Source organism: Curtobacterium sp. MCBA15_004, assembly GCF_001865055.2.
Taxonomy (GTDB): domain Bacteria; phylum Actinomycetota; class Actinomycetes; order Actinomycetales; family Microbacteriaceae; genus Curtobacterium.
In genome coordinates this window covers 397,408-454,128 of sequence record NZ_CP126266.1, presented here as the reverse complement: position 1 = coordinate 454,128, position 56,721 = coordinate 397,408, and the positions used below count along the sequence as shown (strand labels likewise).

Genomic DNA, 56,721 nt, shown 5'->3' with positions numbered 1-56,721 from the left:
GCGGTGCCGCCACGTGCCGTGGTGGTGACCGCCGGGAGGCCCGGTGCCGGTCCGTGGGACCGGCACCGGGCCTCCCGTGCGTGCGTCCACGGCCGTGGGCGGCACCGCCGGCCGGGTCACGTCGCGGACGTGGCCCGGCCCTGGACCGCAACGGTGGCGGGCCGTCAGGAGCGGTCGCGGACCTCCGGCGCGACCTCGTCGACGACCTCGCGGCGGTCCGACGGGTCCACCGGGATGCCGTCGCCGTCGGCCATCGCGACCGCGTGCGCGGACTTTGCCTCCTCGAGGGCCTCGTCGTCGCCGCGCGCCATGCCGAACAGCTCGCGGAACCGTGACTTCAGCACGAGCCAGGCGTCCGCCGGGCCGAGCCGCGCCAGGTCCGACGAGGTCGTGTGGTCGCGGACCCGCTGCAGCGACCCGACCCCGCGGTCGGTGATGCGGCCGTCGACGTGCGCGACCGCGAGCCGGGCGACCGCGTCGGCCTGCGCGTGCATGACCGAGTGCGCGCCGTCGACGACCTCGCGGAGGACCGCGTGCGGGAAGACCCGCGCGAGCGACCGCACCCAGTCGCGCGGCACCATCGCGTCGTGCTCGCCGCGGACGATCAGCGTCCGGGCGCGGACGTCGGCTGCGCGCTCCTCGATCGGGAACGCGATCATGCGCGGCAGGACCCGGCGGAACCAGTGCCAGCCGCAGAGGGCGTAGGCCGTCACGGCGTGCCAGCGGACCGCCGCCGGCTCGTGCAGCGCGGAGCGCAGGAAGCGGAACGCCGACTGCCGGATCGTGCGCGCCGACCGGTCGACGACCGGGCTGATCAGGACGAGGTCGCTGAGGCCGGGGTTGCGGGCCGCGACCTCGGTGACGACCTGCGTGCCCATCGAGTGCCCGACGAGCACCGGGTCCTCGAGTCGCAGCTCGCGCAGGACCTGCTCGACGGCGTCGGCGTACCGCTCGATCGACACTCCGCCGCGGAAGCGCGGGACGCCCGCGAAGCCGGGCAGGTCGAGCGCGTGCACGGGGCCGTGCTCGTTGAGGTGTGGGGCGAGCCGCTCGTAGTAGGTCGACGCGATGCCGAGGCCGGCGACGAGCACGAAGGCCCGGTCGCCGGGTGCGCCGATCGAGCTCACCCGGACGTAGGTGCCGTCGACGGCGATGCGGTCGACGCGGACCGTGACGTCGGCGTCCTCGGCGTCGGAGAGCTCACCGGCGGGGTCGGGGGCCGGCGGGGCTTGGGGTGCCGGCGCGGCGCTCGCCGCGGGGGCGTCGGGTGCCGGCGCGGCGGGTCGTGCTGCGTCCGGGTGGTCCTCGTCGTGCACGTCGGCCTCCTGTGGTGCTGGCGACCGCCCACGATACCGTCCGTTCAGCCGCCGAACGCGGACGCTGAGGAGCCTCGCACCCGCGTCGGCACGGCGAACACCGCCCCGGAGTGCGGCGCCTGCTCGAGTTGCTCCTCGGTCATGTTCTCGCGCGCGGTGCCGATGAAGAGCGTCGACATGTCCGGTCCACCGAAGGCCACCGAGGTCACGTTGGGCGCCGGGACCTCCACGGTCTCGAGGTGCTCCCCCGCGGCGCTCCACCGCTCGACGCGGGCGCTGCCGTACACGGCGGTCCAGAAGCAGTCCTCGTCGTCCCGGACCAGGCCGTCGTGCGCGGCGCCGCTGACGAACGGGACGAGCTCGCCGAGGTCCCCCTCGGGGCCGTAGGAGGCGCGGTAGATCGTGCTCGTGCTCGTGTCGGTGACGTACATCGTGCTGCCGTCGGGCGACCACTCGATGCCGTTCGTCACGCCGAAGCCGCCGCGGAGCACCCGGGTCGTCCCGTCCGGCTCGACGGAGTACAGCGCGCCCGCCGGGTCCTGGTCGGTGAGGTCCATGCTGCCCACGAGGAAGCGCCCGAACGGGTCGCACTTGCCCTCGTTGAACCGCATGCCGGCCGTCGCGTGCTGCACCCGGGTGAGCTCCCGCTCGACGACCCCCTGCTCGTCGGTGAGCACGACGGTGTCGCCGAGCGCCGCGACGAAGCCGCCGCCGACGCGGGGCTGGAAGCTCGCGAGGGGCGGCGGGAGCGGCACGCTCGACTCGACCGTCCCGTCGGCGCGGGCGGTGGTGAGCAGGCCGAGCGTGATGTCGGTCCAGCGCAGGCGCTCGGTGGTCGGGTCCCAGACGATGCTCTCGACGAGCACCGCCTGCTCGTCGCAGAAGACGGTCACGGGTCCGGTCGTCGCGTTGTCCATGCTCCGTCCCTACCGCCGGTCACCTCCGCGCGCGTCCAACATGTTCAGTGCGCGTGGGATCGGTCGGTCATGGACCCCCGGACAGCGCAAGAGCCGGGACCTGGTATACCCCAGCTGCACCGGCTCTGCTTCTCGGTCCCCCCAGCAGGAGGCGAGCGCAGCCAGTATATCAGAGCCGCGCGTACCGCGCCCGGAAGAAGCTGTAGACGCCGTACGCCAGGAACCCCACGCCGACCGCGACGAGCACCGCGGATCCGGCGGGCAGCCCGTGCAGTGCATCGAACGCCCCGTCGAGCCCGGAGGCCTGGTCCGGGTCGCTCCGGAAGCCGGCCACGGCGACGAGCACCCCGACGACCACCACGGCGATGCCCTTGCCGACGTACCCGACGGTGCCGAGCACGGAGACCACCCGGTCGAGCGGCTGTCGCGGGCGGACGAGCTGCTTCCAGAAGGAGCGACGGCCGCCGATCACGACGAGGGCGACCCCGACCACGACCGCGACGGCCGCCACCGCGAGCAGCAGGAACACCCCGCCGGGCGTCGCGAGCGCCGTCGCCGCGGCACTCCGACTCGACCCGCTCGAGCTCTTGCCGGCGCCGAGCGCGAAGGTCACCGCCGAGTACGACACGACACCGTAGACCACGGCCTTCCCGACGGCCTTCGCGCGGGCGGCCCAGCCGCGTGCGGAGTCCGACCGCCCGCCGACGACGGCCTCGACGAGCAGGTGCAGCGTCAGCGCCGCGGTGCCGACGGCGACCACCCAGAGCAGGACGATCCCGCCGGGGACCGCGGCGAGCTGCTGCAGTGCGCCCGACTGGTCGGTCTCGCGGCCGGAGGAGCCGTTGCCGACGCCGAGCAGCACCACGAGGTACCCGAGGAGCAGGTGCACGACCCCGCTCCCGACGAAGCCGGCGCGGGCGGTCAGCTCGAACCACCTGCTGTCGGCAACGCGCCGCGCCTGTCGTCCGGTCTCGCGTGCTGCTCGTTCCGTCTGGTTGCTCACCCGACCAGCGTGCCCGTCGGAGCGACCCGTGTCCGTCGGAGCCCCCCGTGTCCGTGCCGGGCCACCGCCGGCTCCGCCCGGGCCGACCCCGTCCAGACGGGCAGGGCCGGCACCGACGGGCAGGGCCGACCCGGACCCGCCCGTGGCCTCAGTCGCCCTTGACGTTGACGACCTGCCGCAGCGTGTGCCGGATCGCCACCAGGTCGGTCGCGTCCGCCATCACCTGGTCGATCGGCTTGTAGGCGGCCGGGATCTCGTCGAGGAACGCGTCGGTGTCCCGGTACTCGATCCCGACCATCGCCGCGCGGAGCTCGTCGTGCGTGAAGGTCCGCCGCGCCGCCGACCGCGAGTACAGCCGCCCGGCACCGTGCGGCGACGACTCGAGCGACGGCTTGTTCCCGAGGCCCTCGACGACGTACGACGCCGTGCCCATCGACCCGGGGATGAGCCCGGGCTGCCCGGCCCGCGCCTGGATCGCGCCCTTGCGGGACACCCACACGCTCTTGCCCCAGTGCGTCTCACGCTGCGTGAAGTTGTGGTGGCAGTTGATCCGCTCCTGCTCGTCCACGGGGGTGCCGACGACCTCGGACAGCTGCCGGACGACCCGGTCCATCATCTCCTCGCGGTTGAGCAGGGCGAAGTGCTGCGCCCACCGGAGCTCGGCGATGTAGCGGTCGAACTCCGGCGTGCCCTCGACCAGGTACGCCAGGTCGGGGTCCGCGAGCTCGATCCACCAGCGCTGCATCATGCGCTTGGCGACCGCGATGTGCCGCTGCGCGATCTTGTTGCCCACGCCCCGCGACCCGGAGTGCAGGAACAGCCAGACCCGGTCCTGCTCGTCCAGGGACACCTCGATGAAGTGGTTCCCGGAGCCGAGCGTGCCGAGCTGGTTCCGCCAGCCGCCGTGCACGCCGGTCGGGTCGAAGCCGGCCCGCTCGGCCATCGCCTCGAGCTCCGCGATCCGCGGCGCTGCGGTCGCCACGATCTTCCGGTTCGAGGCGCCCGCCGACAGCGGCACGGCCCGCTCGATCTGCTCGCGGAGGGGCTGCAGGTCGGCCGGCAGGTCACCGGCGGTGAACTGCGTGCGGACCGCGATCATGCCGCAGCCGATGTCCACGCCGACGGCCGCGGGCATCACGGCGCCGAGGGTCGGGATGACCGAGCCCACGGTGGCGCCGAGGCCGAGGTGCGCGTCGGGCATGAGCGCCAGGTGCGGGTACACGAACGGCATCCCCGCCGTCGTGCGGGCCTGCTGCTCGGTGTTCTCCTCGAGCATCGAGGCCCAGCTGAGCAATCGGTCGGTGATCTTCTGCATCGTCGTCGCCTTTCGTCGTGACGGTCGACGACGGCCGGACGGCCGTCGTGGTGACGGCGGGAGGCCGTCGTGGTGACGGTCCGGGGCGGACGGGACCCGCGCCTCCAGGCCGGTGCGACAGCACCTGTGGAGGAGACGGGAGGGACGCCCCGGGCCGGGTGGGCACGGGGCGTCGGGAGACGGTCCGTGCCTACGCGGGTTCGCGGAGGGAATCGCTCGCGTACTGCGTGACGGGCAGCGCGACGCGCGCGGCGAGCTGACGCTCGTCGCGGATGTCGAGGTGCTGCACGGCGTGCATCGCGTTCCTTCCGGCGGGTGCCCGGGGCGGGCGCTGCGCGGACGACGTCCGGCAGGAGGACCGACAGTAGTGCGACACGCCCGGCCCGCACAAGACACCCGGGCGTGTCGCGCTGAGGTCGGCGTCGCCGCGCGCCGCGGGACGGCTCCGCGCGGGGTCGGGTCGACCGCGGACGTGGCGGTCCGGCAGGTGCGCAACCGCACGGCCGGGAGGCGCGACCCACCCTGTGCGCGCGGGGTACGCCCGCCTGGGGGTCACCCCGCACCCGCGGGCAGGCTGGAGCCATGACCGAGCGGACGCGAGACACCCCCGACGCGCACGACAACGAGGAGCGCACCGACGGCTTCGTCCCGCTCCGCTCGTACGGCGCGATCGGGGACGGCCGCACGGTCGCGCTCGTCGCGCTGGACGGCCGCATCGACTGGCTGCCGATCCCCGCGATGGACTCACCGCCCGTCTTCGCGAGCATCCTCGACGCCGAGCACGGCGGGCACGTCGCGCTCCGACCGACCGGCGACGCCACGGTCGAGCGCCGCTACCTGCCCGGCACGAACGTGCTCGTCACCACGTGGACGACCGACTCCGGCTCCTGCACGGTCACCGACGCGATGGTCACGGGCGTCGCCGGCCGGCTCCCGTGGGCCGAGGTCGGCCGCTGCGTGCAGGGCGTCGAGGGCTCGGTCGAGATGGAGTGGGCGGTGGTGCCGGGCACGCTGCTGAACACCGCGGAGCCGCGACGCCTGGACACGGCGAACGGCACGGTGATCGGCATCGACGGCATCACGATCGCGATCGTCGAGCAGGGCTTCGAGCCGGTGCACGACGACGGGCCACGGTTCTCCGGCCGGTTCTCGACGAGCGAGGGCTCGAAGTCGATCCTGACGATCGTCGGCACGCAGGACGAACCGATCTTCCTGCCGGAGCCCGAGCGCACCCTCGCCGCGGTCGACCGCACGATCGACAACTGGTCGACGTGGTCCGAGGAGTTCTCGTACGACGGGCCGTGGGCCGAGGCCGTGCAGCGGAGCGCGCTCGCCCTGAAGCTGCTCATCTACTCGCCCACCGGCGCGATCGCGGCGGCCCCGACCACGAGCCTGCCCGAGGACCGCACCGGCGGGAAGAACTGGGACTACCGCTTCGCGTGGGTGCGCGACCTGTCGTACACCGTGCACGCCCTCACCCGCTTCGGCCTGCGCGAGGAGACGCACGCGGCGGTGTCGTGGGTGATGCGCACGATCGGCGAGCACGACGAGACCATGCCGATCTTCTACCGCCTGGACGGCACGAAGACCGACGAGGTCGACGAACGCGACGTCCCCGGCTGGAACGGCATCGGTCCGGTCACCGTCGGCAACCGCGCCGGCGACCAGCTGCAGCTCGGCGTCTGGGGCGACGTCTTCGAGATCATGCGGCAGTACGTCCGGGCCGGGAACGTCCTGGACCGCGCGACGGCCGGCGTGCTCCAGCGCCTGGCGGACGATGCCTGCCACCGCTGGCCCGAGGCGGACTCGGGCATGTGGGAACTGCAGGAGACGCAGCACTACGTGTCGAGCAAGATCGGCTGCTGGCAGGCCCTCGACGCCGCGGTCGAGCTGCACGACGCCGGGATGATCGACGGCCCGCGCGACAAGTGGGTCGAGAACCGCGAGCTCATCGAGCAGTGGGTGTCCGAGCACGGCTGGGACGAGGAACGCGGCCACTACGTGATGTACCCGGGATCGGACGCGCTCGACACCTCGATCCTGCTGCACGCGATGTCGGCGTTCGACCGCGGTCCGCGCATGGAGTCGACGATCCGCGCGGTCGAGGAACAGCTGCAACGCGGTCCCCTGGTCTACCGGTACTCCGGCATGGACCGCGAGGAGTCACCCTTCGTCGCGTGCTCGTTCTGGCTCGCCGCCGCGATGGCGTGCGTCGGCAGGGTCGACGACGCCCGCGAGCTCATGGACGAGATGGTCGAGCAGGCGAACGACGTCGGGCTGTTCAGCGAGATGATCAGCGAGGACGGCGACTTCATGGGCAACCTGCCGCAGGGGCTGTCGCACCTCGCGCTCATCCAGGCCGCGCTCACCATCGAGGAGGTCGCGGCGGAGTCCTGAGCGGCTGTCGTCGGCGCGTTGCATGATGGAGCGACCATGAACGACGTCGACGCCCGGATGGACCGGCTCCGCCGAGCCGCTCGGTACCGGTACCAGCAGCTCGTGGACAGCGAGGTGGAGCGCGGCACGCTCGACCCGGACGAGGTCCGCGAGGAACGCCGGCTGCTCCGCGCGCAGGACGTCGGACCGCTCGCCCGGGCACTCGTGGACGAGGCCGACCGCCGCGGCGTCTTCGAGGGGAACCCCTACCGCGGCAAGCCCCTGCCGGGCAACGACGGGCAGCACGACCCGGACTGGTGGATCAAGGCGAAGATCGAGCGCGAGGACATCCGCGGCATCGCACCGCCCGCCCTGGCCCTGCGCACCGAGGACGCCGAGCTCGACGACCACCTCGACGCGCTGCGTGCCGAGGACGACGTGCGTGCGGTCCTGGTGGACTTCAACGCCCGCGTGAAGGAGGCCAGGCGGCAGCTGCTCGGCGGGCCACCCGTGGTCACGCCGATGCGGGACGTCGACACCGAGGTGGACCGGTGGCGGGAGCGCCGTCGGGAACGGGCCGCGGCCGACGAGCGGGCGGCGGCCGAGCGGCTCGCGGCGGAGCGCGCGGCGCGGCCCCGTCGGTGGTGGCGGCGCGGCTGAGGCTGCTCGCTGCTGCTGGTGTTGCTGCTGGTGCTGGTGGCGGTGCCCGGCTCCGGGCGCGGCGACTGTGTGGCCGCGGACGTGGAACGGCGCCGCTCCCTGGTGGGGGCGGCGCCGTTCGCGTGTCGTGCTGGTGGTGCTGGTGGTGCGGGGTGTTACTTGATCTGGGCGGTGATCGTGGCGGTCCCGACGAGCAGGCCACCCTTGACGGCGTCGGTCTTGAAGGTGCTGTTGAGCAGCTTCGCGGCGTCGTCGGAGACGTGGACCGTGGTGCCGGTCAGGATCGCGTTGTCACCCTCGAGCTGGAGCGGCTTCAGGGTGCCACCGTGCAGCGAGAACAGGTACGCGTTCGACACGGCGACCTGACCGTTGACCAACACGTCACCGTAGAGCTTCGACGAGCCCGGGTTCACGACGAAGTTCTCCAGCGTCACCGTCGTGTCACCGGCGGAGAGCGTCAGCCCCGAGTCGTCGTGGTTCAGCAGGCCCTGCACGTAGGGGCGGTAGTTGCCGTCCGGCGACCAGTACGTCACCGAACCGGCGGTGATCGGGAACGACACCGACCCGTTCTCGAGCTTCGCGTTGCCCGACACACCCGGGGTCAGACCCAGCGAGGTCAGCGCGTCGGTGAAGCCCTTGTCGAGCGCGACCGCGGTGTTGCCACCCTTGACCTCGGGCACCGAAGCGACCGGGCCGGGGATCTTCGACGACGAGGACGAGACCGTGTGGATGCTGCCGTCGGCCTGCGCGGCGGAGACACCGAACGCGGCACCGCCCAGCACGAGCGCACCCGTGGTGGCGAGGGTGATGGAGGTCTTGAGGCTCTTGCGCATGTCTGCGTTCCTTTCGTTGTCGCGCTCGGCGCGAATCCCTGGATGCGCGCCGAACACACCCCGAACAGGGGTGGAGAACCAGCTACCTGCGGCTGGTGAGCGCTCCGGGTGTTTCCCGGCTTGTGCAGGTGATTCGACACCCCCCACCGAACGGTTTGGTCCGACTTCCTGGGCAGTGGCTGTCCCCCGTTCCGTACCGTGGTGCCATGGCTCCTGCACACATCGCGAGCACGGACCGCATCCGTGCGATCGACGCCTGGTGGCGCGCCGCGAACTACCTGACGGTCGGGCAGATCTACCTGCTCGACAACCCGCTCCTGACGCGCCCGATCGACCCGGACGACGTCAAGCCACGACTCCTCGGGCACTGGGGCACGTCCCCGGCGCTCAACCTCGTCTACGCGCACTGCAACGCCCTCATCGCGGAGACCGACCGCGACCTGCTCTACGTGTGCGGCCCGGGGCACGGTGGACCGGCGATGAACGCGAACGCGTACCTCGAGGGCACGTGGGGCGAGCTGTACCCCGACATCACCCCCGACCCCGAGGGGCTGCGGAAGTTCTTCCGGCAGTTCTCGTTCCCGGGCGGCATCCCCTCGCACGCGGCGCCGGAGACGCCCGGTTCGATCAACGAGGGCGGTGAGCTCGGCTACTCCCTCGCGCACGCGTACGGCGCCGCGCTCGACAACCCTGACCTCGTGGTGGCGTGCGTCGTCGGCGACGGCGAGGCCGAGACCGGTCCGCTGTCCGGCTCCTGGCAGGCGCACACGTTCCTCGACCCGGTGTCCGACGGTGCCGTGCTCCCGATCCTCAACCTCAACGGGTGGAAGATCGCGAACCCGACGGTCCTCGCGCGCATCCCCGACGAGGACCTGACCGCCTACTTCCGCGGCCTCGGCTACGACCCGATCGTCGTCGACTCGGCGCGGGTCGACCACGACCCGTTCGCCGTGCACGCCCTGTTCGACGGTGCCCTCCGCCGCGCCCTGGCGTCCATCGACGACATCCAGGCCGCCGCGCGCGCCCAGGCGGCCCGTGCCGCCGCGGGGCAGCCAGCCGGTGCCGCCGACCTGCGCCCGCGCTGGCCGATGATCGTGCTCCGCACCCCGAAGGGCTGGACCGGTCCGCAGGAGGTCGACGGCGAGCGTGTCGAGGGCACCTTCCGCGCCCACCAGGTCCCGCTGCCCGCGGTCCGCGAGGACGCCGGACACCGCGAGCAGCTCGAGGAGTGGATGCGGTCCTACCGCCCCGACGAGCTCTTCGACGCCGACGGGCAACCGATCGGCATCATGACGACCATCCGTCCGACCGGCGAGCACCGCATGAGCGCGACACCGCACGCCAACGGCGGCCGCATCCGCACGCCGCTCGACCGTCCGGCACTCGAGCCGTACGGCGTCGAGGCCGGGACGACGGCCAGCTCGACGGCGACGCTCGGACCGTGGCTCGCCGAGCTCGTCGAGCGCAACGGGTCGTCCTTCCGGCTGTTCGGGCCGGACGAGACGATCTCGAACAAGCTCGACGCGGTGTTCGACGTCACCTCCCGGGTCTGGCGTGCGCGCCGTGGCCCCGGTGACGAGCACCTCGGTGCACAGGGCAGGGTCGTCGAGGTCCTGTCCGAGCACCTGCTCGAGGGCATGCTCGAGGGCTACGTGCTCACCGGGCGGCACGGGCTGCTCAACACGTACGAGGCGTTCGCCCACATCATCGACTCGATGGTCGGCCAGTACGCCAAGTGGCTCGAGTCGTCGACCGACATCGACTGGCGCGCACCGGTGTCGAACCTGTCGATCCTGCTGTCGTCGCACGTGTGGCGGCAGGACCACAACGGGTTCTCGCACCAGGACCCGGGGTTCCTCGACGTCGTCGCCTCGAAGCAGCAGGACCTCGTCCGGATCAAGCTGCCCGCCGACGCGAACACGCTGCTCGCCGTCGCCGCGCACGCCTTCGAGACGACCGACCGGATCGAGGTCATCGTCGCGGGCAAGCACCCGGAGCCGGTGTTCCTGTCGCTCGAGGACGCCGTCGCGCACGCCGACGCGGGCCTCGGCGTGTGGGAGTGGGCCGGGACCGAGCAGCAGGTGGGCCGTGCCGACGTCGTGCTCGCGAGCGCCGGTGACGTGCCGACGGTCGAGGCGATGGCCGCGGCCGACATCATCCGGCACCACGCCCCCGGGGTCGGCGTCCGCTTCGTGAACGTCGTCGACCTGCTGTCCCTCGGCGACCCGCGCAAGCACGAGCACCCGGTGAGCGACGAGCGGTACGACGAGGTGTTCCTGCCGGGCACCCCCGTCGTGTTCGCGTTCCACGGCTACCCGTCGCTCGTGCACCAGCTGACGTACCGCCGGCACGGGCACGACGACCTGCACGTGCACGGGTTCCTCGAGCAGGGCACCACGACCTCCCCGTTCGACATGCTCATGCTCAGCGAGATGGACCGCTTCGCCCTGGCGCACGACGCGCTGACCCGCGTCGACGCCGAGGCGCACGCCGACCTCCTCGCGAAGCTGACCGAGGCGCGGGACGCGGCGCGGACCTTCGCGTACACCCGCGGCGAGGACCACCCCTCGCTCGCCGGGTGGGAGTTCGCCGGCTGGCCGCAGGACGAACCGACCTCCGGCGGGACCGGCGGCGACCCCGGGGCCGGCGAGACCGAGGACGCGGCACCGGGCGCCTGACCCGGTGCCAGGGTGGAGGGGTGCACGACTCCGTGATCCCTCCACCCGAGCGCCCGACCCTGCCGACCACCACGGGCGGCCGGTTCCCGGTCGGGCGCGTGTTCTGCGTCGGCCGGAACTACGCGGCGCACGCACGCGAGATGGGGCACGACCCCGACCGCGAGCCGCCGTTCTTCTTCACCAAGCCGGCGAGCGCCGTCGTGACGGACGGTGCGGACACCCCGTACCCGCCGCAGACCGCGCAGCTCGAGCACGAGGTCGAGCTCGTCGTGGCCCTCGGCGCCGGTGGGCGTGACGTCCCGGTCGACCGCGCGCTCGACCTCGTCTGGGGCTACGGCGTCGGCCTCGACCTGACCCGCCGCGACCTCCAGGCCGAGGCGAAGCGACTGGGGCGGCCGTGGGACCTGGCGAAGGGGTTCGACGCGTCGGCCCCGGTCGGCACGCTCGTCCCGGCCGCGGGCGTCGACCCGACCTCCGGCGCGGTGACGCTGCACGTGGACGGCGAGCTGCGCCAGTCGGGTGACCTCGGCGACCAGCTCTGGTCGGTCGCCGAGACGCTCGCCGAGCTCTCCCGGTCGGTCGCGCTGGCACCAGGGGACCTCCTGTTCACCGGCACCCCGGAGGGCGTCGGACCGCTGCGACGGGGCGACGTCCTGGTGGGGCGCATCGCGGGCGTGGGGAGCGTCGGCACGACGATCACCTGACCGGGCCGGGCCGGCACGACACGACACGACACGACACCGGCCCGGCCCGACTCGACCGGACCGCGCCCGCGACACGCCCGGCTGGGAACCCCCGCAGACCGACGGCGTACCACGGACCCAGGCGTCGGGGACCGGTGACGCCGATCCACCAGGACGACCAGCCGTGGCACGTGCGACGGAGCCCGTCCGGAGCCAGGAGGTGCGCCGTGCGGGAACACGACCTGCTCGCGACGTCCTGGACCTGGGCCGGTGACGCCCCCGTCGCCGACCGGGTCCGTGCCGTCGGGGACGCCGGGTTCGCCGGGCTGTCCCTCTCGCTCGACGACCTGCACGAGGTCCGCGCCACCACCGGGTTCGCGGCACTGCGGCGGGTGCTGGACCGCGCCGGCATCGTCTGGGTGCAGCTCGGACCGCTCGACCGCTGGTGGGCCTCCCCCGACCGCACACCCGACGACGAGGCCGACCGCGGTGTCGTGCTCGAGGCGGCAGCGGCCCTGGGTGCGTGGCAGGTCGTCGCGCACGCCGACGGCCGGGTCCGCCCGCTCTCCCCGACCGCGCTGCTCGACGACTTCGTCGACCTCGCGACCCGGACGGCGACCGTCGGCGCACAGCTCGTGCTCGAACCGGAACCGTGGTCGAACCTGCCGACGGTCGAGCGCGCGTCGCGGTTCGTCCGCGCCGCCGACCACCCCGACGCCGGGCTCCTGCTCGACGCCGCCCACGCGCTCCGCGGCGGCTCCACGCTCGCGTCGATCGCACAGGGCGTGGCCCCCGGGGTCCTCGCGGCGGTCGAGCTGAGCGACGGCCTGCTGCACACCCCGTCCGGCATGACGCTCGCCGAGGAGTCCCGCACGGCCCGGTACCTGCCCGGCGCGGGGGCGTGGGACCTGCCCGGGCTCGTCCGGGTCCTCCGCGGGCTCGGCCACGACGAACCGTGGGGCGTCGAGGTCCGGACGGCCGCCCACCGCGCCATGCCGCTCGCCGACGCCCTGCGCACCGCGGCCGCGGCGACCCGCGCGGTGCTCGACGCGGCCGACGCCGCCGACGAACCGGCCGCCCCGGCCATGCCGTCCACCCCCGCCCCGACGTCCGCCGTCGACTTCGAGCCGACCCCGCACCGGCACGGACACGGGCGCAGCCGCCCCGGCGTACCGTCGGCCCCATGACGGATCACGCAGCAGACGACGCCCTCCTCCGCCGCTCGCAGGAGTCCATCGACGAGGCGAAGGCCGCGGCGGCCGAGGTCGACCTCCCCGAACAGGAGGACCTGATCGACGAGGACCTGCCCGCCGCAGACCACGCAGCTCCGGCGGACGGCCCGGCCCCCGCGGCCTGACCCGCACCCCACCGGACGGACGCCGAGAGCGCCCGGGAGCACCAGCTCCCGGGCGCTCCGTCGTGCCGTCGCCGGGAATCTCCGATCCGGGTGTGACGAATCCCCGGTCCGACTCGTCACACCAGTGAGTTCCGGGACCGTGGGGGTCCCGGCGGCCCGGACCGACGACGTTGCGGGCGACGAGACGCGCCGTGGTCGGCTCCCCCCTGGACGGTCGACCACGGCGCCTCGGCGGCGGCCCGTGCGTCCCCTGATCCGGCGCACGGGCCGTCTTCACGACTCGCGGACCACGTCCCCCGGTGCCTTGTCCGGCCGCCACCCGCGCCACGACGGCTGCCGGAGCCGCCCGTCACCCGTCCACTCGGCGAACACGACCTCGCCGACCCGGTCCGCACGCACCCAGTGCGCGTCACGGGCGTCCGCCCGCGGGACGTCGACGAACGGTGGGGTCTTCCGCTCCCGCGACCGCAGCACCGCGGCGATCGCGTCGAGGTCGCGGTCGCTGAACCCCGTCCCGACCTTGCCGACGTACTCCAGCCCGTCCGGGCCGGGCACCCCGAGCAGCAGGGACCCGACCCCGCCGGCGCGTCGACCGGCCCCGGGCTTCCACCCGCCGACGACGACCTCCTGCGTGCGGTGGTGCTTCACCTTGACCCAGGCCTCGGACCGGCGGCCCTCGGCGTACCGCGAGGACCGCTTCTTCGCGACGACGCCCTCCAGCCCGCGGGCCGCCGACTCCGCGACGGCGGCGGCGAAGTCCCCCGCGGCGGCGGGCGGCACGGCGATCGCACCGCCCGGCTCCACGACGGTCGTCAGGGCGTCACGTCGTGCGTCGTAGCCGAGCCGGGTGAGGTCGTGTCCGTCGGCCTCGAGCACGTCGAAGAGCAGCAGCTGCACGGGTGTGGTCGCGCGGGCCGCTTCGACCTCCCGCCGCCGGGTGAGCCCCATCCGGCCCTGCAGCAGCCCGAAGGACGGGCGGCCCCGGTCGTCGGTGGCCACGACCTCGCCGTCGAACACGCCGTCGACACCGGCCCGCTCGGCGAGCTCCTGCAGCTCCGGGTACTGGTCGGTCAGGTCGTTGTCGTTGCGGCTGCGCAGGGTCACCCGTCCGTCGCGCACGGTCGCGAGGGCGCGCACGCCGTCCCACTTCATCTCGAACGCCCAGTGCGCCGGGTCGAATGTCGGCGTGCCCGTGGCCGGGGACGCGAGCATGGCCCGGCGCTCGGTCGGCTCGCGTCCGGCGTCCGGTCGCGCGGACGGACGGGAGGCGCGGCTCGCGTCCGCCCCGCCGCCACCGTCCGCCGTGCGGTCGGGTTGCTCCTTGGTGCGGTGGATCAGCCAGTTCTTCTCGTCGCCGTCCCGCCCACGACCGCGGGTGTGCAGCAACGCGAGGCGACGGACGCCGTTCGTCCGGCCGTGCAGCGTGACGATGACCTCCTCGCCCTCGCGCCACTTCTCGAGCTCGTACGTGCCGTCGTCCCAGATCGTCACCGTGCCGCCGCCGTACTCGGCGTGCGGGATCGTGCCCTCGAAGCCGCCGTACTCGAGCGGGTGGTCCTCGGTCTGGACCGCGAGGTGGTTCCTCCCCGGGTCGGTCGGTTCACCCTTCGGCAGCGCCCAGCTGACGAGGACGCCCTCGTGCTCCAGCCGGAAGTCGTAGTGGTCCCGGGTCGCGTGGTGTTCCTGGACGACGAACGTCGGCTTCCCGTCCCGCCGGACCGTCGGTGCCTCCTCGGGCACCGGTTCCGGGGTGCGCGACGCGTCGCGCTTCGCGCGGTAGGCGGCCAGCCGGTCGCGACCCGGCTGCTCCGCGGCGTTCGCACGCTGGGTCCGGTCGCCGTCCCGGTGACCGGAGTCGGGCCTCCCGACCGACAGCGAGGCGGACCCGACCGGGTGCAGGAGGTCCCCACGCGCCTCCAGGCGGTCGAGGACCTCGGCCAGCTCCAGCTGGGCGAGCCCCTTCGTCGTCAGCTCGTCCCAGGTGCGCGGTGCCGCGACCGTCGGCCGGTCACGGCCGCGCAGCGAGTACGGCGCGATCGTGGTCTTGTTGCCGTTGTTCTGCGACCAGTCGACGAACACCTTGCCCGCGCGCTCGGCGCGGCTCATCGACGACAGCACGAGGTCGGGCAGGTCCTGCTCGAGCGCCCGCGCGAGCTCGTGCGCGACGTCCGAGACGTGCTGCGCGCTGGCCCGCCCGTCCAGGGCGGCGTACAGGTGGATGCCCTTCGACCCGGACGTCACCGGGTACGGGTCCAGGCCCATGCCGCGCAGGAGCTCGCGGGCGGCGACCGCGACCTCGACGCACTCCGGGAGGCCGACGCCCACGCCGGGGTCCAGGTCGAGCACGAGGCGGTCCGGGTGCTGCTGCGCTCCGCGCGGGCCGAAGCGCCACTGCGGGACGTGCAGCTCGAGGGCGGCCTGCTGCGCCATCCAGACGAGCGTCGGCAGGTCGTCGACGACCGGGTACTCGGTGTCGTGCTCCTTGTGCGCGATCGTGTGGTGCCGCACCCACTCGGGGGCGGAGTCGGGCAGGTTCTTCTCGAAGAAGACCTTGCCGTCGACGCCGTTCGCCCAGCGCTTCCGGGTGACCGGACGGTCCTTGACGTGCGGGATCATCCACGGGGCGACCCGCTCGTAGTAGGCGATCACCTGCCCCTTCGTGGTGCCGGTCGCGGGGTAGAGGACCTTGTCGGTGTTCGACAGCGCGAGCCGACGGTCGCCGACGAGGACCGTGGTGCGGCGGGAGACCGGGCTCACGGGGTGGCCGCCCGGCGGGGGCGGGCCGCGCGGACCCGCGCGGTGCGGGATCGGGCCGCGCGGGCACGCCCGGCGCTCGTCGCGCTCACAGCGCGACCCCGGTCGCTCCCGCCACCGTGAGGGTGCTGCCGGACGTGTACGACGACTCCGGTCCCGCCAGGTACACGTACGCGCTGCCGAGCTCGACCGGCTGCGCGGGACGGCCGAAGGGGGTGTCCTCGCCGTAGTGGGCGATCTCGTCGCCCGGGTAGCTCGTCGGCTGCAGCGGCGTCCACACCGGCCCGGGGACGACCGTGTTCGCCCGGATCCCCTTCGCCGCGAGCTGCCGGGCCAGGCCGTTCGTGTACGTGGTGATCGCGGCCTTGGTCGCCGCGTAGTCGATCATCCGGTCCTGCGGTTGGTGCGCCGAGACCGAACTCGTCGTGACGATCGCGCTGCCCGGCGCCATGTGCGGCACCGCCGCCCGCACCAGCCAGAACAGCGAGTACAGGTTGACCTTCATCGTCCGGTCGAAGTCCTCGGTGGACTGCTGCGTGACGTCCTCGTGCACCTGCTGGTGTCCGGCGACGAGCACCAGGGCGTCGAGGCCGCCGAGCGCGCTCACGGCGTCCCGGACCAGGGTCGCGCAGAACGCCTCGTCGGTCAGGTCGCCCGGCAGCAGCACCGCCCTGCGGCCGAGGTCGCCGACGACGTCGCGGACCTGCTCGAGGTCCTCGAGCTCGTCGGGCAGGGCGTTCAGGACGACGTCCGCGCCCTCCTTCGCCATCGCGATCGCCGCGGCGCGCCCGATGCCGGAGTCGGCGCCCGTGACGAGCACCCGGTAGCCGGGCATCCGGCCCGTGCCGAGGTAGCTCGACTCGCCGTGGTCGGGCGTGGGGTCCATCGCGCTCGCGAGGCCGGCACCCTGCTGCGTCTGCGCCGGGAACGGCGGACGGGGGTGCTGCGAGCGCGGGTCCTGCTTGTCGAGCTGGCTCATGGGCCCATGGTGCTCGCGGTGGCGGGGACGGGTCTCAGGGGTGGTCGGAGGTGCGGTCGGCCTGGTGCGTGGTGTCGGCGTCGCGGCCCCCGTTCGCGGACACGTGTCCGGCGGACGAGCGGACGGGCGCGGCGAGCAGCCGTCCGGCCGCGGCCCGGCCGCCCGGGTCCCCGACGAGCCCGACGGCGGCGATGAGCGCCCACACCAGGGCGAGGCCCCAGTTCTGCGGCGACCCGGTCACGGCCGTCAGCGTCCAGAGCGCAGCGACCACGGCGGACAACCAACCGCTCACGCGGCGCCGTCCCAGGTCGCTCGTCCACTGCTGCACGCGGGGCCGCCAGACGGCTTCGGGTACGTCCGCCGGCACGCTGCCCGCGCGGATCCAGCGTCGGGTCTCGACGACCGCGGCACGGCCACCCCGACGCGACCAGTTCCACACCTGCGACGCCGGGAGCACGACCGCGAGGACGAGCCCGAGCACGACGACGGCCGTCCAGGGCGTCGGGACGTCCAACATCACGAAGAAGACCAGGGGGACGAGCGCGCCGACGAGCGCGAGCCCGACGAGCTGCCACCACCCCGCGGCGTCGATGCGGTCGGCCACGCGGTCCTGCTCCCCCGTGCGGTCCTGCTCGCCAGTGCCGTCCTGCTCCCCCGTCATGAGCGCGAGGCTACGCCCTCCGCCGACCACAGCTGCCGATCCGCCGACAACTGAGCGCCCGTCCGCACCCGCGCGGGCATCATGTGCGCATGAGGTCGATCTGGAAGGGCTCCATCGCGTTCGGGCTCGTCAACGTGCCCATCAAGGTGTACGCGGCGACCGAGACCCACGACGTGTCGCTCCACCAGGTCCACGACGACGACAAGGGCCGCATCCGGTACAAGCGCGTGTGCGAGTTCGGCCACGAGGTCGAGTACGGCGACATCCAGCGCGCCTACGACGACGGCGACAAGACCGTCGTGCTGACCCCGGAGGACTTCAAGCAGCTCCCCCAGGAGCAGTCGCACGAGATCGAGGTCCTGGAGTTCGTGCCCGTCGACCAGGTCGACCCGATGATGTTCGAGAAGACGTACTACCTCGAGCCCGACTCCCGCTCCCCCAAGGCGTACGTCCTGCTGCGGGAGACCCTGGCGAAGACCGACCGGCTCGCGATCGTGCAGTTCACGCTGCGGCAGAAGACCCGGCTCGGGGTCCTCCGCGTGCACGACGACGTCGTCCTGCTCCAGGGGCTGCTCTGGGGCGACGAGGTCCGCGCGCCCGACTTCAAGTCCCTCGATGCGTCGGTCAAGGTCAGCGCGAACGAGCTGAAGATGTCGTCGTCCCTCGTCGACAGCATGTCCACCGACTTCGACCCGGACCGCTACACCGACGCGTACCAGGAGGAGCTGCAGCAGCTCATCGACGCGAAGCTCGAGGCCGGCGACGACGTCGACACCGCGGAGACCTTCGGTGAGCGCTCGGACGACGAGGACGACGACGCGGGTGGGGACGTCATCGACCTGATGGCCGCCCTGCGGGCGTCCGTCGACAAGAAGCGGTCTGGAGGATCGGGGTCGCGTCCGTCGTCCGGCTCACGGGGGCAGGGCGGGTCGGCACGGAAGGCCGGCCAGGAGAAGGCTCCGGAGGAGGCCGGCAGCACGGAGCAGGCGGCGCCCGCGAAGAAGACGACCACGGCGACGAAGAAGACGACGGCAGCGAAGAAGGCGGCAGCGCCGAAGAAGACGACGGCGGCCGCGAAGAAGGCGCCCGCCACGAAGAAGCCAGCGGCGAAGAAGCAGGCCAGCTAGCCGTCCTTGCTCGTCCGCGGAGTGCGAGCGGGATCGACACCCACAGCGCCGCCGTCCCCACGAACACCACCACACTCCCGACGACCCCGCCGACGTCCCCGACCACGACGTCGAACACGAACACGAACAGCACATTGCCCGAGAAGAGCAGCGCGCTCGCCGCTGGTTCCGCTCATGCCCGGAACCTCCCTGCAGCTGTGATCGGGGTGGGGATCACGTCGTGATCCGACCAGTGACGACTATCTTGGACGGTATGGCAACCTCAGAGCTCCAGGCGTTCGAGCGCTCCGTCCGCGCCGACCTCCCCGAGATCGTCGACGAGCTCCGATCGGTGCTCGGCTCGAAGCTCGTCGCCTTCATCGCCGGGGTGAACGAGACCCGCGCGGTGCACCAGTGGGCCGAGGCGGGCGGTCGACGCCCGTCGAGCACGGTCGAGCAGCGCCTCAAGCTCACGTTCCGTGTGGCCGAGCTCATCGCGTCGAACGACGGCGACCGGGTGGCGCAGGCCTGGTTCCAGGGCCTCAACCCGCGACTCGAGGACACCTCACCAGCGCGCGTGCTCCGCGACGGAGACCTCGACGAGGCCGGTCCCCGCGTCCTCGCCGCCGCACGTTCCTTCGTCGGGAACGCCTGACCGCCGCGCATGGGGGCGTTCGCGACGAAGACTCCCGCTGCACCGGTCTGGCGAGTCGGCCGTGCGCCGTCGCCGTGGGCGTGGGTGGACTGGAAGTGGGCGGACGGGGGGACCTTCCCGGGACGGTGGGACGCGCCGAACCGGACATACCGGACGACCTACGCGGCGTCCTCGGCGTACGCGGCCCTGGTCGAGGTCCTCGCGCAGTTCCGTCCGGACCCGGAGCTGCACGAGGCGTTGGCCGGCATCGATGAGGACGAGGTCGACGCGCTCTACCCGACCGTCAGCGCGGGCACGATCCCGGCGTCCTGGTTCCATGCCAGGCGACTCGCTCGAGCGCGACTCCTCGGCGTCTACTGCGACGTCTCCGCCGCCGCGACGATCGCGGAACTGCGCCCGAGGTTCCTCGGGGCTGCTCGGTCCGCAGGACTCCCGGAGTTCGATGCCGCCGCGCTGCAGATCGCGGAGCGCCGTGCACTCACACAGCAGGTCGGCCTCGCCGTCTACACGGAGACGGACGCAGCGGCGAACCCGACGTTCGACGGCGTCCGGTTCCTCTCGCGGCACGGATCCGACCTGGAGCTCTGGACGGTGTTCGAACGTTCGACGGACGGCGAGCGGAGCGCCCTGCTCCGCGACGTCGAGGTCGGGCCGCTCACGAGCCACCATCCCGACGTCGTCGCCGCGATGACCCTGCACGGGCTGACGCTGGACGACTGACCCCGCCGTCACGAACCCGAAACACGCGTCCGGGAGACTGTCCCCATGACTCCACAAGAGCCTGGGAGCCTGCAGTCGTCATCCGTGACCGCCGGCCCGCCCGTCACCGTGTCCATCACCCGTCTCGTCGAACCCGACCGCATCCCCGAGGCCACCGCCTGGGTGCAGTCCGGCGTGAACCTGGCGAACCGCTACCCGGGCTTCCTCGGCTCCGGGTGGGTCCGCTCGCACGCGACCAGCCGCGAGTGGCACATGCTCTACCGCTTCGCCGACCACGAGCAGCTCGCGACGTGGGAGAACTCCGACGACCGCCTCCGCTGGCTCGACCTCGGGCGTGACCTCGTGGTCGAGTCCCGCGTCGAGAAGCGCACCGGCATCGAGGGCTGGTTCGACGCCCCGGCCGACGCCCCGGAGTCGAGCGCCCCGCCGCGGTGGAAGCAGGCGGTGAGCATCTGGCTCGGCTTCTTCCCGGTGAACCTCGCCTTCACCTACCTGATGGCCTGGCTCGTCCCCGCGTTCGCGCACGTCGCGGTCCTGCCCCGAGTACTGGTCACCACGCTCGTGCTGACGCCGATCATGACCTTCTGGGTGCTGCCCTTCGTGACGAAGCTCATCCGCCCCTGGCTGCTCGCCCCGCCGCGCGCCGGCTGACCCCGCCGACCGGGCACCAGCCGCTGCGGCTCACGCCGCCGGACCGTCTCAGCCGAGCACCGACAGCTGGTCGAGCCGCTCCAGGATGACGCCCTCGCGCAACGCCCACGGGCAGATCTCGAGCGCCGGCAGGTCGAAGATGTCCAGGCACGCCTCGGCGACGAGCGCGCCCGGCACGACCTGGTGCGCCCGGCTCGGCGAGACACCGGGCAGCGCGGCCAGCTCGGCGACCGACTTCGTCAGCAGTGACGGCAGCAGGCGCCGCAGCTCGGCGCCGTCGAGCGCGCGCGGGACGAGCGGGCCGGCCGCCGAGGGTGCCGCACCGCAGATGCGCGCGATCGACCGGAAGGTCTTCGACGTCGCGACGGCACGGTCCGGTCGGCCGGAACGCAGCAGCAGCCCGGCGTCGCGGGCGATCGCGACCCGGATCTCGTGCCGGATGCGGCGGACGTCGTCCTCGCTCGGTGTGCCGTCGGCGAAGTAGGTGCGGGCGAGCCGCGCGGCGCCGATCGGCATCGACCACGCGACGTCGGGCGCCTCGTCGCCACCGCCGGCGATCTCGAGCGAACCGCCGCCGATGTCGAACACCGCGAGGCGTCCGGCGGACCACCCGAACCAGCGCCGCACCGCCAGGAACGTCAGGCGCGCCTCGTCCCCGCCCGAGAGCACGGCGAGCTCGACGCCCGTCTCCCCTTCGACGTGCGCGAGCACCGCGTCCGAGTTCACCGCGTCGCGGACGGCCGAGGTCGCGAACGCGAGCATGTCCTCGCACCCGCGGTCCTCGGCGACGCGCACGGACTCGGCGACGAAGGACGTCAGGGCGTCGACGCCGGCGGGGGTCACCGCGCCGGACTCGTCGAGGTGTTCGGCGAGCCGCAGCGGCTGCTTGAACGACGACGCGGGCAGCGGCGCTGCCCCGCCGTGGGCGTCCACCACGAGCAGGTGGCCGGTGTTGGACCCGATGTCGAGGACTCCCACGCGCATGGCACAACGCTAGCGGCCGTGCGGTCCCCGGATGGCCGGGACGGGCGGACGGGAGGCCCGGCTCAGCCCCGCAGGAAGGTCTCCAGTTCCGACGTGGTCGGGTACGAGGCCTGTGCGCCCGGCTTCGTCGCGGCGTACGCCCCGACACCGACCGCGAACCGCGCTGCCTCGACCAGGGAGTCCCCCGCGTCGAGCCGGAGCGCCACCGCACCCATGAACGCGTCGCCGCAGCCCGTGGTGTCGACCGGGTCGACCCGGACGGCCGCGACCTCGACGGGTGCGCTGTCGCCGTCGTGCACGACGCACCCGGCACCGCCGCGCGTGACGATCGACCGCGCGACGCCGTGGTCGCCGAGCTCGGCGGCCTCGTGCTCGTTGACGAGGAGCACGTCGGTCAGGTCGAGCAGCTCCTGCGGCACGGCCCCGAACGGCGACAGGTTCGTCAGCACCGTGGCGCCCGCCGCCCGACCGGCCCGCGCGGCGGCGAGCACGACGTCGATCGAGACCTCGAGGCAGAGGCCGAGCACCCCGGCGCCGTCGAACGCGTCGGCGGGCACGTCGTCCGGCGTGAGCGTGGCGTTCGCGCCGCCCGAGATCACGATGGTGTTCTCGCCCGCGGCGTCGACCGTGATGACGGCGGTGCCCGTGGCGACGCCCTCGCGGGACGCGACCAGCGTCGTGTCGACCCCGGCAGCCGCGACGGAGTCGCGGAGCAGTCGACCGTTCCCGTCGTCGCCGATCGCACCGATCATGCGCACCGTTCCCCCGAGCCTCCCGGCTGCCACCGCCTGGTTGGCGGACTTGCCCCCGGGCAGGACCGCGAGGTCGGACCCGTGCAGGGTCTCCCCGGGCTGCGGGAAGCGCTCGGTGCGGACCACGAGGTCCGCGTTGAGGCTGCCGACGACGACGATGCCGCTCATGCGGTGACTCCTGTCTCGGCCGAGGCCGGGCGCGGGATGAGGAAGGACGTGGCGAGGGCCGCGCAGGTGATCACGGCACCGAGCAGCATGCCACCCGAGTAGCCCGCGGTGCCCGCGGACCCACCGGTGCCGAGGGCGGTCTGCAGCGCCGGCAGGACCGCGAAGCTGATGCCCGCACCGAGGTTGAACGCACCGGCGTTCAGGCCGGGCAGGAACCCGGGGTTCGACGCCGGCGAGAGCACGATGCCGAGGCCGTTGAGGATGATGTTCGCGACACCGGCGTAGGTGATGCCGATCAGGACGGTGGCCGCGACCAGGACGGGCAGCGAGTGCACGCCGACGAGCGCCATCACGACGGTCGCGACGATGCTGCCGACCAGGCCGACGCGGAGCACCGCCCGGTACCCGAGGGTCGGGGCGAGCCGGCCGGCGAACGGTCCGACGATCCACCCGACCAGGGCGTACGGCACGAGGAACGCGAGCGAGGCGAGGTCCGGCTCCATGCCGAACCCGACGTCGGGGTTCTGCGCGAGGCTCGTGACCAGGCCGTTCACCACCGCGAACACGCCCGTCATCGTCAGCAGCGTCGTGACGAGCAGCGCCCACGTGCCGCGACGGCGCAGGTACCGGGTCTCGACGAGCGGCTCCCGGACCCGCGACTCGATCGCCCAGAAGACCCCGAAGGCCACGAGCGCGACGACGATCCCGCCGACGACGAGGGCCCAGTTCGCCGCGCCGAGCTTGCCGGCCTCGTTGCACGCGGTCAACAGCGCGCCGACGCTGACGACGAGCGGCAGGACGCCGACCCAGTCCATCCGGGTGCCCGCCGACGGCCGGGACTCGACGCCCCAGCGAGCGACCATGAGCGCCGCGACCGCCGTCACGACGACGATCACCCAGAAGATGCCGCGGAACCCGAAGTGCGTCGCGATCCAGCCGCCGGCCAGGGCGTCGACGCCGGCGACGCCACCGTTGACCGCGGTGAGCAGGCCGAGGGCGGCGCCGTAGCGCTTGGGGTCCGCGATCTCGTTGCGCAGGACGAGCAGGCCGATCGGCACGACCGGACCGGTGACGCCCTGGATCATCCGGCCGACGAACAGCATCGGCACGTTCACCGCGAGCGCGGCGACGACGCTTCCGACGAGCATCACGAGGAGCATGGCGAGCAGGACCCGCTTGCGCCCGACGATGTCGGACAGGCGGGGCAGGAACAGCGAGAACAGCGCCGCGATCGTGAAGAACAGCGTCTGCGACAGCCCGATGGTGGCGTCGTCGGTGCGGAGTTCGTCGGCCATCGTCGCCAGCGCGGGGCTCAGCATGCTCGCGTTCAGCTGGAACGCGATGCACGCCGCGAGCAGTGCCGCGGTGAGGGCGGCGGTCGACTTCGTCGTCGAGGTGGTGGTCACGGCGCTCAGCGCTCCTGCGCGACGACGGTCACGTCGGTGTCGGTGTCGGTGTCGGTGTCGGCGACCGCCTCGGCGGCCGCACGCGGGGTCCACCCGGTGTCGGGCGTCTCCCCGATGCGCTCGAGCGCGTCGACGACGAGGTCCCAGAAACGCTCGTGGTCGAGCTCCATCGCGGCGCTCGTGCGGCAGTCCTCGGGCGCCGGGGACCGGAAGTCGGCGACGGTCATGCCGAGCGTGTGCGTGCCGTGGGTCTCGATCGTGATCGGGACCTTCACGGCGCGGACGATCGTCGGGTCGATGACGTACGCCACGGCGCAGGGGTCGTGCACGGGCGGCGAGTCGAAGCCCTGCGCGTCCTCGTAGGCCTTGCCGAAGAAGTCGAGCAGCTCCCCGACGAACGCCGCGGGCCCGGTGCCGACGGCGGCGATGCGCGCGGCGACCTCCGGGGTGGCGAGCGCCTGGTGCGTCAGGTCGAGGCCGACCATGACGACGTCCCAGCCGGCGCGGAACACGATGTCGGCGGCCTCGGGGTCGATGACGATGTTGAACTCGGCGACCGCGCTCCAGTTGCCGCCGTGCACGCCGCCGCCCATGAGCACGACCTGCTTGACCCGCTCGACGATGCGCGGCTCCTTGCGGACGGCGAGCGCGATGTTCGTCAGGCCGGCGGTCGGCACGATCGTGACGGTGCCCGGCTCGTGCGCCATCACGGTGTCGATGATGAGGTCGACCGCGTGCCGCTCGTCGAGCGCGAAGGACGGCTCGGGGAGCATCGGCCCGTCGAGGCCGCTCTCGCCGTGGATCTCGGGGGCGACCTCGATCTCGCGGAGCAGCGGTCGGGGGCTGCCTGCGGCGAAGGGCACCCCGGTGATCCCGGCGATGCGCGCGACGGCGAGGGCGTTGCGGGTGACCTTCGGCAGGGTCTGGTTGCCGACGACGGTCGTCACGGCGAGGAGCTCGATCGCGGGGCTCCCGTGTGCGAGCAGCATGGCGACGGCGTCGTCGTGGCCGGGGTCGCAGTCGAGGATGATCTTCTGCTTCGTTGCATCGGGCACCTTGGGCGCTCCACTTCGTCGGGGATCGGGGTCGGACGGCTCGTGTCCGGGTGTCCGCGCTCGGGCGGACGGATGTCTGTGCTTGACGCGGTGGGGTCCGTGACGTGGAGGAACCAACTCCGGCACGGCGCGTCAAGCGTTTGACATCACACCACGTCAAACGCTTGACGTCAACTCGCCGAGCGGTTCTCGCCCTGGTCGGCCGGTCGCGTCGCTAGGCTCGTCGGGTGCCGTCCTCCGCCCTCCCGGCCCGCCGTGTCACCGCGGCGATGGTGGCGGAGCGCGCCGGCACGAGCATCGCGACGGTGTCCCTCGTGGTGAACGGCAAGGAGCGCGGACGGGTCTCGGCACCGATCGCCGCCCGGGTCCGCGAGGCCGTGCAGGACCTCGGCTACGTCGTCGACCACGCCGCGAGCTCCCTGGCCCGCGGCACCGGCGACCTGGTCGTCCTCGTCGCCCCCGACCTGTCGAACCCGTTCTTCGCCGAGGTCATCCGCGGCGTCCGGGACACGCTCGGCGACCGCCACCAGCTCGTGTTGTCCGTCACCGAGCGCGGTGCCCAGCCGTCCGCCGCGGACCTGCGCCGGTTCGAGCGGCTGCGTCCGGCCGGCATCCTCGTGGACGCCCCGGCCGCGGGCGAGGTCCTCGACGCCGCCGTCCCGGTCGTCCTGCTCGACGCCCCGGACGCCCCGGCGGGAGCGGTCGCCGTCGACTACGACCTGACCCTGGGCATCGACGAGCTCGTCGCCCACCTGCGCGAACGGGGACACGAGCGGGTCGCGTACCTCGACGGCACCGCGCGCGTCGCGACGTTCGGCGTCCGGCACCGGCTGTTCGACGAGGCCTGCGCGGCCGCCGGCATCACCGTCTCGGAGCTCGGCGCACGGGCGGACCTGACCGTCGACGCGGCGGCCGCCGCGACCGAGCACGCGATCGAGGCCTGGCACGAGGACGGGGTCACCGCCGTGGTCGCCGCCGCGGACACGCTCGCCTACGGAGTGCTGCGGGTCGCCGGCGCGATGGGGCTGCGGGTGCCCGAGGACCTCGCGGTCGCGGGCTTCGACGACCTGCCGTCCTCCTCGGTCACCGCCCCGGCCCTGACGAGCGTCGCCCTGCCCGGGGCGGAGCTCGGTCGGGCGGCCGCGCTCCGGCTCCTCGCCGCGATCGACGGGACCACACCCGAGCCCGTCGCGCTGCCGACGCGCCTGGTGCGGCGCGCGAGCACCGGCGGCTGACGGGTCGCGGTCCGCACGCTCCTCCCCTGCCGTCGCCGAAGCGACAGATCGCGGGCGGGGCCGGGCCACGTCGGTCAGCCGTCGTCCCCGCGAGGGCGACAGATCCCGTGTCGGGTCGGCCGTCACCCCTGCCGAAGCGACAGATCGCCGCCGACAGTCGGCTGTGATCTGTCGCTTTCGCGAGAGGCCCGCCAGCGGACGGCGGGCGGCGGACAGCGGGTGGCGGGTGGCGGGTGACGGGCGGCGGGTGACGGGACTGGACCGGCGCGGCAGGGGCGGTGGGCGGGTGCGCGGACGGACGGGAGGCGCGGTGCCAGCCGGCACCGCGCCTCCCGTCCGTCACGTGGTCACCGCGACCGCTCGGTGTGGCCGAGCGCGTCAGGCGCGGGGCGCCCCGCGCTCCGCGTCGGCACCGACCTCCGTGTCGGCAGTGCCGTCGGCACTGTCCGGGGCCGCGCTCGTGGCCGCGCCGGGAGCCGTCGCGCCGGCCCGGCCGGCGCGCTGCGCCCGCTCGAGCTCGTCGGCCTCGGCGCCGCCGACGGCCTCGCCACGGGCGACCATGCCGGCCGTGTCCGACAGCGTGATCTGCGGCAGGAACAGGGCGAGCAGGAACGCGATCGCGATGAACGGCAGCAGGTACCAGAACACCGGCGCCAGGGAGTCGGCGTACGCGTTCACGATGCCGTCCTGCACGGCCTCGGGCAGCTTCGCGACCGTCGCCGGGTCGATGCTCCCCGCGGAGGACGCCGCGTCGGTCGCCGAGCCGCCGGCCGAGGTGAACACGTCGGTCAGCGCACTCGTCAACCGGGCGGTGAACAGCGCACCGAAGACCGCGGTGCCGAGGGAGGCGCCGACCTCGCGGAAGTAGTTGTTCGTCGACGTCGCGGTCCCGACCTGGTCGGCGGGGACGGCGTTCTGCGCGACGAGGACGACCACCTGCATGATGAGCCCGAGCCCGGCGCCGAAGACGAACAGGTACGCGCAGATGAGCCAGATCGGGGTGTCCGCGGCGAGCTGCGTCATGGCGAGCATCGCGAGGGCGACGAGCACGGTGCCGACGATCGGGAACAGCCGGTAGCGACCCGTCTTCGTGATGAGGTTGCCGGACGCGATCGAGGTGCCGATGAGGCCGACCATCATCGGGAGCATGAGCAGACCGGAGACCGCGGCCGAGGTGCCCGACGCCATCTGCAGGAACGTCGGGACGAAGCCGATCGCCGCGAACATGCCGATGCCGAGCACGAGGCCGATGCCGGTCGCGAGCAGGAACGTGCGGTTGCGGAAGAACGACATCGGCAGGACCGGGTCCTCGACGCGCGACTCGACGAGCACGAGCAGCGCGGCCGAGACGACGAGTCCCGCGAACCAGGCCCACGTCTCGAGGGCGTCCCAGCCGTGGTCCTTGCTGCCGCCGAACTCCGAGAAGAACACCAGGCAGGTCGTCGCCGCGGACATGAGGACGACGCCGAGCACGTCGATCTTCTTCTCGGCCTTCTTGGTCGGCAGGGTCAGCGCGAACCAGGCGACGAAGAACGCCGCGATGCCGACCGGGATGTTGATGTAGAACGCCCAGTTCCAGGTGAGGTGGTCGACGAAGAAACCGCCGAGCAGCGGGCCACCGATCGCCGAGAGCCCGAAGATCGCGCCGAGCGGACCGAGGTACTTGCCGCGCTCCGAGGCCGGCACGATGTCGGCGATGATCGCCTGCGACAGGATCATCAGGCCGCCGCCGCCGAGGCCCTGCATGGCGCGGAACACCACGAGCTGCGTGAAGTCGCCCGCGAACGCGCACCCGGCCGAGGCGATCGTGAACAGCGCGATCGCGACGAGGAACAGGTTGCGGCGGCCGAGGACGTCGCCGAACTTGCCGTAGATCGGCATCACGATCGTCGAGGCGAGCAGGTACCCGGTCGTCAGCCACGCCTGGTGCGCGACGCCGCCGAGCTCGCCGACGATGGTCGGCATCGCCGTGGAGACGATGGTCTGGTCGAGGCTCGACAGCAGCATGCCGGCGATCAGGGCGGAGAAGATGATCCAGATGCGGCGCTGCGTGAGGAGCAGCGGGCCGTCGGATCCGGGGCGGGCACGCTTCGTGCCCTGCGCGGTCGCGCTCATGCGGTGTGGTCCTGTCCGGTGGTGGTGACGGCCGCCCTGAACTGGCGGAGGTTCTCGGTGAGCAACACGTCGAACGTGGGGCCGGTCGCCTCGTCGTACGCGTCGTCGAAGTAGGTGCCGGCGGTGACCTTGAGCAGGCCGGCGGCGGCCTCGGCGACGAGCTGGGCGCGCCGGTCGTCGGGGTCGGTCCAGCCGAAGCGCTCCCGCACGGCCCGGCCCACCGCGGTGAGCTGGACGTCGGCGGCGGCGAGGAACTTCGCGACCATCACGGGCTCGCGCTCGAAGACCCGGCGGACCAGGGCCTCGTCGGCGCGGTCGAGCCCGACGACGTGCATCTGCTCGATGGCGAGCGCGACGATCGACCCGAGCGGGTCGAGGTCGCCCGGGACGAGCGAGCCCTCGGCGTAGGCGCGGAGCATCTGCTCCGACGCACCCTGCTCGATGCCGAGCACGGCGTCGTCCTTCGACGCGAAGTGGTTGAAGAACGTGCGCCGCGAGACGCCGACGGTCTCGCAGAGCTGCTCGATCGTGAAGCCGTGCAGCCCGTGCTCGATCGTCGCCCGGCGTGCCTCGACGACCATGCGTCGGCGCAGCGCGCGGGTGCGTTCGGTGGTGCTCACCGGGCAAGAATTGCACTCTGGCGCTGAGAGTGCAACAGGAGGACGGGTTACAGGGCCTTCGCGAAGCAGCGCGAGAAGGGCATGGTCGCCGCGTAGGGCTCGTAGATCGGGATCGGCTCCCAGCCGGTCTTCTCGTACAGGGCGACGGCCTCGGGCTGCTTGTCCCCGGTCTGCAGGATCACGCGGGCGACGCCCTGCTCGCGGGCGATCTGCTCGCTCTCGGCCAGGAGCGCGGTCGCGGCGCCCTTGCCCCGCGCGGCGGCGAGCACGATGAGGCGCTTGAGCTCGACCTCGTCGCCGAGCCACCGGACGGCGATGTGCCCGAGGGCGCTGCCGTCCTCGTCGATGGCCAGGACCGAGGAGATCACGGTCGCCGGATCGACGGCGAGCACGCGGTTCCGCTCGGCGTTCACGGCGGGGTCCTCACCGGCGTTGCCGGGCCCGTAGCGCTCGTGCATCTCCTGGTCCATGGTGGCGCGGAGTTCCACGCCACGGGGGTCGTCCCAGCCGACGCGCTCGATCGTGATCACGATCGACCATCCTCGCACGCGCCGGCGCCAGCGCCAGCGCCAGCGCCAGCGCCTCAGCCGAGCTCGGCGATCGGCCCCTCGCCCGCCCGCAGCGCCGCGAGCACGGCAGCCGCGTCGTCGTACACGACCGCGGCCCCGGCGCCCCGCAGCTCGTCGCCGCCGATGCCGCCGGTCATCACACCGATGCACCGCACACCGACCGTGCCGGACGCCTCGACGTCCCACATCGCATCGCCGACCATGACCGCACGCGACGGGTCGACGCCGACCTTGCCCAGCGCGACCTCGACGATGCCGGGCGCGGGCTTGGCCTCGCCGACGTCCTCCGCACTCGTCTCGGCGGTCACCCACGCGGTCGCGTCGAGGAGCTCGCGCAGCACGGACAACTCGGACTCGGGCGCACTCGTGGCGAGGACGACCGCGTGCCCGCGCGCGGCGACCTCCTCGAGCAGCTCGCGCGCCCCGGGCAGCAGGCGCAGCTGCGGCATGTGCTCGGAGTAGTAGGCGGTGTGGAACTGCTTCGCCTGGTCGCGGACCTCGTCGGATGCGTCGGGCAGCAGCTCCTCGAGCAGCCGGCCCGAGTCCATGCCGATCGCGCGGTGGATGCGCCACGCGTCCACCGACTCACCGGCCGCCCGGAAGGCGCGCCACCACGCGTCGATGTGCGCGTAGTTCGAGTCGGCGAGGGTGCCGTCGATGTCGAAGAGGACAGCGGTCGTGGGAGCGTCAGCCATCCGTCCAGCCTGCTCCCCCTCTCACCGGTGCCCGCCCAGGCGCAGGCGACCGACCGGCACCGGGGCACCCGGTTGCGCGCCCGACGCAGCCCGCACCCGCCCGGCGCGCGCCCGCCCGGCCGGCCCGGTCGCTCAGACCTCGATCGACTCCCCCGACGCCAGGATCGTCACCGGCACCGTCCCGAGCATCTCCGGCCCGAGGAACCGCGCGGTCGACTGCTGCCCGACCTCGCTGAGCATCGCCTCGTGGATCTGCACGACACGCTCCGGCGCGACCGCGCGCACGTGGTCGACGGCCTCGGCCATGTGCGTCCACGGACCGCTCGTCGGCATGAGGAGCGTCGACACCGGCACGCCCGGCGCCAGGTACGCGTCGCCGGGGTGGAACACGGCACCGTCGACGAGGTACCCGACGTTCGCGACCACCGGCACGTCCCGGTGGATCACGGCGTGCTCCTCGCCGAACACCCGCACCGCGAACGGCCCGACCGAGAACGAGTCGCCGGCCTCGACCGCGACGACGCGTCCGTCGTGGTCGCCGAGCTGGTCGACGACCGGACGGGGTCCGCGGACGACGAGCGCGGGGTTCGCGGCGAGCCCGGCGCGCACGGCATCGACGTCGAGGTGGTCGAAGTGCTCGTGCGTGACGAGCACCGCGGTGGCGGCACGGACGAGGTCGGCCGCCTCGGGGGTGAACGTCCCGGGGTCGAGCACGATGGTCGCGCCGTCCCGCTCGAGGACGACCGTGGCGTGGTTGTACTTCGTCAGCTGCATGGCACCAGTCAACGCCCGGCCGCGCGACGGCATGCCGTCGCGCTCTGAGGGCCCGTTCAGTCGCGACGCGACCAGGGGACGGACGGGAGGCGCGGTACCGGCTGGCACCGCGCCTCCCGTCCGACCGTGGTCACGGTCGCGGTCGTGGCGACCGTCAGTTGCTGCGCACGTCGTCCGCAGCGCTCTTCGCGTGGTCCTGCACGTCCGACGCGGCGCCCTGCGCCTCGTCCTTGACGGTCTGGGCCGCGTCCTGCGCGGTGCCCTTCAGGTCCTGCGCGTGCTCCTTCGCCACGTCCCCGAGCTGCGAACCGACGTCCTTCGCCTGCTCCTTGACGTCCTCGACGAGGGGTGCGGCGCGGTCCTTCAGCTCACCGACCAGCTCCTCCTCCTTGTCCGTCGTGGGCAGCAGCGACGACACGAGCCACCCGGCACCGAACGCGATCAGGCCGACCGCGAGCGGGTTGCCCTTCGCCTTCGCGACGCCCTGGTGCGCGACGTCCTTCGCCTGCCCGGCGACGCCGGAGGCCGAGTCGGACACGCTCGACGCCGAGCCGGACACGCTCGACCGGGCGGAGTCGGCCGCGCCCATGACGGACTCGCGGACGCCCTGGAAGCGGCTCTTCACCTTCTCGGTCTGGCGGTGCGCGATCGACGACGGGCTGACCTTGTCGGCGAGCGCGTCGACGTCGGAGCCGAGCGTGCCGCGGGTGCGCTCGATGTCGGCGCGGATCTCATCTGGGGTGCTCATCGGTTCCTCCCGGTGTTCGGCTTGAGTGCTTCGGGGACTTCCTTGACGGTCTCGACCGTCTGCGGGGCGCCCTGGATCTCCTTGATCTCCCGGCGGCCGCGGACGGCGAGGACCGCCGCGACGATGCCGTACACGACGGCGATCACGACCGCCGACCACGCGTTGCCGATGAGGTACCCGAGACCCCACCAGGCGGCGATCGACAGGAACAGCAGGGCGAACAGCGCGGTGAGTCCGGCGCCGCCGAACATGCCGCCGGCCTTGCCCGCCTTCTTGGCCGACTGGGTCAGCTCGGCCTTGGCGAGGGCGACCTCCTGACGGAACAGCGTCGACAGGTCCTGGGACACGTCGGACAGCAGCTGGCCGAGCGGGGTCGTGGCCGCGCGCTCCTCGGGTGACGGCTCCGCGGCCGGGAAGCCCCCGGGCGTGCTCTGGCTCATGCGCCGTCCACCGTCCCGTCGGTGTGGTGCTCGGCTTCCTTCTCGTGCTTCACCTCGGCGGTGAGCGCCTTGGTCAGGCGGCCGGCGAGCAGCCCGGCGCCGGCGGCGAGCGCGATGAACGTTCCGGGGCGCTTCGCGGCGAAGGACTTCACCTCGCTGAGGAGCGAACCGGGGTCGCGGTCCTCGAGGTAGCCGGCGACCGAGGTGGCACGGGTCGACAGGTCGCGGACGACCTTCGACGCGACGCCCTGCTCGTCGTCGTTCTCGGCCATCCGACCGAGCTGCTCGCCGAGGCTGCGGAGGCCCCCGGCGGCACGCTGCTGCTGGTCGGCGGCCTGGCCCTTGAGCGTCTCGGACGCCTGGCCGTAGAGCTGCTTGGCGTGGTCACCGACCTCGGATGCGACGTTGGCCGCCTGCTCCTTGGCCGTGCCGGCGACGTCGGCCGCCTTGGCCTTCGCGTCACCGGCGACGTCCTGGGCGGCACCCTTGGCTGCGTCGGCCTTGCCACCGGATCCGGAGCCTGAGTCGCCGCCGGTCGGCCCGCCGGTGCTCGGGACGGAGCCGGTCGTGCCGCCGATGCCGGACGACGGACCGCCGAGCGGGCCGCCGACGGCGTCGTCGAAGCCGCCGCCGGTCGTCGTGCTCGACGTCACGGGGGCAGCGGCGCCCGCGGCGGACGGTGTCGCGGGGAGCTGCTCGTCGGCGGGCAGCGCGTCGAGCGGCTCGACGTCGTCGAAGCCCTCGGGGCGACGGACGGTGTCGTCGAAGGCAGCGTCGTCGAAGGTGCTGTCGCCGGACGGGGTGTCGGTCGAGCCGCCGGCGAAGGACGGGACGAAGACGCCGGGGCGCACCTCGTGGCCCTCGGCCGCTGCCGTCGCGTCGTGGATGGGCGTCCCGGAGTCGTTCCCGGGTGGGTTCGTGGTCATGGTCGGCCTTCCGGTCGGGTCGCCACGGGCAGGTCACCCGGGGCGTTGGAGCCGACCGTGCGCGGACCGCACTGCGGCCTCGCCCAGGAACGCCACGGAGCGCGGATCCGTCCGTGCAACGCGGATCCTGCCGTCCGTCCAGCGCGGCTGCGGCAGGATCGCAGGGGTGCCGAGTGTGACCGTCGTCGTCCCGGTGCTCGACGACGCCGAGCACCTCGCCCGCTGTCTGCGTGCCCTGTCGGCGCAGACCCGACCGCCCGACGAGGTCGTCGTGGTCGACAACGGCAGCACGGACGACAGCGTCGCGGTCGCACGGCGTGCCGGGGCGGTCGTGCTGCACGAACCCGTCCGCGGCATCGCCCGGGCGTCCGCCCGCGGGTACGACCACGCCGCCGGCGACGTCATCGTGCGCCTGGACGCCGACTCGGTCCCGCCGCCCGGGTGGATCGCGACCGCCCTGCGGCTGCTCGAGCGGTCCGACGTCGTCGCGGTCACCGGTCCCGGACGCCCCTACGACGGCGGTCCCGTGGTGCGCCGCGTGTGGGACCTGCTCTACATGGGCCCGTACTTCCTGCTCGTCTGGTCGGCGCTCGGGCGGGCGCCCCTGTTCGGCTCGGCGACGGCCCTGCGGCGCTCGACCTGGACCGCGGCCCGTGGGCGCGTGCACCGGGACGACCCCGAGGTGCACGACGACGTCGACCTGGCGATGGCGTTCGACCCGGCCTGGCGGGTCGTGGTCGACCGTGCGCTCACGGTCGAGGTGTCGGCGCGGCCGTTCTCGGGCATCGGTTCGGCGCTGCTCCGCACGCGGCGGGCGTTCCACACGTTCCGGGTGAACGGGCGGCGAGCGAACCCGGTGCGGCGGTGGGCGCGGCGGTTCCGGGTCGCGTTCCGGCGTCGGGCCGGCGGGCGCTGGACGCACCGCTGACCCGGACGCACGCCGGCCCCGGAAGCACCGCTGGCCCGGACGCACGCCGGCCCCGGAAGCACCGCTGGCCCGGACGCACCGCACCCCCGGTCCACGGCGGGACCGGGGGTGCGGTGACGGCACGGGAGTGCCGACGGGTCAGACCCGCAGCGACACCGTCTCACCGTCGACCGCGACGTGCACGACGTCACCGGCGCGGACCGAGGACGGCAGCTGCACGGTGTCGAGGCCGAGCGCCCCGACCACGTCGGCGCCGAGCTCCCGCCCGTGCTCGTCGGTCACGACGGCGAACCCGTCGGCGCCCGCCACCCGGACGACCGGGCCGGACCAGTCCCGGTGCTCGACCACGGCAGCGAGGCCCTGGTCACCGCGCCGCCCGGAACCCACGACGGTCTCGAGGCGCGCGCCGGTCTCGTCCTCGATCACCACGCCGAACGAGAACGCCGTGGACGCGCGGATCGAGAACACCCCGGAGCCGTCGGCGTCGAGCCACTCCTCGTGGACCGGGGAGTGCGGCAGCGCGGTACGGATGCTCGCCGAGGCGTACGGCGTCCCGCCGCTGACCAGGACGGTGTAGCCGGTCCGGGTGGCGCGGACCGCGTCCACGTGCAGCGCGCTGGCGTGCGCGGACGCCGCGGCGACGGTCGACGGAGCGGTCGGGGTGGGCACCCCTGTCGCGGTCGCCGCGGTGGCGGCGGTCGGTACGACGAGGGCGGCACCGACGCCGAGCACGAGGGCCGTGGTCACCCCGAGGCGGCGGGCGCTCACCGGCCGCCCCCGAGCTGGTAGCCGTACGTCCGGACGACGGACTGCTTCGCGCCGAGGGACTGCGACAGCGCGATCGCGTTCTGCCCGGGGGTGAAGTGCGCCGGGAGTGCCGCGCTGCCGGTGGCGTCGGCCGTCGCCGAGGTCGCGACACCGTTCACCGTGAGGGTGATCGTCGCACCGGGGACACCCGTGACGCGCAGGGTGTGGTCGAGCGACCCGCCCGCGACGGCGCGCGAGATGCGCTGGACCTCGTCGGTGTCGGTGTGGTCGGACGGCGCGTCGAGCGGCAGCCCCGAGAAGTCGACCGTGATCGTGTCGGTGCGCTCGGCGCCGTCGCGGGAGACCACCGTGTAGCGCGCGTGGTCCTGCCCGTCCGGGCGGAGCATGAGCGAGGTCTGCCCGCCGGTCGGCGTGGTGGCGACGAGGCGGCCCTGGTCGTCGCGGACGTCGACCGGGTTCGGGGTGGACAGCCCGAGCGCGACCCGGACCACGACGAGCTGGTCGCGGACGAACGTCTGCTGGGCGAACGAGGTCACGAGCGGACGGTCCGCGGCGGTGCTGGCGGACGCGGGCACGGTCGGGGCGGCGCTGGCGACGGTGGCCGGGGCGACCGCGCACGCGGCGAGCGCGATCACGGTGCCGGCGAGCGCCAGGCGGACGGGACGGGGGGAACGGGGCACGGTGCCTCCTCCGGTCGGGGACAGGGAGGTGCCATCGTCGGGCCCGAGCGCCGAGAACATTCCGAATGTCATGTTCCACGGTGGATCGACGCCGACGCATCGACGCTGCACGACACCGCCGCGCGGCTCCGACCACGTCCGTCCCGGCCCGCGTTCACGCCCCGTCGCTGCGCCCCGGGCGGGACCGCACGTGCGCCCGCTCGCCCTGCGGCCCGTACAGGCAGAGCACCTCGGTGACCTCGTCGCTCGTGTTGCCGACCCAGTGCGGCGTGTGCGTGTCGAACTCGACGACCTCACCCGGCCCGAGGTCGAAGTCGCGGTCGCCGAGGAGCAGCCGCAGCCGTCCGGACAGCACGTAGAGCCACTCGTAGCCCTCGTGCGTGCGCTGCGTGCGGTCGGCCGTCGGGGGCTCGGGCGGGTACAGCTGCTTGAACGACCGGACGCCCCCGGTGCGTCGGGTGAGCGGCACCACCACGCGTCCGCCGTGCTGCTCGGGCTTGAGGTGCACGCGCGGGTCCCCGGTCTGCGGCGCCCCGACCAGGTCGTCGAGCGGCACCTGGTACGCCTTCGCGAGCGGGAGCAGGAGTTCGAGCGTCGGCTTCCGCTGCCCCGACTCGAGCCGGGACAGCGTCGAGACGGAGATGCCGGTGCGCTCGGAGAGCGCGCCCAGCGTGACGTCTCGTCGCGCACGCAGGGCGCGGAGTCGTGGGCCGACCGCCTCGACCACCTGGGCCGTCGTGCGCGTGGCGATCCGTTCCTCCCGGCTGGTGTCCATGCCGCCATGTTGCCAGACCGGCAAGGATGGTTGCCAGCGCGGCACGCACGGCGGGACGGTGTCCGCATGCAGAACCACTTCGACGTCGTCGTCATCGGCGGTGGCCCCGCCGGCCTGTCCGCAGCACTGATCCTCGGCCGGTCGCGCCGGTCCGTCCTGGTCGTCGACTCCGGCGAACCGCGCAACGCGCCCGCGGCGGGCGCACACAACTACCTGGGCCGCGAGGGCGTCGCGCCCCGCGAGCTCCACCGCATCGGTCGGCAGGAGGTCGCCTCCTACGGCGTCGCGGTGACGGACGGGAGGATCGTGGCCGCGTCCGCGACACCCACCGACGGTCCCGACGCGGTCGCGTTCTCGGTCACGCTGGACTCCGGCAGGCGTGTCACCGCCCGTCGGCTGGTCGTCGCCTCCGGCGCCGTCGACGTGCTGCCGGACGTGCCGGGGCTCGCGGAGCAGTGGGGGCGCGGCGTCGTGCACTGCCCGTTCTGCCACGGGTGGGAGGTCCGCGACCAGCGGATCGGTGTGCTCGTGACCTCGCCGACGGGGCCGCACCACGCGCTCATGTTCCGGGCCCTGAGCGACCGGGTGACGGCGTTCGTCGCCGAGCCGGACCTGGTCGACGCGACCGCGCGGGCCGGGTTCGCAGCGCGCGGGATCACCGTGCGCGACGAACGGGTGGCACGGGTCGAGTCGGACGCGGGTCGCCTCACCGGCGTCCGGCTCGGGTCGGGCGAGGTCGTGGCGCTCGACGCCCTGGCCGCGTCGAGCACGGCCGAGCCCCGCGTCGAGCACCTCGACGGGCTCGGGCTGGCGGTCGAGGACTTCGTGGTCGACGGCTTCCGGTTCGGCGGCACGCTCCCCGTCGACGGCACCGGGCAGACGTCGGTGCGCGGGGTCTACGCGGCCGGGAACGTCACCACGCCGATGGCCACCGTGATCGCCTCGGCCGCGGCGGGGACGCAGGCGGGGGCCGCGGCGCACGGGGACCTGGTGCGGGCGGACCTCGCGGCGGCGCTGGCCGCGGTACCGGCGGGTCAGCCGACGCGGTAACCCGGCCTGGGCGGCGGGTCAGCCGACGCGGTAGCCGGCCTGCGCGGCGAGGAGCGGGGCGAGCGCGAAGAGCTGGTCCGAGCCGATCGTCGCGCCGCGCAGGCCCTCCAGCCGCTCGACCCGGTCGAGGTCCGCGCGGCGCAGGTCGACGTGCTCGACCCGGGTCCCGGTGCCCTCGACCGCGCGGATCGTCGACCCCTCGAACGACACCCGCAGCAGCCGGGCGTCGCCGAGGTCGAGCTCGTCGATCACGCAGTCGCGGAACACCACGTCGGTGAGGGCCGAGCCGCGCAGGTTCACGAAGCCGAGCTTCAGGCCGGTGAACACGACGTCGTTGAGCTCCGCGTCGTACAGCTCCGCCGAACCGACGCGACCGCCGCCGATGCGGACGCCGCGCCACGAGCTGCTCGACGCCCGCAGGACCGGGGCGTCGAGGGTCTCGATCGTCGAGTCGCGGACCCGCAGCCCGCGCAGGTCGGTGTCGTCCGCCCGGAGCGTGTCGACGACGCACTCCTCGAGCTCGGCGTCGGGCAGCCGCTCCCCCGCGACGTCGAGGACGCCGATGCGTTTGCCCTCGACCCGGTCGCCCGTCAACAGGTCACCGGGGGCCGGCGTCCAGTCCTCGAGGTCGGTCGGGGCCGTCGCGGTCAGGCGCGGGGCGTCGGTGCCGTCGGGGGACGAGGTTCTGCGGGCCATGCGGTCAGTCTGCCGCGGACGACCGACGCGATGGGACGGGCCGCGGGTCAGGACTCGGTGCGACCCCGGCTGCCGGGCCGCGTCAGGACGCTGTCGAGCGTGTGGTCCTTCGCCGGGCCCGCCACCACCCAGCGCACGGTCCACCGGGTCCGGTCGCCGTCGAGGATCCCCCGGTAGTCGTCCGGCGCGCAGGCGTGCTCGACCGTCGACCCCCAGGTCCACGGGTGGAAGACCCGTCCGTCCGAGAAGTGCACCGTCCACGTGCCGTCCGGGCCACGGCGCACGGTCAGCGTCCGGGACACCGGGGTGGCGCGGCCGCCGAGGGTCATCGTGCCGGACTCGTCCCAGCGCACCTCGTCGGGAGCGGTCGCGGTGAGCGTCGTGGTCCCGGTGACGGTCCCGTGCTGCCCGGCGAGGCGGTCCTCGATCGTCCGGTCGAGGTGCCACTCCCCGAGCAGGTCCGTCGGCGTCAGCACCCGACCAGGGTACGACCCCGGTCAGCCCCGCAGCGGCCCGGACGCCGCGACGTGCGCGCCGTCCGCGAAGCCGTCGACGAGCTCCCGCAGGGCGTCCTCCGCCGAGTGCCGCGGCTCCCACCCGAGCTCGGCCCGGGCGCGGTCGGTGCGCATGATGGGCACCCCGGCGGCGATGTCGACCCACCCGGCGTCCGTCGGCTGCAGGTGGAGCCGCCAGGTCAGCGTGACGAGCCCGCGGACGAGCCGGAGCGGCACCCGGACCGCACCGGGCATGCCGAACGCCCGCGCGATCCGGGGCGGGGTGAGGACGGGGGCCGCGGCGATGTTGAACGCCCCGGCCGCTCGGCGGTCCACCGCACGCCAGTACGCGTCGGCGAGGTCGTCGGCGTGCACGGCCTGGAACACGAACGGGTACGGCAGCGGCAGCACGGCCCAGCGGATCCACCGGACGATCCGCATCGGCACGAGGTGCCCGAGGAACAGCCCGCGGAGCTCGGCGGCCACCCCGCGCTGGAACACCAGGCCGGGCCGCAATCGGGTGACGACGATGTCGGGGTGTTCCCGCTCGAAGTCGTCCATGGCGGCCTCGTTCGCGGCCTTGTGCACCGAGTACGTCGCCGTCGGGATCCCGGTCGCGGGCCACGACTCGTCGACGGGGGTCCGCTTGCCCGCGACGTCGACGCCGCGGTAGGTGCCGACCGACGACGCCACGACGACCTGCCCGACGCCGGCGCGCGCGACGGCCTCGAGGACGTTCGCCGTCCCCGTGACGTTCGTCCGGTGCTGCGCCGGGATGTCGTGCGTCGGCTGGAGCGCCCACGCCAGGTGCACCACGGCGTCGGCATCCCGGAACACCGCGGTGAGGGCGTCGACCGCGTGCGGGTCACCGACGTCCACCCGGTGCCACTCCGCCACGTCGTAGGGCGCGACCCGGGCGTCGGGCAGACGACGGGCGACACCGACGACCTGCAGGCCGTCGGCCTCGCCGGCCCGACCGTCCCCGGCCAGGCGCGCAGCCGCGAGCCGTCGGAGCACGCCAGTACCGACGTTGCCGGTGGCGCCCACCACGACGACGCGCATCAGCGCACCCGCCCGGGTCCGGTCGGGGCCGTCATCAGGCGGCGGCCATCGCGGGGTCGAGCACGACCTTGATGCAGCCGTCCTCCTTCTTCTGGAAGACCGAGTACATGTGCGGCGCGTCCTCGAGCGACACCCGGTGGGTGGTCAGGTCGAGCGTGCCGAGCGGGTCGGCGGAGTCGGACACGAGCGGCATGAGGTCGTCGACCCAGCGGCGGACGTTGCACTGCCCCTCGCGGATCGTGATCTGCTTGTCGAACATCGTCATCATCGGCATCGGGTCGGCCATGCCGCCGTACACGCCCGAGAGCGACACCGTGCCGCCGCGGCGCACCAGGTCGATCGCGGTGTGCACCGCCGCGAGCCGGTCGACGCCGGCCGTCTCGATCGCCTTCTGGGCGAGCTTGTCGGGCAGCAGGCCCGCGGCGCGCTGCGCGAACCCGGCGACCGGGTTGCCGTGCGCCTCCATCCCGACCGCGTCGACGACACCGTCGGGCCCGCGGCCGTCGGTCAGGTCGACGAGCTGCGGGACGAGGTCGTCCGACATGTCGAACACCTCGATGCCGTGCTTCGCGCCGAGGTCGCGGCGGACCTGCTCGGGGTCGACGGCGAGCACCCGGTAGCCGAGGTGCTTGCCGATCCGCGCGGCGAACTGGCCGACCGGGCCGAGGCCGAGCACCGCGAGCGTGCCACCCTCGGGCACGTCGGCGTACTGCACGGCCTGCCAGGCGGTCGGGAGGATGTCGCTCATGAACAGCCACTGGTCGTCGGCACCGGTGTCCGGCACCTTGATGGGGCCGTAGTCGGCGTGCGGCACGCGCAGGTACTCGGCCTGCCCGCCGGGGACCTGGCCGTACATCTTCGTGTAGCCGAACAGCGAGGCGCCGGTGCCGTACTCGGTCACCTGCGTCGTCTCGCACTGCGACTGGAAGCCGTGCTGGCACATCCAGCAGTGGCCGCACGAGATGTTGAAGGGGATGACGACACGGTCGCCGACCTTCAGGTTGGTGACGGCCGAGCCGACCTCCTCGACGATGCCCATGGGCTCGTGCCCGAGGACGTCGCCCTTGTCGATGTACGGGCCGAGGACCCGGTACAGGTGCAGGTCGGAGCCGCAGATCGCGGTCGACGTGATCCGCACGATCGCATCGGTCGGCTCCTGGATGGTCGGGTCGGGGACGGTCTCGACGGACACCTTCTCGGTGCCCTGCCAGGTCAGTGCGCGCACGTGGCATTCCTCTCGTGGAGCTCGGGGCCGGCCTGGAGGCGCGGCCCACGTCACCCTCGTCGGTACGCGCCCGCCCCGTGGTGCGTTCCCAGCCCCGTCCCCGGGCCGCACCGTCGGTGCGGGCCCGCACCGTGGTCCGGTCCCGGTCCCGGTCCCGGCCCCGTCGCCCGACCGCACCGGCGCGGCGGGCCCGCACCGCGCCTCCCGTCCCGTGTCCGACGTCCTGGCCGGTCGGCCAGCGCGGTCTCCGCCCGACCGCCGATGCGCGCCGCACCCCGCGCGCGTCACGCTGGGCGCGATGGACCACAGCACCACGCGCCGGACGCTCCTCGCGAGCGCGACCGGCACCCTCGCCGCCGGGCTCCTCGCGGCCTGCTCACCGGGGTCCGACGGGCCGCGACGCTCCCCGTCGGCGCGGCCGCCCTCCACTCCCACGCACACGGCGACACCGACCCCGACGCCGACGCCGACGCCGACGCGGCCCACGCTGACGAAGGTGCCGCTGCCGCCCGGCACCGTGACCGGGCTCCCCGAGGGCACGCCGGGGATCGCCTGGACGGTCGACGACGGGGCCTCCTCGGACGTCGTCGGCGCCTACGCCCGCTTCGCCGCGGAGACGGGCACGCGCCTGACGTTCTTCGTGAACGGCGTCCGCCCGGCGTGGACCGAGCACGCCGACCTGCTGCGGCCGCTCGTCGCCTCCGGGCAGGTGCAGCTCGGCAACCACACGTGGGACCACCCGGCACTGACGAAGCTCGGTGACCAGGCGGTCCAGGACCAGCTGACACGGAACCACGCGTTCATCCAGGACACCTTCGGCGTCGACGCGAAGCCGTACTTCCGGCCGCCGTTCGGCTACCACGACGCCCGGGTGGACCGGGCCGCTGCGGCCGTCGGCTACACCACGCCCCTGCTCTGGTACGGCACCCTGGCCGACTCGGGCGACATCACCGCGGACCAGATCCTCGGCTTCGCGGAGCAGTGGTTCCAGCCGGCGCACATCGTGATCGGGCACGCGAACCACCCCGGCACGATCGAGGCGCTGCCGCGGCTGCACGCCCTGCTCGAGCAGCGGGGTCTGGCGACGTACACGCTCGACGACGTCTTCGCGCGCTGACGCCGTCCGGCCCGCGTGGCGCGCGAGGGTGCGGGCGGCGCAGCGGCCGGGCGGTCAGCCGCGCAGCCGGTCCCGCTCCGCCGGGGGCAGGTGCTCGGTCGCGGTCGCCCGGGCCGCGGGTGTCAGGAACCGCCCCTGCCGCTCGAGGAACGCGACGAGCGACTCCTCGGACGCCCGCTTCCCGGTCTCGCGGAGCACCCACCCGAGGGCCGACTGCACCGTCTCGGTGCGCTCCCGCACGAGCCGGCCGGCGATCCCGAGCGGGACCTCGGCGTCGCCCTGCTTCGCGAACGCCAGCGTCGCCACGACCGCGATCCGCCGGACCATCGCCACGTCGGACTTCGCGAGCGCGAACAGCGGCCCGGTCGAGCCGCCGACGAGCGGGGCGCCGACGAGTTCCTCGGCTGCCAGGTCGACCAGCGCCGGGTCCTCGAACCGCTCGGCCTTCGCGGCGGCGAGGTACTCGTCGATCAGCTCGGCGTCGGGCCGATCGCGCATCGCCTGCACGAGCAGCAGGACCGCGACGAGCCGAGCCCCGGCGTCCTCGCTCCACAGCAGTGCGGAGCGCTCGCCCGCGTCGAGGTCGGCGAACTGCCGGGCGACCCGGCGGGCCCCCGGGACGTCGCCGGACGTGCGGGCGAGGGCGGCGAGGACCGCCTCGGCGTCACATGGGAGGCGCGTCACCTCACCTCCACCTGACCTTCATTCACTTGCAGCCTGAACGTTTCCCTACTCACCTAACGAAGCCACGAAGGACCAAAGGCAGCGGTCACGCGCGTTTGCTGTTACCGATAGCTCGGAACATCGGATTCGAGTTCGCGAGACAGCTTCTTAATCCGACGCTTGAAGCGCGCCCGCACGTCATCTTCAGACAGCCGGACTGCGCCCGGTTGGTTGAAAATGTCAACAAGTACAATTCGCATTTCCTCAACCGGCATCACATCAAAATCCGGCAGGTATCCCGAACTGTCGTTACGTCGCGATGAGACAACTCGGTAAACTCGAACGAACGACTTGAACCTCATGTCGCCAACACCGAAACGGACGGCCTTCTGTGCTACCAGCTCATCAAGGCGTCTAAGCAATTTCAAATTGCGGATCTGTGAGAAGTACGCCAGCCATCCAACGCGTCGCCCTTCAAGAACGAAGCCACTGATGACCAGATCGAGGTGCCACTGCAGGCGATTGCGGCAGATCGTCTGCCAGCTTTCATCCTTCGGGTTTCTGGCCACAGCATACCGATAGGCCGTGAAGCTTCGCGCTATGCGCCCTTCAAGCTTAGATATCGAACCCTTACGCACCGATATTCTCGGCCACTCGAACGAATAGCCAAGGAAGTCGAAGCCATCAGCGATACTCCCCGACTTGCTTTTTTCTGCATTATGATCGCCGTGGATTTCCAAATCTGCCAACGCCGCGACTTGGCGGATCTGTCCCGTAACGATGCGAAGCTCAGCCAGGCTCTCTCCGAGTAGCACTATGTCGTCAACGAACCTGAAGCCAGCAACATTGGGGCTGGCCGCCACGTGATCGTCCAACAGCTGCATGACTGCTTCGGCCATACCATTCGACACGGCTAGGCCTTGCGGGACGCCGCGTGTACTACTAGTTCGCGGGCGAACCGCCCTCCTCGCGACCGTAGGGGCCTCCACAGCGCTGATGAACAGATCGACTATCTTCTCGTTGCGGAAGATCTGCGTCAGTCGTGCTCGTAGAAACTCGTGAGAGATCGACGGATAGAACTCTTTAACATCCAACTTGACGAAGTGGGACCAGCGATCCTTCTCAAGTTGAGAAATCAGAGCGGCTACCACGTCCTGCGGCAGACGCATCGACGCATCAGGATGCACTTCACGAAGGAAAACTGCCTTCACCCTGAGCGCGATCCTATCGCGAACCGAAGGGAGTGAGACAACCCGCGGATTTTTGCCCGCCCCTTTCGATTTCAGCACCTCAACATATGGCTGGAAGCTGTAATCGAAGTGGCGTAGTCGACGATTGATTAAGCGGATTTCTGTTTTAAGAACGCCCGCAAACTGTTCAGGACTTATCCCATCCCTACCCGACCCGCCGCCACTCTCGATTTTAGTCCAAGCCTCCAGCAGCCGAGCCCTCGTCACCGCCTTCTGCCATCGCCTTTCGCTAACCATCGATCAGCCCTTGCTGAAGATGCCGCCGGCGACTGGAACTAGAGCGGCAAGTGCGGTGATCGCCAACACGACAGGCAACGCGGTTAGCGTTCCACTCGCCAGTCTGGCGCCATAGATATTCACGCGATCCCATCTAGAGGCTTCGAAATGGGACCAGTCACACCTGTTGAATGACGGATGTTCCCTCGAAAAAATGGTCATATTTGCAAAGAAATCTGCGCCCGAGTGGTTGGGAATCATGTCCAGCAATTTCTGGTAGCGCGCATTAAGGTCGTCCGCCGCATGAAGGCGTTCCGCCGTATCATTTGATCTGGACACCACCCTATCAAGATCTACCCATAGGCGCTGCAACTCTCGGTACTCAGTAAAAGCATTTGTGGATCGAACCCGATAATCAGCATTAGTGACCACAAGCGTCACTGCAAGGGTGACGATGCCGATAGACGCCCAGAGCAGGTCGCCTCGTTCGCCATATATCCGTTCATCGCTTAAGAGGGCCACGGCGGCAATGACCGAAACACAACTCAGGACAATGAGCGCCGCGTTCCAAAGCCGGTCGCGTCTCTGCAGGCGCTTAGCCATCGATAGATGTGCATGATAGGTCCGCGCCACACGATTGTGCAGCTTCGAGAGTTCATCTCTAGATACCTCTGACATGGGGCTTCGGCCACTCCGATTCAACGTCGCGAAAGGACTACCTTTCGCACACCATGCTCATCGCCCACCAGTAGTGAGCTCAGCCCCCGCAGGAGCGCGCAGGTGTCACCCTGCATGTTTCACATTCCCAGCCGTAGCCAGGCAGTGACCGAAGCCTTGCCTATGATGACACATCAGGAAGCTTCCATGCGCGACACGGTTGAACGAAGCGATCCAGCGTGGAGGTAGATGTCCTCTAGAGAGTCGATCGGATGACGTGTCTCGACCTTGTTCTCGTCGAACAGCCCGATGTACTTCTGCTTCTTGCCGTTGAACCAGAGCCGCGCGATCGGCTTCCGGTTGTTGTTGTCGAGCAAGATCGCGAAGTACGACTTCTGATCGCGGTGGACGATGCGCTCTGGCTTGACCTCACTGCAGGCGATCGCCTTGACGATCTGGTACCCCTCGAGTTCCTCAGGAGTGGTCTCGATCTCGGTGTCACGGTCGATGTCGTCCTCGACCACCGGTGCGCTCGAGAGAGCTTCGACCGACGCGGCCTGCTCCATCGGCGCCGTGTAGGACGCGCCGAGCGCCGTCTTCAGTCGATCGTTCACCTGTTCGTTGAGGAACTGCTTCGACGCCTTGGCGACGAGCGTCGTGAACTGGCTCCGCGCCTCCTGGGTGAACCTGCCCTCGTAGACACGCGACGCGAACAGCCGGACGAAGTCTTCCTCCGGCTCACGGAACTGTGCGGCGATGGCACGCTTCAGCGCGCCGACGTACTTGAGTTCCTCGGCCGCGCTGATGACCGAGTCGAGGTCGAACACGTCCTTCGTGAGCTTGCTGAGCTCCGGCAGGAGCGTCTCGTCGATGTCGGCGAGGTCGAGCACGAGGAACGGTCGATCGTCCATCTTGTTCGGCGCGTCGAGATCCGTGTAGAAGTTGTAGACCTCACCGTTGGTCAGCACGGCGATGCGAGCGTTCGTGACGGAGAAGTACCGGAACAGCTGCGACGCGTGCTCGATCTTGAGCGGCTCCGTCGATTTCTTGCACTCGATGAGGATCTGGACCTCGCCGTCGCGCATGATCGCGTAGTCGACCTTTTCCCCGCGCTTCACGCCCACGTCGGCCGTGAACTCCGGGACGACCTCCAACGGGTTGAACACGTCGTACCCGAGGATCGTCGAGATGAACGGCATCACGAACGCGTTCTTCGTGGCCTCCTCGGTCTGGATCGCCTGGCGCTGGTTCTGCACCTTCGTGGCCAGCGCTGCGAGACGCTCTTCGAACTCCATCGTCCACTCCTGTCTTCGCACTCAGGATAAGTGACCGCTCGTCAACTCGAGGACCTCGCCGAGCCCCAGAGCGAGGGGCACCTCGGAACGAGCCCTCGATGGACACAGCAATGCGTTACAAGTCGGAAACGAAACGTATACAAAACCGAACGACGATCCGTGATTGTATGCAATCACCGCACTCCTGAGCGTGACTCCACAAGAGTCGCCACGCACACCGCAGCTCCAGGAACACGATGTCCCAGACCTCTTCCCGACGCCGCCGGACACTGCTCGCCGTGCCCGCCGTCGCCCTGGCCGCCACGCTCGCCCTCACCGCCTGCGTCCCGGTCCAACGCTCGAAGGCCGGCGGCTCGACCGCCGGGACCGTCACCACCGTCGCGATCGGTGACCAGCAGGTCCGCGAGGGCGGCGACCTCGTCATGGCCCTCTCCGCGGAACCGGACCGGCTCGACCCGACCACCTCGTCATCGCTCTACACCCGGTACGTCATGGAGACGATGTGCCAGAAACTCTACGACATCGACGCCGAGGGCACCGTCGTCCCGATGCTCGCGACCGAACTGCCGACGGTGTCCGACGGTGGGAAGACCGTGACGTTCCCGGTGCACACCGGCTACCGGTTCGCCGACGGCACCCCGTTCGACGCCGACGCCGTGGTGACGACGCTGGAACGCAACCTGACGAAGGACGACTCGAGCCGGAAGAGCGAGATGGGGCCGGTGACGAGCGTCGAGGCGGTCGACGACCACACCGTGCGGCTGCACTACGCGACGCCGTTCGCGCCGATCACCGCGGCGCTGGCCGACCGCGCCGGCATGGTCATGTCGCCGACGGCACTCGCGCAGGAGGGCGACGGCTTCGGCGACCACCCGGTCTGCGTCGGCCCGTACAAGTTCGTCGAGCGCGTGCCGCAGACCTCGATCACGGTCGAGCGCGACCCGCACTACCACGACCCGGCGAGCGCCCACTTCGACACGATCACCTACCGGATCATCACCGACGCGAGCATCCGCGCGCAGAACCTGAAGTCCGGTGACGTGCAGATGGCCGACACGATCTCGACCCAGGACGTCGACGAGCTGCGGAAGCGCAAGGACCTCAGCGTCCTGCGCACCGGGTCGCTCGGCTACCAGGGCATCACGATCAACCTCGCGAACCAGGACGGCGTCGGCACCGACCCGAAGCCCCTCGGCACTCCGCTCGCCCGGTCGGCGAAGGTCCGGCAGGCCCTGTCGATGTCGATCAACCGCGCCGAGCTCGTGCAGAGCGTGTTCCGCGGCTGGGCCGACGTGGCGTGCTCCCCCATCCCGGACACGAGCGCCTTCGCGACCGACGCCAGCAAGGCCTGCCCGGAGTACGACCCCGAGCGGGCGAAGGAGCTCCTCGAGCAGGCCGGGGTCGAGCAGCCGTTCCCGATCGCGATGGAGGTGACGAACACCCCCGACACGGTCCGGTTCGCCCAGGCGCTGCAGGCCCAGGCCCGTGCCGGTGGCTTCGCGATCACGATCACCCCGGTCGAGTACACGACCCTGCTCGACGACCAGACCCGCGGCGACTTCCAGGCGCTGCAGCTCGGCTGGTCCGGCCGGGTCGACCCGCACGGCAACATCGGCTCGTTCCTCGGCACCGGCGGCGGCAACAACTACCCCGGCTACAGCGACCCCGAGGTCGACGACCTGATCACCCGCGCGGCGCAGGCAACCGACCAGCGGGAGCGCGCCGACCTGTACGGCCAGCTCGTCACGAAGGTGCAGCGGGACGACCCGATCATCTACCTCTACCGGACCCGGAGCATCACCGGCGTGAGCAAGGACGTCGCCGGGGTCTCCACCTACGCCGACGGCGTGGTCCGACTCAGCCAGGCGGCGTTCGTGGAAGGCGGCAGCAAGTGACCCGGTACGTCCTCACCCGGCTCTGGCAGGCGGCGCTGACGCTCGTCCTCGCCTCGGTGGTCGTGTTCTTCGGGGTCCGGCAGCTGCCGGGCGACCCGGCCCTGGCGCTGGCCGGCGAGGAGGCCAGCCCCGAACGGCTCGCCGCCGTCCGCGCCGACCTCGGGCTCGACGACTCCCTGCTCGTGCAGTACTGGCGCTTCGTCGTCAACGCGCTGCAGGGCGACCTCGGCCAGTCCACCCGCACCGGCACACCCGTCACCGAGCTGCTCGGCGCGACGCTCCCGGTCACGCTGTGGCTCGCGTTGTACGCCATCGTCGTCGCGGTCGTCGTCGGCGTCGCGCTCGGCACCCTCGCAGAGCGGTACCGGGGCCGCTGGCCCGAGTGGATCGCGAACGCCGCTGCCCTGGTCGGCCTGAGCGTGCCGAACTTCTGGCTCGGCATCCTCGCGATCGTGTGGCTCGCCGCGGGCCTCGGGTGGTTCCCCGCGTCCGGGTACGTACCGGTGACGAGCGACCCGCTCGGCGCCCTGCACCACCTGACGCTCCCGGCGCTGATCCTCGGCACGTCCCTGGCGGCCGTGATCATGCGGCAGACCCGGGCGTCGATGATCGAGACGATGAAGACCGACTTCGTCCGGACCGCCCGCGCGAAGGGCCTGAGCCGCCCGCGGGTGCTGTTCCGCTACGGCCTGCGCAACTCGATGATCGTCGTCGTGACGATCGTCGGCCTGCAGCTCGGCGGCCTCATCTCGGGCGCGGTCGTCACGGAGCGCATCTTCGCGCTGCCGGGCTTCGGCAAGCTCACGCTCGACGCCGTGTTCACCCGCGACTACCCGGTGATCCAGGCCGTCGTCCTCGTGATCACGCTCGGCTACGTCCTCATCAACTTCGCCGTGGACGTCCTGTACTCGGTCATCAACCCGAAGATCCGCGCGGGAGGTACCGCATGACGACCATCACAGCGCCGTTCGACCTCGGGTCGAGCCGTGGCCGCGTCTGGAGGCAGGTGCGGACCAACCGCCTCGGCATGACGGGCGGGATCATGCTCGCGGTCGTCGTGCTCGCGGGGGTCACCGCGCCGCTCGTCGCGCCGCACGACCCGACGGCGACGCACTTCGACCTGCCGTTCCAGGTCCCGTTCACGGTCGGCTTCGGGCTCGGCACCGACGACCTCGGCCGCGACGTCCTGTCGCGCACGCTGTACGGCATCCAGGTCTCGCTCGTCGTGGGCGTCCTGTCCGTGCTGCTCGCGGTCGTCGTCGGCACCCCGCTCGGCCTGCTCGCCGGCTACTGGCGGTGGCTCGACGCGGTCGTCTCGCGCCTGACCGACGTGGCCCTGGCGTTCCCGTTCCTCATCATCGCGGTGAGCCTGGCGGCGATCAGCGGCCCGAGCCTGACGAACGCGGTGGTCGCGATCGGGATCTCGCACGTTCCCGCGATGATCCGCATCGTCCGCGGTGAGACGCTCCGGATCACGAGCGCCGACTTCGTCACGAGCGCGCGGACCCTCGACGCCGGCGGGGCCCGGATCATCGCGCAGCACGTGCTGCCGAACTGCCTGTCCGCGATCATCGTGCAGGCCACCGTGATCATGCCGGTCGCGGTGATCGGCGAGGCCCTGCTGTCCTTCCTCGGACTCGGCATCCAGCCGCCCACCCCGAGCCTCGGCATCATGCTCTCGGACGCCCAGCAGTACCTCGGCCAGGCACCGTGGGCCGCGGTGGTGCCCGGAGTCGCGATCGCCGTCATCTGCCTCGGCTTCAACCTGTTCGGCGACGCCCTGCGCGACGCCCTCGACCCCACCGCCTCGGACCGGAAGTAGCACCAGCACCATGTCCCACAATCCCGCCTTCACCTCCCCGCCGACCGAGACGACCCGGCCGGACCTGCAGGGCACCTTCGGCATGGCCGCCGCGACGCACTGGACCGCGACCGCGACCGCGCAGTCCGTCCTGGAACGCGGCGGCAACGCCTTCGACGCGGCCGTCGCCGGTGGCTTCGTCCTGCAGGTCGTCGAGCCGCACCTCAACGGTCCCGGTGGCGACCTGACCGCCGTGTTCGCGACGGCCGCCGACCCGACACCGACGGTCCTCGTCGGGCAGGGTCCGGCACCCGCGGGCGCGACGGTCGAGCACTTCCGAGCGGAGGGCCTCGACCTGGTCCCCGGGGCCGGCGCGCTGGCCGCGGCCGTCCCCGGCGCGGTCGACGCATGGCTCCTGCTGCTCCGCGACCACGGCACGTGGGAGCTCGCCGACGTCCTGGCGTACGCCGTCGGCTACGCGCGCGACGGTCACCCGGTCGCACCCCGGGTGGTCGCGACGATCGCGACGGTCCAGGACCTGTTCCGTGACCACTGGCCCACCTCCGCCGACCGTTGGCTGCCGGGAGGCGCGGTGCCGGTCCCCGGGACCGTCCTGCGGAACGAAGCGTGGGCCGCCGTGCTCGACCGGCTCGTGCAGGCCGGGGCCGGTCTCGACGCCGGTGCAGCCGACGACGCGCGCGTCGCGCGCATCGACGCGGCCCGCACCGAGTGGGCCGAGGGCTCCGTCGCGCAGGCGATCGACGCGTTCGTCCGGCGGCCGCACCGGCACGCGTCAGGGACCGACCACGCGGGGGTGCTCACCGCGGACGACCTCGCGGCGTTCCGGGCGTCGACCGAACCCGCGACGACCGCCGAGTTCCGCGGCCACACGATCGCGAAGACCGGCCCGTGGGGCCAGGGTCCGGCGCTGCTCCAGACCCTGCGGCTGCTCGACCCGCTCGACGACGAGCATCTCGACCCGTCGACCGTCCTCGGCGCGCACACGATCGCCGAGGCGCAGAAGCTCGCGATGGCCGACCGCGAGGTGCACTACGGCGAGCGCGACGTCCCGATGGCCGAGCTGCTGTCGGACGACTACTCCGCCGCGCGCCGTGCCCTGATCGAGGACCGCGCCTCGCACGCGTTCCGCCCGGGCACGGTCTCGGTGCCGGGCGGCACGCTCCCGCCGCTCCGCGAGACGTACACGCCGGGCGGCGAGCCGATCGCGGGGGTCGGCGAGCCCACCGTCCCGGGAGCCCACAGCGGCAGCACCCCCGCAGCCGTCGCGGCCCCAGCGGAGGACGCCCCCACCGACGAGGACCGCGGCGAACCGATCGTGATGGCGACCGGCGAGACCCGCGGCGACACGTGCCACATCGACGTCGTCGACCGCTGGGGCAACATCGTCAGCGCCACGCCCTCGGGCGGCTGGCTGCAGTCGTCCCCGACCATCCCCGAGCTCGGCTTCTGCCTCGGTACCCGCCTGCAGATGACCTGGCTCGAGGAGGGCACCGCCTCCACGCTCACGCCCGGGGCCCGCCCGCGCACGACGCTCACCCCGACGCTCGTGCTCAGGGACGGCGAGCCCGTCGTGGCACTCGGCTCCCCCGGCGGCGACCAGCAGGACCAGTGGCAGCTGCTCTTCCTGCTCCGCACGATCGTCGGCGGGTACTCCCCGCAGCAGGCGATCGACGCCCCCGCGCTGCACACCACGTCGTTCCCGGGGTCGTTCTGGCCCCGCACCTGGACCCCCGGCGGCCTCGTCGTCGAGGACCGTCTCGGCGACGAGGTGATCGCCGGGCTCCAGGCCCGCGGCCACGTCGTCACCCGCGCCGGCGACTGGTCGCTCGGCCGCCTGTCGTGCGTCACGCGCGACCCCGCCACCGGCGTCCTGGGCGCCGCCGCCAACCCACGAGGAGCACAGGGCTATGCCGCAGGACGCTGAGGACCGGACCACGCACGACAGCGAGACGACCACCGGGCGCACGCCGCGCCTCCCGGCCGCCCCGACGACCACCGACGCGAGCCGGGGCACGGACGCGGCCGACCTGCTGCTCTCCGTCCGCGACCTGCGGGTCGCGTTCGGCGACCGCGAGGTGCTGCACGGCGTCGACCTCGACGTCCGCCGCGGCGAGCGCGTCGCGATCGTCGGGCAGTCCGGGTCGGGCAAGTCGACGCTCATCGCGGCGCTGCTCCGGCTGCTGCCCGGTGCCGGCCACATCACGGGCGGCGAGATCACGCTCGGCGCCGACGACGTCGCGCACGCCGACGAGCCGCTCATGCGGCGCGTCCGTGGCGGGCGGATCGGCCTGGTGCCGCAGGACCCGTCCACCAACCTCAACCCGTCGATGCGGGTCGGTGCGCAGATCGCGGACGCGCTCCGGGCCGGCGGACTCCGAGGCCGGTCGGCCGTCCGGCGGCGCGTGGTCGAGCTGATGACCGAGGCCGGCATCCCCGAGGCCGCGCGCCGGGCGGACCAGTACCCGCACGAGTTCTCCGGCGGCATGCGGCAGCGCATCCTCATCGCGGTCGCGCTCGCCCGGCAGCCCGAACTGCTCATCGCCGACGAACCGACCAGCGCGCTCGACGTCACGGTGCAGCGGCAGATCCTCGACCACCTGCAGACCCTGGTGGACCAGCACGGCACGACGCTGCTGTTCGTGACGCACGACCTCGGTGTCGCCGCGGACCGGACCGACCGGGTCGTCGTCATGCTCGACGGCGAGATCGTCGAGCAGGGGGCACCCGGGGCGATCCTCCGCGACCCGCAGCACGAGTACACGAAGCGGCTCATCGCGGCGGCGCCCGCGCTGTCCGGGGTCGCCCCGGAGCCGACCACCACGGGCGAGCCGATCCTCGTCGTCTCCGACCTGGTGAAGGAGTACCGGCTCCGCGGTCGGGGCGCCGGGACACTGCGCGCCGTCGACGGGGTGTCGTTCACCGTGCGCCGGGGCACCACGACCGCGGTGGTCGGCGAATCCGGCTCGGGCAAGACGACCGTGGCGCGGATCGTGCTCGGGCTCGAGACGCCGACCTCGGGCAGCGCGCTCGTCGACGGCCACGACGTCGGCACCGCGCGGGGAGCCGAGCGTCGTGCGGTCCGGCGCCGCGTGCAGCCCGTGTTCCAGGACCCGTACGGCTCGCTCGACCCGACGTCCACGATCGAGCGGATCATCGACGAGCCCCTCCGGGTGTTCGGCATCGGCGACCGGGCGTCGCGCACCGAGCGGGTGTGCACGCTGCTCGAGCAGGTCGCCCTCCCCCGCGAGGTCGCCCAGCTGCGGCCGAACGAGCTGTCCGGCGGGCAGCGGCAGCGTGTGGCGATCGCCCGGGCGCTGGCGCTCGAGCCGGAGCTGCTCATCCTCGACGAGGCGGTGTCGGCGCTTGACGTGCTCGTGCAGGAGCAGGTCCTGACGCTGCTCGACGAGCTGCAGGACCGCCTCGGGCTGAGCTACCTGTTCATCACGCACGACCTCGGGGTGGTCCGCCGGATCGCCGACGACGTCGTGGTGATGCGCCGCGGCGAGGTCGTCGAGCGGGGCACGGTCGCGGCGGTGTTCGACGACCCGCAACAGCAGTACACGAAGGACCTGCTCGACGCGATCCCCGGCCGCAGTCTGGCCGAGGCGGCGGCGTGACCCGGAACCCTGCCGCCGGCGACGTCCCGCCCCCTGCCGCCCGCGGGCGGGGTGTGGGACGATCGGCCCCGTGCTGAACGGGACGAGCGTCATCGACGCCATCCGCCACGACATCGTGTCCGGTGCGCTGCAGCCAGGGACCCGGGTGACCGAGGCGTTCCTCGCGGAGCGGTACGGCGTCTCCCGGGTGCCCGTGCGCGAGGCCCTGCGCGGCCTCGAGGGCGAGGGCTTCGTCGTCTCCCGCCCGAACGCCGGGTCCCGGATCGCCGACATCCCGTTCGACGAGGCCGACGACCTGTTCGCCGTCCGCGAGGCCCTCGAGACCGCGACCGCGCGCCGGGCCGCCACTCGCGCCCGGACCCTGTTCGACACGGCGACCCCGCCGGAGGACTGGTGGCGGGTCCGGCGGGAGCTCGGCGAGGTGCTCGACGCGGGCGACGCCGCCGTGGCACACGACGAGCTCGACCTGCTCGTCGACCTCAACGAACGCTTCCACCTGCTCGTCGCCGAGCTGTCGGGCAGCGCGACGCTCGCGACCCTGCTCCGCCAGCTGTCCCGGAAGATCGAGTGGCTGTACGCGCTCGACACCTTCTCGCGCGGCAAGCGGCTGTGGCCCGACCACCGGCGCATCCTCGCCTCGATCGACGCGGGTGCGGTGGACGAGGCCGCCGAGCGGATGGCCTGGCACGTGCGCGAGAGCCGGATCGGGTACGCCGCCCGGTCGTCCCCCGAGCAGGCGGACGCCCTCCGCACGGCCGGCCCCGCGGTCTGACCCGCGCGACAGCCGCTGGCCGCGGGCCCGCCACCCGCCCGCCGCCTACCCACCGCGGATGGAGCAGCAACCGTCGGGTGCGCGGGCCCGACCCGACGATTCCTGCTCCATCGACACGACCCTCCTGGCCGGTCTGCGCACCCGTCGCGGGCAGCCTGCGTCTTCCCCGAGAGCCGGTTGCGAGAACGCTCGTTCTCCGATTGACTCTGACTCGGCGCCGGGACCGACGCCACCCCCGCAACGAGAGGAACGGCATGCCCACGCGCACCGCACGCACCGCATGGAACGGCGGCCTGGAGGACGGCTCCGGCCAGGTCGAGCTGTCCAGCTCCAAGGTCGGCACCTACGACGTCTCCTTCCCGAAGCGCGCCGCCGACGAGGCCGGCGGCACCACCAGCCCCGAGGAGCTCATCGCCGCAGCCCACTCCGCCTGCTACGCGATGCAGTTCTCGGCCGTCCTCGGCGAGGCCGGCGGCACCGTCGAGGCCCTCGACGTCAAGGCCGACGTCTCGCTCGGCCCGGACAGCAACGGCGGCTTCAAGCTCACCGGCATCACCCTCACCGTCAGCGGCGAGGTCTCCGGCATCGACGAGGCCACCTTCCTCAAGGCGGCCGACGAGGCCAAGGCGACCTGCCCGGTCAGCAAGGCGCTCACCGGCGTCGACATCACGCTCAAGGCGACCTTCGAGCAGTAGTCCCCACCCGGGGTGACGGACGTCACCCCGTGACGGGCTGGAGGCACGGTGCCGGCTGGCACCGCGCCTCCAGTCCGTCTCCGGGCACCACCAGGACGCGACCCGCCCGGGCACGTCAGCCCGCGTCGAGCAGACGCCCCGCGCCGCCACCGGCGGCGCTCAGCCCGCACCCGGACTCGGCGGACCACGACTGGCACCATGGCGGGATGGCCGAGCAGTTCCTCCCCGGTGTCCCGCGGCCGAGCCGCCCGCCACGACCCCGCGTCCGCGCCCTCGCGCAGCACGACATCCGCGACGCCCGGGCCCGGCTGCGCGGCACCCTGTACGAGGACGTCACGCCCGACACCCGGCCTCGCGAGCAGTACTCGCCGGTGCAGATCGTCGACTTCTGCCTCGACCTCGCCGAGGTCATGCTCGCCTCGGGGGCCGACACCCGCAGCGTCGAGACCGCCGTCGTCGCGGTGTCCACCAAGTGGAACCTCGCGCCGCTCGACCTCGACTTCTCGGGCAGCTCCGTGACCATACAGTACGCCCCGTCCGAGGGCCCGCCGCTCGTCAAGGTCCGGTCGGTGCAGTCCGACGGCTCCGACCTCGACCGGCTGGCCCGCGCGAACCAGATCGTCGACGACCTCGTGCACGGCGAACGGGACATGACCTCGGCCGTGAGCGCCCTCGTCGCCGTGCTCCGCCTGCCGCCGCGGTGGCCGACCTGGCTCGCGGACGTCGGCCTGTCCGTCCTCGGCACGTCGATCGCGATGCAGGCCGGCGGTGGGTGGCGGGCCGGCATCGGCGCGTTCGTCCTCATGCTCGGGATCATCCTGTCCGGCCGGTGGCTGACCGGTCGGGGCTTCCCGCAGTTCTTCGTGTCCGGTGCGCAGGCCGCCGTGGCCTCGGCGCTCGGCACCCTGGCGATCTGGGCCGACGTGCTCACCGCGACGGGAGCGGCCACCATGGTCGCGGCCCTGGTCGTCCTGCTGCTGCCGCACGTGTCGCTCGTGACGTGGGCGCAGGACGCGATCTCGGGGTTCCGGGCGATGGCCGTCGCCCGGGCGTTCTACATCGGCCTGGTCATCGCCGCGATCGTCGTCGGGGTCCCGGCGGGCATCGCGGTGCTGCAGTGGCTCCGGATCGAGGTCGACCCGTCCGGGATCGCCCTGCGCCCGCTGCCGCTCTGGGCATCCCTGTCGCTGACGGTGGTGTCCGCGGCGGCGAACTGCTTCGTGCAGCAGGCCAGCGCGCGCGTGATCCCGGTCGCGGTGGTGTTCTCGGTGGTGTCCGGCACGGCGCTGTGGAGCATGCGACACCTGGGCCTGCCGCTGCTCGGGGCGACGTTCCTCGCATCGGTGGTGCTCGGCGTCCTGTCCACGATCGCGGCCGCACGGATGCGGACGGCGGTGGCGGCGATCGCGGTCCCGGCGTTCTGCGGAGCACTGCTGCCCGGTGTCGCGGTGTCGAGCGCGCTGCTCGACTTCATGTCCGGTTCGTCCGGGTCGGCGATCGACTTCGTCGCCGCGGTGTCGGTCGCGCTCGGCATCGGCGCGGGGCTCGTGCTCGGCGGCCTGCTCGCGACGCCCGGTGCCAGGCGCGCCCTGCGCCGTGCCCGCCGCGTGACGGTGCACTCGGTCCACAACGACACGAGGGCGATCCCGGTCCTGCGCGACACCGGGTACGACCCCGGCAACGGGACCGTCCCCCGGGGTCCGCGGTCGCGCTGACGGCGGTGGGCGGGGCGGTGCCTGCCGACCCCTCGACGACGTCACGCGCTGGGCGACACCTCACGCCCGTGTCGAGCCGTGAGCCGTCGCCCAGCGCGTGAGATCGGACGGCGTCCGCACGGGCGGGGGCGGCGGCGAGCCCCGGGCCCGCCGCCACGCGTGCGTCAGCCCGCGTCGG

General features: G+C 72.6%; 54 protein-coding genes (1 of these 54 only partly in view). 22 read left to right on the top strand and 32 right to left on the bottom strand.

Annotation, left to right across the window (positions count from 1 at the left end; genetic code table 11):
- Window positions 1-164: 164 nt before the first annotated feature.
- From QOL16_RS02195 to QOL16_RS02180, 4 genes are all read right to left on the bottom strand, one after another.
- Entirely contained in the window at window positions 165-1,316 is a 1,152-nt protein-coding gene (locus QOL16_RS02195; protein ID WP_071283719.1) for an alpha/beta fold hydrolase, read from the bottom strand.
- A 44-nt stretch (window positions 1,317-1,360) separates the two neighbouring features.
- On the bottom strand, window positions 1,361-2,233 hold the full coding sequence (locus tag QOL16_RS02190) for an SMP-30/gluconolactonase/LRE family protein (RefSeq protein WP_071283715.1): 873 nt from the start codon (window positions 2,231-2,233) through the stop codon (window positions 1,361-1,363).
- 169 nt (window positions 2,234-2,402) lie between these two features.
- Complete coding sequence (locus QOL16_RS02185) at window positions 2,403-3,236, bottom strand: DUF1206 domain-containing protein (protein ID WP_083394964.1); 834 nt, start codon at window positions 3,234-3,236, stop codon at window positions 2,403-2,405.
- 148 nt (window positions 3,237-3,384) lie between these two features.
- A complete protein-coding gene (locus QOL16_RS02180) occupies window positions 3,385-4,551 on the bottom strand; it encodes an RtcB family protein (protein WP_065963846.1) in 1,167 nt (388 codons plus the stop codon).
- A 582-nt stretch (window positions 4,552-5,133) separates the two neighbouring features.
- Here QOL16_RS02180 and QOL16_RS02175 point away from each other — a divergent pair.
- Window positions 5,134-6,948 (top strand): glycoside hydrolase family 15 protein, encoded by a 1,815-nt coding sequence (locus QOL16_RS02175; protein WP_071249127.1) that lies wholly within the window; start codon window positions 5,134-5,136, stop codon window positions 6,946-6,948.
- A gap of 36 nt (window positions 6,949-6,984) precedes the next feature.
- Window positions 6,985-7,587, top strand: coding sequence for a DUF1992 domain-containing protein (locus tag QOL16_RS02170; protein WP_071283712.1), 603 nt, complete (start codon window positions 6,985-6,987; stop codon window positions 7,585-7,587).
- Between the two features lie 155 nt (window positions 7,588-7,742).
- Here QOL16_RS02170 and QOL16_RS02165 read toward each other — a convergent pair whose 3' ends face one another.
- Window positions 7,743-8,420 carry a hypothetical protein gene (locus tag QOL16_RS02165; RefSeq protein WP_305411184.1) on the bottom strand — a complete coding sequence of 226 codons (678 nt, stop codon included), beginning with the start codon at window positions 8,418-8,420 and terminating at the stop codon, window positions 7,743-7,745.
- A 206-nt stretch (window positions 8,421-8,626) separates the two neighbouring features.
- Between QOL16_RS02165 and QOL16_RS02160 the strand changes: the two genes are divergently transcribed.
- The 4 genes from QOL16_RS02160 (at window position 8,627) to QOL16_RS02145 (ending at window position 13,138) form a co-directional block, all read left to right on the top strand.
- A complete protein-coding gene (locus QOL16_RS02160) occupies window positions 8,627-11,098 on the top strand; it encodes a phosphoketolase (RefSeq protein WP_071283493.1) in 2,472 nt (823 codons plus the stop codon).
- Between the two features lie 32 nt (window positions 11,099-11,130).
- Complete coding sequence (locus tag QOL16_RS02155) at window positions 11,131-11,802, top strand: fumarylacetoacetate hydrolase family protein (RefSeq protein ID WP_305405223.1); 672 nt, start codon at window positions 11,131-11,133, stop codon at window positions 11,800-11,802.
- 206 nt (window positions 11,803-12,008) lie between these two features.
- Entirely contained in the window at window positions 12,009-12,968 is a 960-nt protein-coding gene (locus QOL16_RS02150) for a sugar phosphate isomerase/epimerase (protein WP_071283500.1), read from the top strand.
- Complete coding sequence (locus QOL16_RS02145; protein ID WP_171898813.1) at window positions 12,965-13,138, top strand: hypothetical protein; 174 nt, start codon at window positions 12,965-12,967, stop codon at window positions 13,136-13,138. The genes QOL16_RS02150 and QOL16_RS02145 overlap by 4 nt, the downstream gene beginning before the upstream one ends.
- A gap of 273 nt (window positions 13,139-13,411) precedes the next feature.
- Here QOL16_RS02145 and QOL16_RS02140 read toward each other — a convergent pair whose 3' ends face one another.
- From QOL16_RS02140 to QOL16_RS02130, 3 genes are all read right to left on the bottom strand, one after another.
- A complete protein-coding gene (locus QOL16_RS02140; RefSeq protein ID WP_071283503.1) occupies window positions 13,412-15,895 on the bottom strand; it encodes an ATP-dependent DNA ligase in 2,484 nt (827 codons plus the stop codon).
- Window positions 15,896-15,980: 85 nt separating this feature from the next.
- Window positions 15,981-16,871: an SDR family oxidoreductase gene (locus QOL16_RS02135; RefSeq protein ID WP_065963993.1), complete on the bottom strand. Its 891-nt coding sequence runs from the start codon at window positions 16,869-16,871 to the stop codon at window positions 15,981-15,983.
- 34 nt (window positions 16,872-16,905) lie between these two features.
- Entirely contained in the window at window positions 16,906-17,532 is a 627-nt protein-coding gene (locus QOL16_RS02130; RefSeq protein ID WP_065963997.1) for a hypothetical protein, read from the bottom strand.
- Window positions 17,533-17,621: 89 nt separating this feature from the next.
- Between QOL16_RS02130 and QOL16_RS02125 the strand changes: the two genes are divergently transcribed.
- From QOL16_RS02125 to QOL16_RS02110, 4 genes are all read left to right on the top strand, one after another.
- Entirely contained in the window at window positions 17,622-18,659 is a 1,038-nt protein-coding gene (locus tag QOL16_RS02125; RefSeq protein WP_071283506.1) for a Ku protein, read from the top strand.
- A 253-nt stretch (window positions 18,660-18,912) separates the two neighbouring features.
- Window positions 18,913-19,293: a hypothetical protein gene (locus QOL16_RS02120; RefSeq protein ID WP_065963999.1), complete on the top strand. Its 381-nt coding sequence runs from the start codon at window positions 18,913-18,915 to the stop codon at window positions 19,291-19,293.
- Window positions 19,294-19,302: 9 nt separating this feature from the next.
- Window positions 19,303-20,013 (top strand): RES domain-containing protein, encoded by a 711-nt coding sequence (locus tag QOL16_RS02115; RefSeq protein WP_071283511.1) that lies wholly within the window; start codon window positions 19,303-19,305, stop codon window positions 20,011-20,013.
- 45 nt (window positions 20,014-20,058) lie between these two features.
- On the top strand, window positions 20,059-20,664 hold the full coding sequence (locus QOL16_RS02110) for an antibiotic biosynthesis monooxygenase (protein WP_065964001.1): 606 nt from the start codon (window positions 20,059-20,061) through the stop codon (window positions 20,662-20,664).
- 48 nt (window positions 20,665-20,712) lie between these two features.
- On the opposite strand, the gene QOL16_RS02105 is transcribed toward QOL16_RS02110, so the two are convergent.
- From QOL16_RS02105 to QOL16_RS02090, 4 genes are all read right to left on the bottom strand, one after another.
- Window positions 20,713-21,648 (bottom strand): Ppx/GppA phosphatase family protein, encoded by a 936-nt coding sequence (locus QOL16_RS02105; protein WP_071283514.1) that lies wholly within the window; start codon window positions 21,646-21,648, stop codon window positions 20,713-20,715.
- Between the two features lie 62 nt (window positions 21,649-21,710).
- Window positions 21,711-22,568, bottom strand: coding sequence for a ribokinase (locus QOL16_RS02100; protein WP_071283517.1), 858 nt, complete (start codon window positions 22,566-22,568; stop codon window positions 21,711-21,713).
- The gene (locus QOL16_RS02095; RefSeq protein ID WP_071283521.1) at window positions 22,565-23,974 is read right to left on the bottom strand and encodes an MFS transporter; all 1,410 of its coding nucleotides are present in this window, start codon (window positions 23,972-23,974) and stop codon (window positions 22,565-22,567) included. Before QOL16_RS02095 ends, QOL16_RS02100 begins: the two co-directional genes overlap by 4 nt.
- 5 nt (window positions 23,975-23,979) lie before the next feature.
- The gene (locus QOL16_RS02090) at window positions 23,980-25,029 is read right to left on the bottom strand and encodes a nucleoside hydrolase (RefSeq protein ID WP_305411275.1); all 1,050 of its coding nucleotides are present in this window, start codon (window positions 25,027-25,029) and stop codon (window positions 23,980-23,982) included.
- A 227-nt stretch (window positions 25,030-25,256) separates the two neighbouring features.
- Between QOL16_RS02090 and QOL16_RS02085 the strand changes: the two genes are divergently transcribed.
- On the top strand, window positions 25,257-26,264 hold the full coding sequence (locus QOL16_RS02085) for a LacI family DNA-binding transcriptional regulator (RefSeq protein ID WP_253181684.1): 1,008 nt from the start codon (window positions 25,257-25,259) through the stop codon (window positions 26,262-26,264).
- A gap of 378 nt (window positions 26,265-26,642) precedes the next feature.
- Here QOL16_RS02085 and QOL16_RS02080 read toward each other — a convergent pair whose 3' ends face one another.
- The 8 genes from QOL16_RS02080 to QOL16_RS02045 all read right to left on the bottom strand — a co-directional run bounded on the left by QOL16_RS02080 (window position 26,643) and on the right by QOL16_RS02045 (window position 33,151).
- Window positions 26,643-28,379, bottom strand: coding sequence for an MDR family MFS transporter (locus tag QOL16_RS02080; RefSeq protein WP_071246446.1), 1,737 nt, complete (start codon window positions 28,377-28,379; stop codon window positions 26,643-26,645).
- A complete protein-coding gene (locus tag QOL16_RS02075; protein ID WP_216093112.1) occupies window positions 28,376-28,999 on the bottom strand; it encodes a TetR/AcrR family transcriptional regulator in 624 nt (207 codons plus the stop codon). Before QOL16_RS02075 ends, QOL16_RS02080 begins: the two co-directional genes overlap by 4 nt.
- Before the next feature lie 47 nt (window positions 29,000-29,046).
- The gene (locus QOL16_RS02070) at window positions 29,047-29,529 is read right to left on the bottom strand and encodes a GNAT family N-acetyltransferase (protein WP_253181601.1); all 483 of its coding nucleotides are present in this window, start codon (window positions 29,527-29,529) and stop codon (window positions 29,047-29,049) included.
- Between the two features lie 53 nt (window positions 29,530-29,582).
- Window positions 29,583-30,263 carry an HAD family hydrolase gene (locus QOL16_RS02065; protein WP_071283524.1) on the bottom strand — a complete coding sequence of 227 codons (681 nt, stop codon included), beginning with the start codon at window positions 30,261-30,263 and terminating at the stop codon, window positions 29,583-29,585.
- Between the two features lie 132 nt (window positions 30,264-30,395).
- The gene (locus QOL16_RS02060) at window positions 30,396-31,037 is read right to left on the bottom strand and encodes an MBL fold metallo-hydrolase (RefSeq protein WP_065961418.1); all 642 of its coding nucleotides are present in this window, start codon (window positions 31,035-31,037) and stop codon (window positions 30,396-30,398) included.
- A gap of 154 nt (window positions 31,038-31,191) precedes the next feature.
- Window positions 31,192-31,785, bottom strand: a complete 594-nt coding sequence (locus QOL16_RS02055; protein WP_071246450.1) for a DUF3618 domain-containing protein — start codon at window positions 31,783-31,785, stop codon at window positions 31,192-31,194.
- Complete coding sequence (locus QOL16_RS02050; RefSeq protein ID WP_065961421.1) at window positions 31,782-32,225, bottom strand: phage holin family protein; 444 nt, start codon at window positions 32,223-32,225, stop codon at window positions 31,782-31,784. The genes QOL16_RS02055 and QOL16_RS02050 overlap by 4 nt, the downstream gene beginning before the upstream one ends.
- Window positions 32,222-33,151: a hypothetical protein gene (locus tag QOL16_RS02045; RefSeq protein WP_071246452.1), complete on the bottom strand. Its 930-nt coding sequence runs from the start codon at window positions 33,149-33,151 to the stop codon at window positions 32,222-32,224. The genes QOL16_RS02050 and QOL16_RS02045 overlap by 4 nt, the downstream gene beginning before the upstream one ends.
- Before the next feature lie 166 nt (window positions 33,152-33,317).
- On the opposite strand from QOL16_RS02045, the gene QOL16_RS02040 reads away from it, so the two are divergent.
- Entirely contained in the window at window positions 33,318-34,079 is a 762-nt protein-coding gene (locus QOL16_RS02040) for a glycosyltransferase family 2 protein (RefSeq protein ID WP_254780205.1), read from the top strand.
- A gap of 138 nt (window positions 34,080-34,217) precedes the next feature.
- Here QOL16_RS02040 and QOL16_RS02035 read toward each other — a convergent pair whose 3' ends face one another.
- The 3 genes from QOL16_RS02035 to QOL16_RS02025 all read right to left on the bottom strand — a co-directional run bounded on the left by QOL16_RS02035 (window position 34,218) and on the right by QOL16_RS02025 (window position 36,302).
- Window positions 34,218-34,847 carry a hypothetical protein gene (locus QOL16_RS02035; RefSeq protein ID WP_071246456.1) on the bottom strand — a complete coding sequence of 210 codons (630 nt, stop codon included), beginning with the start codon at window positions 34,845-34,847 and terminating at the stop codon, window positions 34,218-34,220.
- Complete coding sequence (locus QOL16_RS02030; RefSeq protein WP_139197403.1) at window positions 34,844-35,527, bottom strand: hypothetical protein; 684 nt, start codon at window positions 35,525-35,527, stop codon at window positions 34,844-34,846. Before QOL16_RS02030 ends, QOL16_RS02035 begins: the two co-directional genes overlap by 4 nt.
- Before the next feature lie 154 nt (window positions 35,528-35,681).
- Window positions 35,682-36,302 carry a helix-turn-helix domain-containing protein gene (locus tag QOL16_RS02025; protein WP_065961432.1) on the bottom strand — a complete coding sequence of 207 codons (621 nt, stop codon included), beginning with the start codon at window positions 36,300-36,302 and terminating at the stop codon, window positions 35,682-35,684.
- A gap of 66 nt (window positions 36,303-36,368) precedes the next feature.
- Between QOL16_RS02025 and QOL16_RS02020 the strand changes: the two genes are divergently transcribed.
- Window positions 36,369-37,352 carry an NAD(P)/FAD-dependent oxidoreductase gene (locus QOL16_RS02020; RefSeq protein WP_071283527.1) on the top strand — a complete coding sequence of 328 codons (984 nt, stop codon included), beginning with the start codon at window positions 36,369-36,371 and terminating at the stop codon, window positions 37,350-37,352.
- Between the two features lie 18 nt (window positions 37,353-37,370).
- Here the strand turns inward: QOL16_RS02020 and QOL16_RS02015 are convergent, their stop codons facing one another.
- Genes QOL16_RS02015 through QOL16_RS02000 form a run of 4 tightly spaced genes read right to left on the bottom strand, consistent with a single transcriptional unit; the run spans window position 37,371 to window position 40,829 of the window.
- A complete protein-coding gene (locus QOL16_RS02015) occupies window positions 37,371-38,048 on the bottom strand; it encodes a pentapeptide repeat-containing protein (protein ID WP_071283531.1) in 678 nt (225 codons plus the stop codon).
- A gap of 47 nt (window positions 38,049-38,095) precedes the next feature.
- Window positions 38,096-38,524, bottom strand: coding sequence for a DUF6314 family protein (locus QOL16_RS02010; protein ID WP_071283534.1), 429 nt, complete (start codon window positions 38,522-38,524; stop codon window positions 38,096-38,098).
- 21 nt (window positions 38,525-38,545) lie between these two features.
- Window positions 38,546-39,604, bottom strand: coding sequence for an NAD-dependent epimerase/dehydratase family protein (locus QOL16_RS02005; protein ID WP_071283538.1), 1,059 nt, complete (start codon window positions 39,602-39,604; stop codon window positions 38,546-38,548).
- A gap of 34 nt (window positions 39,605-39,638) precedes the next feature.
- Complete coding sequence (locus tag QOL16_RS02000; RefSeq protein ID WP_071246466.1) at window positions 39,639-40,829, bottom strand: zinc-dependent alcohol dehydrogenase; 1,191 nt, start codon at window positions 40,827-40,829, stop codon at window positions 39,639-39,641.
- A 298-nt stretch (window positions 40,830-41,127) separates the two neighbouring features.
- Here QOL16_RS02000 and QOL16_RS01995 point away from each other — a divergent pair, with 298 nt between their 5' ends.
- Window positions 41,128-41,946 carry a polysaccharide deacetylase family protein gene (locus tag QOL16_RS01995; protein ID WP_071283542.1) on the top strand — a complete coding sequence of 273 codons (819 nt, stop codon included), beginning with the start codon at window positions 41,128-41,130 and terminating at the stop codon, window positions 41,944-41,946.
- Window positions 41,947-42,000: 54 nt separating this feature from the next.
- On the opposite strand, the gene QOL16_RS01990 is transcribed toward QOL16_RS01995, so the two are convergent.
- From QOL16_RS01990 to QOL16_RS01975, 4 genes are all read right to left on the bottom strand, one after another.
- Window positions 42,001-42,630: a DNA alkylation repair protein gene (locus QOL16_RS01990; protein ID WP_071283545.1), complete on the bottom strand. Its 630-nt coding sequence runs from the start codon at window positions 42,628-42,630 to the stop codon at window positions 42,001-42,003.
- Window positions 42,631-42,731: 101 nt separating this feature from the next.
- Window positions 42,732-44,096 carry an RNA-directed DNA polymerase gene (locus QOL16_RS01985; protein WP_083394954.1) on the bottom strand — a complete coding sequence of 455 codons (1,365 nt, stop codon included), beginning with the start codon at window positions 44,094-44,096 and terminating at the stop codon, window positions 42,732-42,734.
- Window positions 44,097-44,099: 3 nt separating this feature from the next.
- Window positions 44,100-44,753 (bottom strand): SLATT domain-containing protein, encoded by a 654-nt coding sequence (locus tag QOL16_RS01980; protein WP_139266357.1) that lies wholly within the window; start codon window positions 44,751-44,753, stop codon window positions 44,100-44,102.
- Window positions 44,754-44,926: 173 nt separating this feature from the next.
- Window positions 44,927-46,027, bottom strand: a complete 1,101-nt coding sequence (locus tag QOL16_RS01975) for a type I restriction endonuclease (protein WP_071283548.1) — start codon at window positions 46,025-46,027, stop codon at window positions 44,927-44,929.
- A 236-nt stretch (window positions 46,028-46,263) separates the two neighbouring features.
- On the opposite strand from QOL16_RS01975, the gene QOL16_RS01970 reads away from it, so the two are divergent.
- The 8 genes from QOL16_RS01970 (at window position 46,264) to QOL16_RS01935 (ending at window position 56,543) form a co-directional block, all read left to right on the top strand.
- Window positions 46,264-47,922 carry an ABC transporter substrate-binding protein gene (locus tag QOL16_RS01970; protein WP_071283552.1) on the top strand — a complete coding sequence of 553 codons (1,659 nt, stop codon included), beginning with the start codon at window positions 46,264-46,266 and terminating at the stop codon, window positions 47,920-47,922.
- Window positions 47,919-48,872, top strand: a complete 954-nt coding sequence (locus QOL16_RS01965; RefSeq protein ID WP_071283555.1) for an ABC transporter permease — start codon at window positions 47,919-47,921, stop codon at window positions 48,870-48,872. The genes QOL16_RS01970 and QOL16_RS01965 overlap by 4 nt, the downstream gene beginning before the upstream one ends.
- Window positions 48,869-49,744: an ABC transporter permease gene (locus tag QOL16_RS01960; protein ID WP_071283558.1), complete on the top strand. Its 876-nt coding sequence runs from the start codon at window positions 48,869-48,871 to the stop codon at window positions 49,742-49,744. The genes QOL16_RS01965 and QOL16_RS01960 overlap by 4 nt, the downstream gene beginning before the upstream one ends.
- Before the next feature lie 10 nt (window positions 49,745-49,754).
- Window positions 49,755-51,668, top strand: coding sequence for a gamma-glutamyltransferase family protein (locus QOL16_RS01955; protein ID WP_071283592.1), 1,914 nt, complete (start codon window positions 49,755-49,757; stop codon window positions 51,666-51,668).
- A complete protein-coding gene (locus QOL16_RS01950; protein WP_083394955.1) occupies window positions 51,652-53,361 on the top strand; it encodes an ABC transporter ATP-binding protein in 1,710 nt (569 codons plus the stop codon). Before QOL16_RS01955 ends, QOL16_RS01950 begins: the two co-directional genes overlap by 17 nt.
- A 70-nt stretch (window positions 53,362-53,431) precedes the next feature.
- Window positions 53,432-54,133 (top strand): GntR family transcriptional regulator, encoded by a 702-nt coding sequence (locus tag QOL16_RS01945; protein WP_071283595.1) that lies wholly within the window; start codon window positions 53,432-53,434, stop codon window positions 54,131-54,133.
- Between the two features lie 254 nt (window positions 54,134-54,387).
- Window positions 54,388-54,828 carry an OsmC family peroxiredoxin gene (locus QOL16_RS01940; RefSeq protein WP_065961446.1) on the top strand — a complete coding sequence of 147 codons (441 nt, stop codon included), beginning with the start codon at window positions 54,388-54,390 and terminating at the stop codon, window positions 54,826-54,828.
- A 206-nt stretch (window positions 54,829-55,034) separates the two neighbouring features.
- Window positions 55,035-56,543: a threonine/serine exporter ThrE family protein gene (locus tag QOL16_RS01935; protein ID WP_065961448.1), complete on the top strand. Its 1,509-nt coding sequence runs from the start codon at window positions 55,035-55,037 to the stop codon at window positions 56,541-56,543.
- Between the two features lie 164 nt (window positions 56,544-56,707).
- On the opposite strand, the gene QOL16_RS01930 is transcribed toward QOL16_RS01935, so the two are convergent.
- A protein-coding gene (locus QOL16_RS01930; RefSeq protein ID WP_071246479.1) for a DUF2795 domain-containing protein crosses the window boundary here: on the bottom strand, window positions 56,708-56,721 show its 3' end. It continues 181 nt past the right edge of the window; the window shows 14 of its 195 coding nt (coding positions 182-195); the start codon falls outside the window, past its right edge; it ends in the stop codon at window positions 56,708-56,710.

Excerpts from the sequence above, each read along its gene's own strand:
- QOL16_RS01935 (WP_065961448.1), top strand. The coding sequence starts at position 55,035 with ATGGCCGAGCAGTTCCTCCCCGGTGTCCCGCGGCCGAGCCGCCCGCCA.
- QOL16_RS02110 (WP_065964001.1), top strand. The coding sequence starts at position 20,059 with ATGACTCCACAAGAGCCTGGGAGCCTGCAGTCGTCATCCGTGACCGCC.
- QOL16_RS01960 (WP_071283558.1), top strand. The coding sequence starts at position 48,869 with ATGACGACCATCACAGCGCCGTTCGACCTCGGGTCGAGCCGTGGCCGC.
- QOL16_RS02180 (WP_065963846.1), bottom strand. The coding sequence starts at position 4,551 with ATGCAGAAGATCACCGACCGATTGCTCAGCTGGGCCTCGATGCTCGAG.
- QOL16_RS02130 (WP_065963997.1), bottom strand. The coding sequence starts at position 17,532 with ATGACGGGGGAGCAGGACGGCACTGGCGAGCAGGACCGCACGGGGGAG.
- QOL16_RS02045 (WP_071246452.1), bottom strand. The coding sequence starts at position 33,151 with ATGACCACGAACCCACCCGGGAACGACTCCGGGACGCCCATCCACGAC.
- QOL16_RS01980 (WP_139266357.1), bottom strand. The coding sequence starts at position 44,753 with ATGTCAGAGGTATCTAGAGATGAACTCTCGAAGCTGCACAATCGTGTG.
- QOL16_RS01995 (WP_071283542.1), top strand. The coding sequence starts at position 41,128 with ATGGACCACAGCACCACGCGCCGGACGCTCCTCGCGAGCGCGACCGGC.
- QOL16_RS02145 (WP_171898813.1), top strand. The coding sequence starts at position 12,965 with ATGACGGATCACGCAGCAGACGACGCCCTCCTCCGCCGCTCGCAGGAG.
- QOL16_RS02105 (WP_071283514.1), bottom strand. The coding sequence starts at position 21,648 with ATGCGCGTGGGAGTCCTCGACATCGGGTCCAACACCGGCCACCTGCTC.
- QOL16_RS02135 (WP_065963993.1), bottom strand. The coding sequence starts at position 16,871 with ATGAGCCAGCTCGACAAGCAGGACCCGCGCTCGCAGCACCCCCGTCCG.
- QOL16_RS02120 (WP_065963999.1), top strand. The coding sequence starts at position 18,913 with ATGGCAACCTCAGAGCTCCAGGCGTTCGAGCGCTCCGTCCGCGCCGAC.
- QOL16_RS02115 (WP_071283511.1), top strand. The coding sequence starts at position 19,303 with ATGGGGGCGTTCGCGACGAAGACTCCCGCTGCACCGGTCTGGCGAGTC.
- QOL16_RS01955 (WP_071283592.1), top strand. The coding sequence starts at position 49,755 with ATGTCCCACAATCCCGCCTTCACCTCCCCGCCGACCGAGACGACCCGG.
- QOL16_RS02160 (WP_071283493.1), top strand. The coding sequence starts at position 8,627 with ATGGCTCCTGCACACATCGCGAGCACGGACCGCATCCGTGCGATCGAC.
- QOL16_RS01975 (WP_071283548.1), bottom strand. The coding sequence starts at position 46,027 with ATGGAGTTCGAAGAGCGTCTCGCAGCGCTGGCCACGAAGGTGCAGAAC.
- QOL16_RS02005 (WP_071283538.1), bottom strand. The coding sequence starts at position 39,604 with ATGCGCGTCGTCGTGGTGGGCGCCACCGGCAACGTCGGTACTGGCGTG.
- QOL16_RS01950 (WP_083394955.1), top strand. The coding sequence starts at position 51,652 with ATGCCGCAGGACGCTGAGGACCGGACCACGCACGACAGCGAGACGACC.
- QOL16_RS02020 (WP_071283527.1), top strand. The coding sequence starts at position 36,369 with ATGCAGAACCACTTCGACGTCGTCGTCATCGGCGGTGGCCCCGCCGGC.
- QOL16_RS02190 (WP_071283715.1), bottom strand. The coding sequence starts at position 2,233 with ATGGACAACGCGACGACCGGACCCGTGACCGTCTTCTGCGACGAGCAG.
- QOL16_RS02170 (WP_071283712.1), top strand. The coding sequence starts at position 6,985 with ATGAACGACGTCGACGCCCGGATGGACCGGCTCCGCCGAGCCGCTCGG.
- QOL16_RS02080 (WP_071246446.1), bottom strand. The coding sequence starts at position 28,379 with ATGAGCGCGACCGCGCAGGGCACGAAGCGTGCCCGCCCCGGATCCGAC.
- QOL16_RS02015 (WP_071283531.1), bottom strand. The coding sequence starts at position 38,048 with ATGGCCCGCAGAACCTCGTCCCCCGACGGCACCGACGCCCCGCGCCTG.
- QOL16_RS02065 (WP_071283524.1), bottom strand. The coding sequence starts at position 30,263 with ATGGCTGACGCTCCCACGACCGCTGTCCTCTTCGACATCGACGGCACC.
- QOL16_RS02125 (WP_071283506.1), top strand. The coding sequence starts at position 17,622 with ATGAGGTCGATCTGGAAGGGCTCCATCGCGTTCGGGCTCGTCAACGTG.
- QOL16_RS01970 (WP_071283552.1), top strand. The coding sequence starts at position 46,264 with ATGTCCCAGACCTCTTCCCGACGCCGCCGGACACTGCTCGCCGTGCCC.
- QOL16_RS01940 (WP_065961446.1), top strand. The coding sequence starts at position 54,388 with ATGCCCACGCGCACCGCACGCACCGCATGGAACGGCGGCCTGGAGGAC.
- QOL16_RS02050 (WP_065961421.1), bottom strand. The coding sequence starts at position 32,225 with ATGAGCCAGAGCACGCCCGGGGGCTTCCCGGCCGCGGAGCCGTCACCC.
- QOL16_RS02025 (WP_065961432.1), bottom strand. The coding sequence starts at position 36,302 with ATGGACACCAGCCGGGAGGAACGGATCGCCACGCGCACGACGGCCCAG.
- QOL16_RS02165 (WP_305411184.1), bottom strand. The coding sequence starts at position 8,420 with ATGCGCAAGAGCCTCAAGACCTCCATCACCCTCGCCACCACGGGTGCG.
- QOL16_RS02055 (WP_071246450.1), bottom strand. The coding sequence starts at position 31,785 with ATGAGCACCCCAGATGAGATCCGCGCCGACATCGAGCGCACCCGCGGC.
- QOL16_RS02175 (WP_071249127.1), top strand. The coding sequence starts at position 5,134 with ATGACCGAGCGGACGCGAGACACCCCCGACGCGCACGACAACGAGGAG.
- QOL16_RS01985 (WP_083394954.1), bottom strand. The coding sequence starts at position 44,096 with ATGGTTAGCGAAAGGCGATGGCAGAAGGCGGTGACGAGGGCTCGGCTG.
- QOL16_RS02060 (WP_065961418.1), bottom strand. The coding sequence starts at position 31,037 with ATGCAGCTGACGAAGTACAACCACGCCACGGTCGTCCTCGAGCGGGAC.
- QOL16_RS02100 (WP_071283517.1), bottom strand. The coding sequence starts at position 22,568 with ATGAGCGGCATCGTCGTCGTCGGCAGCCTCAACGCGGACCTCGTGGTC.